A 57,671-nucleotide genomic window follows, 5' to 3' on the forward strand; every position below is an offset into this window, starting at 1 on the left:
ATGTGAAAGGCGTTTATTTAGGCTGCAAGTACATTGTTCCCTATATGATGAAACAACAGAGTGGGTGTATTATTAATATGTCTTCCTGTGTAGCAGAAATGGGCCTCGCGAAACGAGCTTTATATGCAGCGACAAAAGGGGCTGTGTTATCTTTAACGAAGTCGATGCAAGTCGATTATGCTCCTTATAATATTCGGGTCAATGCTTTACTTCCAGGAACCATTTATACGCCATTTGTAGAAAACTATCTGAAAAATTCGTATGATGACCCCGAAGAGGCGATTAATGGGATTAAGAAAAGACAACTTAGTGGGGACTTGGGAAAGCCGGAAGATGTCGCCAATGCTGCCCTGTTTTTAGCTTCGGATGAAGCGAAGTTTATGATGGGCTCTCCATTGTATATTGATGGAGGGGTCGTATTTGGTAAAAATGCATAACAAATAGAAAAGGAGCTATCATTCATGAAACTATTAACATATGAAGTACAAGAGCTACATAAATTAGGCGTTCAAACGGACGAAGGGATTATTGATATTCAAGCGACTGCAGAGAAAACGAGGGTTTCAAACGTAGAAACAGATATCATGGCTGTTATTGCAGGAGAAGAACAGGCAATCAATCAATTATCGAACCTATTGAAACAAGCGGAAAAAGCAAATACGGTGGTATATGTGGATTCTGAGAATCTAGTGTGGGGACCATGTGTCACAAAGCCGCATAAAATTATTTGTGTTGGACTAAATTACCGCAAGCATGCGGATGAAACCAATGCTCCTTATCCAGAGTTTCCTATTCTTTTTAATAAATTTGATAATACTCTAGCAGGCCATAATAGTGAGATCCCTGTACCAAAAGTAACAGAAAAGCTAGATTATGAGGTGGAGCTCGGGATCGTGATTGGCAAGAAAGCAAAATATGTGAGTGAAGAAAAGGCGCTTGATTATGTATTTGGTTATTGTACCGCCAATGACTTATCTGCACGTGATCTACAAATGAGAACACCACAATGGATGCTTGGAAAAATCGGCGATAAGTTCAGTCCGATTGGACCTTATCTTGTTACTGCAGATGAAGTCGGAAACCCCAATGATTTACATTTGAAAACGACAGTTAACGGGGAAGTGAAGCAAGATTCGAATACATCCGATATGATTTTTAATTGTGCGGAAATCGTCAGCTATCTTTCTCAATATTTAACTTTAGAACCTGGAGATGTAATCTTAACTGGCACCCCGGAAGGAGTTGTGCTTGGCTTACCAGAAGATCAGCAAGTGTATATTCAACCTGGCGATGTCATCACATGTGAAATTGAAAAATTAGGGGCGCTTACAAATTATTTTGTTGAGGAAAAGTAAAGGTCGGGTGTACGGTTTATGTTAAAAGGAATACCAGCAATTTTATCACCAGACCTCATGAAAGTTTTAATGGAAATGGGGCATGGTGACGAAATCGTTTTGGCAGACGGGAATTTTCCGGCTGCTAGCCATGCCCAGCATCTGCTTCGTTGTGATGGTCATGGAATACCGGAGTTGTTAGAAGCGATATTAAAATTTTTCCCCCTCGACACCTATGTGGAACATCCTGTTACATTGATGGATGTGGTAGAAGGGGAGCAACTTCAACCAACAATTTGGAAAAAATATGAACGCTTCATTCAAAAAGAAGAGTCTATTCAAATGGAATACTTGGAGCGTTTTTCGTTTTACGAACGCGCAAAAAAAGCCTATGCCATCGTGGCTACTGGAGAAACGGCTCAATACGCCAATATCATTTTAAAAAAAGGTGTGCTTAAATAAAATCTTTATTCGCCTATAAACATCGAGAAATATCTCTATAACAACCGCATCTCTAACCTGTTTAGAGATGCGGTCATTCATTGGACAGCCCGTCAATCGATACATGAGGGATCATATCCGTTTTGTGTATTGAACGTTTAGAAAGAATAGTATCCATACTATTCCGACTGTTACAAGGGGAGGAGATCTCATGAACCGCAATTGGTTTTACCGTATGTTGTTGGCTTATACGCCCGTTTTTTTTATTATTATTCTTATTTTATTTTTTATTTTCTTTCAAGTACTTAATGATCAGAGTAAGCAGGAAGCCTTAAATATAAATGAATCACTGGCTGGGCAAGCTTATCGATATATGGATCGCAGTTTGAAAGAAATCAATCATCGGGTTTTAAGAGAATCCTTGAATAATAAAAGTTTTCAGCAGTTTTTAAATGAACAAGATATAGCAGATGTACCTGTGAATCTTGAGGCCTATAAAGCGATGCGCGAGCTAAAAATTAATTACCCGATCATCGATTCGGCTTATTTAGTTCGTTTTAGCGATGACACTGTTTTAAGTCTTAGTACGATCACGAAAGTAAAGGATTATGGAGATCATCTCTTTATTGAAAATACCCCCACCCAACATACATCCCATTGGACCGATCTACGTTTATTCCGAGAATTTCCAAAACAAAAGGAAAAGGCGGTTGTGTCCATAAAACGACCTGTCCCTTTTTATGGAAAAGCAAAGGGTTTTATCGTTGTAAATGTAAGTGTAAGGGAGCTCAAAAAGGGAATTCACGAAATGTATGATCCCGAAGTGAGTTTTGTTAGGCTCACGGATAAGAGTGGAACAGAGCTATGGAATGAAGACGTTCAAAAGGAAAAAGATCGCGTCCTTACACGCTTTACTTCGGATTATACGGGATGGACGATTGAAAGCGGTCTCTCGAAAAGTAATTTGGCAAGAGTTGTCGATTCTGTTCGGTTATTATGGATCATCATCTCTTTCCTTGTCGTTGTAACAGGGATTATCTGGTTTATTTATATAACGAAAAAAGCCTACAAGCCACTGGAACAACTTGTTGGAAAGATTCATGCAGGCCTTTTACGAGAGCAACTAGTTCCTGCGCAAAAGAATGAATTTACGCTAATTGCGCAAACCTTAGATCAAATGATGGAGCAGTCAAACCGCTATCATCAAGTGGAAGATGAGGTTTTAGTACTGCGCAGGAAATATGGATTCAATAAAATCTTGCACGAAAAAGGCACTTTCCCAGATTGGGAAGAAGAGATGGACAAACTGGGATTGCCGCAAAGATTTCTTCCGTCGATCGTGTTTCTATTGGAGATCGATCAATATGGTGAGTGGACAAAAAAGCTGAATACGGAAAAAAGGCTGCAGTTAAAGGCTGAACTTGAAAAAAGAGCAAGTGAACATGCAAATGATGGTGGGGCTGTTCTATGGTGCGGTTGGGAAAATGAGGATAGATTAGTTGGGATCATGCAAGCCTCTACGGAGGAAATGAACCTTTCTCCAAATTTTGCCCCATTTAAAAATATGATCATGGATTCATTCCCCTTTACGGTCACGATTGGCTTTAGTCGAGTGATCACGATCCCTGAGGATCTGCCTAAAGCTTATGATGAAGCGGAGGAGGCGCTTACCTACAAAGCGGTGCTGGGATTGGATCAATTGATTGGTTATGAAGAGGCAACCTTTACGGAGGCAGATATTTATCAGCAGTTAAAGCTTGCCCATGAGATCGTTATTGCCTATCGGATAAGTGATAATAGTTGGCAAAAACATTATCGCAAGCTATTCGAACAAATGAAACAGGCGAAGCTGCGCAAAGACGAGCTCGTTCACATTATCAACTTCTTTATTTTTTACTTAGAAAGGGAGCGGCATTTGTTCCCAGAGGACATTCAGGAAAAGTGGAACGAACAGGTATTGCCAAGATTGGCTGATCAGCTTGAACATTTTGATACGATGGATGAACTGGAACAAAACATTTTCACCATTTTGGATGAACTGGCAAAAGAAATCATCACACTAAAACAAGCGAAGAGCTATGATAAGGTGTTACTGGAAATTAAAGAATATATTGAAAGTCATTTCGAAAATGTAGATCTTTCCCTTGATCATTTGAGTGAATTATTCGACATAAGGGGGAAATATATTAGTAAGCTTTTTAAAGAGCAGTTTGGTGAGAAATTTGTCGATTTTCTTACGAGAATCCGGATGGAACATGCAGAAGAGCTACTGAAAACGACCAATAAACCAATCGTAGAAATAAGTAAACAGGTTGGCTATATTAGCCCTAATTCATTTACGAGAGTTTTTCGAAAACGACATGGGACTTCTCCAGGAGAATATAGAAAGTTACACAATAAAATGGATGGATCCTAAACCGTTATAAAATGCTAGGTATCTCCCTTCCGAAAAAAATAGGGGACAGATGCCTAGTATTTTTGTCCATTTGGCAGGCGAAAAAAGAATTATGGGGAAAATCGCCATGTTATAGCCCTTTTTCCCAGCAAACAAGTGCAAAGTGAAAAAGGTTAAGCAAGAGAAAATTGCCCGTTGTCTAATTTTAATATTAGTTGTTATGATAATTGCAATCCCTTACATCACTCAAGAAAGGAGAGAATGAAATGTCAACAGGGAAAGCAGTTATCGCGGAAAATCCACATCATCCTCTTACCCAGAAAAAGAGAGCAAGAAATTGGAAACTAGTCAAAAAACATTGGCAACTTTATCTATTAGTGTTAATTCCTTTATCCTTCCTGATTACATTTAAGTATGTTCCTATGTTTGGGAGCGTTATTGCCTTTAAAGATTACAATGTCATCAAAGGAATATGGGGGAGTGATTGGGTTGGTTTTAAGCACTTTTCACAATTTTTCCATCTACCCATCTTTTGGAATATTATTAAAAATACACTTGGGATTAGTCTATATGGACTTGTTGTTGGTTTTCCAGCACCGATTCTATTAGCGCTCGCCTTGAATGAGGTGCGCCAAGGATTATTCAAACGATCCGTACAGATGGTGACATATGCTCCTTACTTTATTTCAACCGTTATTATGGTTTCGATCATTATTGTGGCGTTATCACCGAATACAGGAATCGTCAACAGTATTCTTGGTCTATTTGGAGTTGGACCTAAAAACTTTATGGGGGAACCGGGTCTTTTTAAAACGATCTATGTCCTCTCAGATGTTTGGCAACAAACAGGGTATGGGGCAATTGTTTATCTTGCTGCTTTGGCAGGTGTAAACCCTGAATTATATGAAGCAGCCAAAATAGATGGTGCTTCCAGATGGCAAAAAATACTGAATATTGATATCCCTAGTATTTTACCGGTAACGGTCATCATGCTTATTCTAAATGTCGGTAATATGATGGCGATTGGTTTTGAGAAAATTTACTTAATGCAAAATCCATTAAATGTACCGACATCAGAAGTGATTTCCACTTATGTGTATAAGGTTGGACTCATTGAATCAAACTTCAGTTTCTCTGCAGCAGTGGGGCTATTCAATTCGATCATTAATCTCATTTTACTTGTAATCGTCAATTTTCTGGCAAAAAGAATATCAAACAACAGTCTATGGTAAAAGAGGTGAAAAAATGACTAAGAAAACAAGTAAAGTTCGTGAACCCATTGGAGATCGTTTATTTCTGACAGGGATATATAGCTTTTTAATACTCGTATTACTCATTATTTTACTTCCTTTGCTGAATATTCTCAGCTCGTCTTTTAGTCATCCAAGTGCCGTTGTGGCCGGCAAGGTCTGGCTTTTTCCGGTAGACTTTTCGCTTGCTGGGTATAAGGCGGTCTTTGACAATCCGAATATATTACTCGGTTTTAGAAATTCGATCTTGTATACGATAGCTGGTACGCTGGTAAACGTTGTTTTAACAATTATGATTGCGTATCCATTATCGCGAAAAACATTTTATGGACGAGGCCTTCTTATGGCCATCTTGGTTTTTACCATGTTATTTGATGGTGGACTTATTCCCTATTATTTAGTAGTCAAAGCACTTGGGCTGCTGAATACACCATGGGCAATGATTTTGCCTGGAGCGGTTGCCGTTTTTCAAGTCATCATTGCGAGAACCTTCTTCCAGACAACGATACCAGATGATTTGTATGAAGCAGCAGAAATGGATGGGTGCAGCGACCTGCGCTTTATTACAAGTGTTGTCATTCCTCTATCGAAACCGATTATTGCCGTGATGACCTTAATGTATGCAGTGGGTCATTGGAATACCTATTTTCAAGCATTGATTTTCTTGAGGGATCCCAATTTATTTCCATTACAAATCATTCTTCGGGAAATTCTCGTGTTAAATTCCGTTGATCCATCGATGATGTCCAATGTCGATCAAGTTCTGGCCTTAGCTGGTTTAAAGGAGCAGTTAAAATATGCGTTAATTGTTGTTGCCAGTGTCCCAGTCTTACTCATCTATCCGTTTGTCCAAAAGCATTTTACAAAAGGGGTGATGATTGGCTCATTGAAATCCTAGCATATTGTAGGGGGGATGGAGGCCAAAGGATGTTGGTCAGAACGGCGTTGCGCCAGGACGGGGGCCAACAGGACGTTGGTCAGAACGGCGTTGCGCCAGGACGGCGCGAACTTAGCCGTTCATCCTCGTTCATCCTCGTTCATCCTTTAAGCAGGTGCTTTTTGCTTTTTTATAAAAAAAGGGAGGTTCATGTAGTGAAAAAGAAAAAACTTGTTGCGATTAGTATTGTATTTGCTATGTTGTTTCTTGTTGCTTGTCAGTCAAAGGAATCAGGAAAAAATAAAAATGAAAGGACAGAAAATATTACGATTAATCCAGTTGGAGAATTACCGATTGTAGATGAAACCATGACATTGCAAATGTTTGCTCCACAATATCCAACAATTGAAGATATGAAAACAAATACCTACACAAAATGGTTAGAGGAAAAAACGAATATCCATATCGAGTGGAATCTTGTCCCGGACGACGCATTAAATGACCGCAAACAATTAATGCTTTCAAGTGGGGATTATCCTGAGGTCATTCTTCATGGGAATTTGACACCGGCAGAACAAATGAGATATGGAGAACAAGGGGTATTTTTACCATTGAATGATTTAATTGATCAATATGCTCCGAATGTCAAAAAAGCAATGGAAGATCTCGATTATTTAGAACAATCGATCACAGCACCAGATGGCAATATCTATTCAATTCCACAGGTGAATGAATGTTTCCATTGTTCCTATCCCAATAAATATTGGATCAACAAAAAGTGGCTTGATCAGTTAGGACTTGAGATTCCAAAGACAACAGATGATTTATATACAGTCTTAAAAGCCTTTAAAGAGAAAGACCCTAATGGAAATGGAAAAGCAGATGAAGTTCCATTAACAGCAGCAACCGAAGAAACGATGTGGGGTGGTAATTTTGCCGTTTATCTAATGGATCCCTTTATTTATAATGATGGAGATACCTATCTAGTCGTACGGGATGATAAGGTATCACTCGCTGCGAACACAGATGAGTGGAAAGAAGGCCTTCAATTTATGCATAAATTATATTCTGAAGGACTTATCGATATGGGGGCCTTTACACAAAATAATGATGCGGTGAATCAATTAGCTAATCGTGACGAAAATATAATGGGTTCTGTTACAACAGCCTTGCTTAGTTATGCATTGTCACCGGATGATAAAACACCTCGCCATAAAGAATATGTCACAGTCCCACCATTAAAAGGACCGAAAGGCGTACAGCAGGCAAATATTGAAGCGAGTGTGGCCAATGGGCAATTTGCATTAACAAATAAGGCAACGGAAGAACAACAAATTGCTGCGATCAGACTTGTCGATTTCCTATTTACGGAAGAAGCGATTCTTTTGCAGGAATATGGACCAGAAGGCAAAGGCTGGCGTAAGGCGGAAGAAGGGGAGCTTGACTATGATGGAAAGCAGGCGAAATATACCCAACTTCCAGTTGAAGGCGGTCAAACCCATAATGATGGTTGGGAGCAATTAGGCCCTTCCTTGCGCACATTTGAATATCGGGCATCCTTTACAGCACCTGAAGATCCGCTAGCTGAAGATGGTTACGGAACCCGTCTCCATCAAGAAACGAAAAATAACTATGAGCCATATGCAACAACAGAAAACTATCCAAGTGGTATATTTATTAATTTGGAAGATTCTAGTGAAGCGGCTCAGTTAAAAACAACAATCTCTGATTATATTGAGACAAATTTGGCTCAGTTTGTAACAGGAGATAAGAATTTCGAGAAAGATTGGGATGCATATATTAAGGGTTTTGAAGGTTTGCAGCTAGATCGCTATCTTGAAATCTATCAAGCCGCTTATGATCGATAATCGATTATAATTTGCTTACTGTCCCAATAGGCACCTCCGACCGTAAATATTGATTTGTACAAATTACATGGCGTCGGAGGCGCTGGTACTGGTGAGACAGTAAACGCTTTTATTGTGATTTTACCTGTAACAATTTATACTCTTATTGTAAAAGCTTTTTTAGACCATAATAGAAGTTTTAATGAATGACACCTATTTGTAGAGGAGATGATGATCTTGCAAAGTACTGAATGGCCACTGCCATCAATCCCTCAAGTTTTCTGGCAAAATCTCGATCTAGGCATTTTTTGCCATTTTGGGATGAACACCTTTTGTGATCAGGAATGGGGAGAGGGGAATGATTCTCCTGAATTATTCAATCCAACTGAATTGGATGCAAGGCAGTGGGTAAAGCTAGCAAAAGAGGCTGGATTTAAGTATTTTATTTTAACAGCAAAACACCATGATGGCTTTTGTTTATGGCCAACGAAAACAACGGATTATTCTGTGAAATCTAGTCCTTGGAAAGGTGGAAAAGGGGACGTTGTACGGGAATGCGCGAATGCCTGTAGGGAAGAGGGGATGCATTTCGGAGTTTATCTTTCCCCTTGGGATCGGAATGCAGAGTGTTATGCAGATAAAGAAGCTTATGATGATTTTTATTGTGAGCAATTAACAGAATTAATGACACAATATGGGCCTTTATTGGAAGTATGGTTTGATGGAGCTGGTTCAGAAGGAAGAGTCTATGATTGGGAACGAATCATTGGGATTGTTAAGAAGTATCATCCTGATGCGATGATTTTTAATATGGGGCAGCCAACAATTCGCTGGGTCGGCAATGAGGATGGAGTAGCGCCTTACCCTTGTTGGAATACAGAAAACTCTGCTAAAATCAGTATGTTTTCTAATGATAGGGCCACTTGGCTTCCAGGGACTCCTCATTGGCTGCCGGCTGAGTGTGATGTGCCGATTCGAAAACGTCACTGGTTTTGGCACCCAAATGATGAAGATAGCCTGCTATCATTAGAAGAATTAATGGAAATTTATTATCGATCTGTTGGCCATGGGACAAATCTTTTATTGAATGTGTCACCCGATGCTCGAGGCTTAATTCCAGACGTGGATGCAAACAGATTACGAGAGTTTGCCGCAGAAATAAAAAATAGATTTTCCAACCCATTGGCGACAACTTCCGGAACTGGGGCTGAACTTGAATTAGTGTTAGAAAAAGAAACAGAAGTGGATCATATTATGCTAATGGAGGACATTGCCTTCGGTGAACGGGTCAGAAAATTTGAGGTAGAGGCCTTGGTTGATGGCGAATGGCAGACGATTGTAACAGGAACGGCTATTGGCCATCGTCATATAAGGAAAATTTTACCTATTAAAACGAAACAATTAAGATTGAAGCTAACAGAGTCTGCGGGGACACCCATTATAAAAGAAATGAAATGTTTTAATAACTGAAGATATGATATCGCTATACAAAAAAACATGCAGCTGCTACTTTAAAGATAGAAGCTGCATGTTTTAAAAACTCCATACTATGGACGATCTAAAGTATCATCATGATGACCACAATTACGTAAAATCAACTGATCGGGTTTCCGGAATTCAAAAGTAATACGTAAATCCATGTTGCCACTTGTTTCCCAAATTTTGGGATTATGGTATCCCTTCATTTTTTTTACCCTTAATGACGGATGGTTAAGATCTTCCAGCATTAAAGACATTGCCTTCTGAATTACTATTTTCGACTCCGGATCGAGTTTTGACAATGCTTTGGTGAAGCGAGCAGTAGGAATTAAATTCATCACTCTATGTTTTCATCCAATTCTTTGAAGTATTTTTCTAAATCCGCATTATTGGATATGGGCTTCCCTAGTCGATCAGCTTTAATATCTTCATCTGCTTCACGTTCGCCTTGTTGCCATTCTTCTGTCCAAAACCACTTTTGACTTGCCGGAATTTGAATCATCGGTACAAGGATGATTTCTCCATGCTCATTCATTTCTAAATCTAATGTATCACCTTCTTTTAATTGAAATCTTTCCATAATTGATTTAGGCAAGGTAATTTGTCCTCGTTTACGGATAGTTAAGCGTTCTTTCATGCTATCCCTTCTTTCAGGAGTTTTTAATACCATTATCCATTCCCCCTTATTCGTATTTCTGATTTTCTGATTTTATGTAAATAGTATATCATGAATTTAAATATAAATACAGTTTTCCATCATTTTAAAGAAATCGTAAAACATTCAATAACAAAGTCAATTCCAAATATTTTTCTGTTCTCTTTTAAAGGGATTGCAAAGAGAACAATCTATAGATAAACATATCTTTTTAATTAGCAAACAATTATAATAAAAGTGATTGAAAACATAGATGGGGGATTGATAAAATGCATCTTTTGTCTTACAAAAAACCAGCTGTAGCCTGGACAGAGGCCTTACCGCTTGGGAATGGAAGAATAGGGGCCATGCACTTTGGCGGAATTGAGGTAGACCGTTTTCAACTAAACGAAGATACCCTTTGGTCAGGACCCCCAGAAAGAAAACAATATCATGATCAGGAATCCTTGCAAAAAGTACGAGAGTTTATTGATCAGAGCAATTATGAAGCAGCAACAGATGAAACGAAAAATATGTTTGGCCCCTATACGCAGGCCTATATGCCTCTGGGAGATTTGAATATTCAATATTTTCATGGAGGAATGGCGCATTCGTATCACCGGTCTTTAGACATTCGGAATGCCCTCTCGACCGTAAAGTATTCAACAGGTAACATTCAGTACATAAGAGAAGCTTTTATCTCCTATCCACATCAAATTCTTGCGATTCGCCTAGCATCATCTAAGCAAAATAGTTTAAATGTTCGCGTTCATTTTGATAGTTTACTAAAAACTCGGTTACAAAATGATCAGGATCAAATGGCCTTACAAGGAATATGTCCTGAATATTGTGCCCCGAATTATGTTAACGAAGAGGATGAGCCGATTATATACGGAGAATTCGAAGAATCGAAAGCGGTTCATTTTGAAGGAAGATTAGGCATTATAAGAAAGGATGGTCGCATGGAAAGTGAAAATGGGCAAGTATTGATTCAAAATGCGACAGAGGCGATTCTTTATCTTTCCGTTGCAACGTCGTTTAATGGATTTGATCAGTTACCGGGAAAAGATTTTACGGCATTGACGCGCAAAAATGAAAGCATTCTTTCGAAAGCGATGAACATTCCTTATGAGCGGCTGAAGAGTGATCATATTCAAGATTATCAGCAATTGTATAATCGGATGGAATTGACATTAGGAGATCAGAAATCAGATGAATCGCTGGATACGGATGAAAGAATAGCTAAACATGGACCCAATGACTTGGAAATGGCCACACTGTTATTTCACTACGGCCGTTATTTAATGATTTCTTCTTCCCGTACAGGTACCCAACCAGCCAATTTACAGGGAATATGGAATCATGTAATGCGTGCTCCGTGGTCGTCCAATTATACTCTTAATATTAATACGGAAATGAATTATTGGCCTGCGGAGATCACCCATTTAGCTGAATGTCATCAACCGCTTTTAGAGATGATTAGAGAGTTATCGGTAACAGGAAGTAAAATGGTCCGCGAACGCTATGGATTGGATGGTTGGACAGCTCATCATAATACAGATATATGGCGGCAAGCGGACCCTGTCGGAGGAAAGCGCCATGGGGATCCGATTTGGGCATTTTGGCCAATGTCAGGCCCATGGTTATGCCGCCATCTATGGGAGCATTATCAGTATTCCCAGGATAAAGACTTTCTTGCTGAAGCCCTGCCAATCATGAAAGGATCGGTTCAATTTTGCTTAGATTGGTTGATAGAAGATGAAAACGGATATTTGATTACATCTCCATCTACTTCTCCGGAACATCCATTTTTTACAAAGGATGGGAAAGTCGGAACAGTGACAAAAGGTGCCACAATGGATCTTCAGATTATTTGGGATCTATTTACGAACTATCTTGAAGCGACATCGGTTTTAGGGATGAAAGATTCTTTGGAGTCCCAAGTGCGTCAAGCGAAAGAACGCCTCCATCCGTTACAAATTGGAAAGTATGGACAATTACAGGAATGGTTAATCGATTATGAAGATGTGGAGCTTCAGCATCGCCATGTTTCGCATTTATATGGCGTTTTTCCGGGAGCCCAACTCACAGATGGACCAATGTTGGATGCGGTTCGCCAAACATTGAACAGACGAGGAGATGCTGGAACAGGCTGGAGCCTTGGCTGGAAAATGTGTCTATGGGCACGATTAAAAGATGGAGAAAGGGTTCAAGGACTGTTCGAACAACTCTTTCGGATTGTACCGGAAAATAATCAGGATGTTATTGGTGGTGGTCTATACCCGAATCTATTTGGTGCCCATCCACCATTCCAGATTGATGGGAATTTTAGCTATACAGCCGGAGTAGCAGAAATGCTCATCCAATCACATAGAGGTTATGTCGAATTATTGCCTGCTCTTCCTTCCACATGGATAAAAGGTTCGATCACCGGTCTTCGTATACGTGGTGGCTTTGAAGTTAGCTTAGCATGGGATAAAAGGATAATTCAGCGATTGGACATCAAGTGCCTATTCGATAACTCAATCACATTAAAGACAGACCAATCGATTTCACTTTATGAGAAGGATAATAAAGAAAGAAAAATAGAACCTGCTAAAGATGGATTTATTGAACTTGATATGAAAAAAAATCAGAAGTTCACATGCTTATTCTAGAAAAATAACAATTAGGAGAGATGTCAATATGTCAAAACTAACCTATGATGAAAAGAATTTTTTACTAGATGGAAAAGAAATTAGACTTCTTAGTGGGGCGATGCACTATTTTAGAACAGTTCCCGAGTATTGGGAGGATCGCTTGCTGAAATTAAAAGCTGCGGGCCTCAATACTGTTGAAACGTATGTGGCCTGGAATATCCATGAACCGGAAGAAGGTCAATTTCATTTTGAAGGAATTGCCGATATTGTTCGTTTTGTGAAAACAGCTGAAAAGGTTGGTCTGCATGTGATTGTTAGACCTGGGCCATATATTTGTGCAGAATGGGAATTCGGCGGATTTCCATACTGGTTGATGACCGTTCCAAACATTAAATTACGTTGCTTTAATGAACCCTATCTGGAAAAAGTAGATAAATATTTTGATGTTTTGTTTGAAAAATTGAATCCATTATTGTCTTCGAATGGTGGTCCCATTATTGCGCTGCAGATTGAAAATGAATATGGCAGCTTTGGCAATGATAAAAAATATTTGGAGTATATGCGTGACGGACTGAAAAAACGTGCAGGCGATATATTCTTGTTTACATCCGATGGACCAACCCATAGTATGTTTTGTGGCGGGATGATAGACGATGTTTTCGAAACAGCGAATTTTGGCTCGCGAGGCTATGATGCTTTTAACATTTTAAAAGAATATCAACCCAATGGTCCCAGAATGTGTATGGAATTCTGGCATGGATGGTTTGATCATTGGGGAGAAGAACATCATACTAGACCGGCTGAGAGTGTTGTTGAATCATTGGAAGAAATTCTTGACCAAAATGGCTCCGTCAATTTTTATATGGCGCATGGTGGAACAAACTTTGCCTTTTATAATGGTGCGAATCATAATGAAGAAATTTATCAGCCAACGATTACAAGCTACGATTATGATGCACTTTTGACAGAATCAGGAGAGGTAACAGACAAGCTTTATCAAGTCAGAAAAACATTCGAGAAGTATGTCGACCTGCCTGAGATGGAATTACCGGAACCCTTACCAAAAAAAGAATATGGTGTAGTAGAATTGACGGAAAGTGCGGAACTATTGGCGTCATTAGATCAACTTGCTAAGCCGCAATACAGTGCCGCTCCGTTAACAATGGAAGAATATGGACAAGGCTATGGTTTTATTGTGTATGAGACGACAATCACAGGTGCATACGGGAAACAAACATTAACAGTCCAAGATGTTCATGATCGCGGACAAGTTTATCTGAACGGAGAATTCGTTGGCCTAGTGGATCGGATAAGCGGTAAGTCTTCATTAGACGTGGATCTAGCGGAAAAAGAAAACAAGCTTCAAATCATCGTAGAAAATATGGGAAGAATCAATTACGGTCCATTTCTTGTTGATTTCAAAGGCATTACAGAAGGCGTCCGATTGGGCAATCAATTTTTATTTGATTGGACGGTGTATCCTTTACCACTAACGAACTTAAGCAAGCTTACCTTTTCAAGTCAAGACACAACAGAGGATCACCCGTATTTCCACCGTGGCACCTTATATGTGGAGGAGGTAGCAGATACGTTTATGGACATGTCCGATTGGTCCAAAGGAGTCGTATTTGTCAATGGCCATAACCTAGGTCGTTACTGGGAAATCGGCCCACAGCAAACGCTGTACGTACCTGCTCCATTCCTTCAGGAAGGGGAGAACGAAATCATTATTTTAGAATTACATCATCATCAAAAGGCGGTTACGTTAAAGGATTCACCTGATCTCGGCTAATTTTTTCTAGTGTCTGGCCTCACCTTCCCAATCCACTCTATCGGATTGTTTTTGAGTGAGAGACCGGGCACTTTGTTTTTTTAAAAGGTAAGAAAGAAAAATTGGCTAATGTTTGGATCTAGCTCCAGCGCCCAGCGACTAGCAAACTTTCGGTGCCTGCTTGCGTAAGTCAACATCGATTCACCCTTCGGGTTCATCGTGTTTCCTTTATCTCAGGCCAACAGGATGTTGGTCAGAACAGCGTTGCGCCAGGACGGCGCGCTTTTAGCTGTTCATCTTTCAACTGAATTTTGTACGTCGCTAAACGGGCGCTTGCGCTTTTCTTAATTAGCCGTTGTGGGCATGTAATAAGCCATTGAAAGTGTTTATTAGCCTTTTTCTTGCGTGAGCTTGATTTCTGCTAAAATCCACCATGGGTATATCACTAGTTTTATTCGTTTCTATTTTGGACAATGTTTATTCGAAAATAATGTGAGAATGTTTGGATATCCCTAAAAATATTCTTTTGTTTGCGTTGGAATGTATTTCTTTTTGCGGTAAAATAGGCAGTAAGGGATTTTAAGAAAGGGATGAAAAGATGAAAGTGACTCTTTTTGCCACATGTCTTGTCGATATGTTTAACAGCAATGTTGGGAAGGCAACGGTTGAGCTTCTGGAACGATTAGGTTGTGAGGTGGATTTTCCTGAGTCACAAATTTGCTGTGGGCAACCGGCCTATAATAGTGGCTACGTGAAGGAATCAAAAGAAGCGATGAAAAAGATGATCGATACTTTTTCGGAAGCTGAGTATGTCGTTAGTCCTTCTGGATCATGTGCCCTTATGTTTCATGAATACCCTCAGCTTTTTTCAGACGACCCAAAATGGGGTCCGAAAGCGAGGGAATTGGCAAATAAAACGTATGAATTAACGCAGTTTATTGTCGATGTATTAAAAGTAGAGGATGTAGGAGCTACATTTGATGGAAAGGTAACGCTCCATACCTCTTGCCATATGACTAGATTACTTGGAATAAAGGAAGCCCCTATGAAACTTTTAAAAAATGTCAAAGGCCTCGAGTTCACGGAATTACCAGGGAAGCATAATTGCTGCGGATTTGGAGGAACGTTTTCTGTAAAGATGACAGCGATTTCGGAACAGATGGTGGATGAAAAGGTGCAACATGCCGAAGAAACAGGGGCTGATGTTCTGATCGGCGCCGATTGTGGCTGTTTAATGAATATCGGTGGCAGGATTGATCGAAAAGAGAAACCGATGAAAGTTATGCATATTGCTGAAATATTAAATAGTAGATAAGGAGGGGAAAACCGATGCCGATGAAAATAGGGACAGAAGACTTTGCCCAGCGTGTGGATAAGGGAATTCATGATTCTTTTATGCGGAATGCTGTATCTGATGCACAAGAAAGATTGCGAACAAGACGACTTGATGCAGCAGAGGAATTAGGAAATTGGGAAGACTGGCGGTCACATGGAGAAGAAATACGTCAGCATGTCTTAGAAAATCTTGATTCCTATTTATATCAATTAAGTGAGAATGTTTCCAAGCGGGGAGGGCATGTTTTTTTTGCCCAAACACCTGAAGAAGCGAATCAATATATAAGAGAAGTGGCTGAAAAGAAAAATGCCCGGAAAATTGTCAAGTCAAAATCGATGGTGACCGAAGAGATTAGTATGAATGCTTGCCTTGAGGAAGCAGGTTGTGAGGTGATTGAAACCGACCTCGGTGAGTATATTCTCCAAGTCGATGATCATGATCCACCCTCCCATATTGTTGCGCCAGCCTTGCATAAAAATAAGGAGCAAATTCGAGATGTGTTTACAGAAAAACTTGATTATCAACTTACGGAAAAACCAGAAGAATTGGCCAGGCATGCCCGTGAAATGCTCCGTCATGAATATATGACAGCCGATATCGGGATCACAGGTTGTAATTTTGCTGTTGCAGAAACAGGCTCCATCTGCCTTGTGACGAACGAAGGCAATGCGGATCTCGTCGCAGCGTTGCCGAAAACGCAAATTACGGTCATGGGAATGGAGAGACTTGTTCCTTCCTTTGAGGAATTGGAAGTATTGGTTAGCTTGTTGACACGAAGTGCGGTTGGTCAAAAATTAACAAGCTATATTACGACATTCACAGGACCAAAGGATGAGGGTGATGTCGATGGTCCAGAGGAATTCCATCTTGTTATCGTGGATAATGGCCGTTCCAATATTTTAGGGGGAGAGTTTCAATCGATCCTCCAATGTATACGCTGTGCGGCTTGTGTCAATGTATGCCCGGTCTACCGCCATGTCGGCGGCCATTCCTATGGTTCGATCTATGCTGGTCCAGTGGGAGCCGTTTTATCTCCGCTCCTCGGGGGATATGATGATTATAAAGAGCTTCCGTATGCTTCCACCCTATGTGGTGCTTGCACAGAAGCTTGTCCAGTAAAGATTCCTCTTCATGAATTATTGCATAAACATCGACAGGTGATTGTCGAGAAGGAAGGAAGAGCTCCTGTCTCAGAGAAATTACTGATGAAAGCTTTTGGCCTCGGTGCCGCTTCCCCGACTTTGTATAAAATGGGATCGAAAATGGCCCCGACTGCTCTTAATCCCCTTACAAAAGATGGGAAGATCACAAAAGGGGTTGGTCCATTAAAAGCCTGGACAGAAATACGAGACTTTCCGGCTCCTGGTAAAAATAGATTTAGAGATTGGTTTAAAGAGCGTTAAAAGCGGAAGCGACCGTTCAGCGACGTACAAACTTTTTAGGGTTCTGACGAGATAAAGGAAACACGGTGAGGACGAAGGACGAACCGATGTTGACTTATCGTAGGAAGAAACCGAAAGTTTGCTAGGCGCTGGGCGCTGGAGCTAGACACATAAAAAAGAGAGGGATCCTTCATGAGTGGCACAATCCAAAACAGGGATGATTTTTTGAAGAATATTGCCGAGCGGCTCGGACGGGAGCCGGTTCTTGAAAAGGTTGAAGAGCCGAAATGGAAGTATCAGCCCCAAGCGGCTGTACTACAAGGGAAAACACCCGATGAATTAGTTGAAGTTTTAAAAGATCAATGTCTTCATATTCATACCGATTTTATTAAAACGACAAAATCAAAATTAAAAGAAGTAGTGGAAAAGCTGGTGGAAGAATATGGGGGTGGACCCATCATTACTTGGAAGGACTCGCGTTTCCAAGATTACGGCTTATCCCCATTATTAAAAGAAAAATATGCTCATGAATGGGATTACCGAAAAGGAAGAGCCAATATCGATATAGCGGAATCAGCGAATATTGGGATCACGATTAGTGATATCACCCTTGCTGAATCGGGAACCGCAGTCCTGTTTAGCAACAAAGATAGGGGGCGTTCTGTTAGCTTTTTGCCTTTAAAATTGATCATCCTTATTCCAAAAAGCTCGATTGTTCCGCGGATGACACAGGCTGCCCAGATGATCAGAGCGAAAACGAAAAATGGAGAACATCTCGCTTCTTGCATCAATTTTATTACAGGGCCAAGTAATTCCGCTGATATTGAAATGGATCTCGTTGTTGGGGTACATGGCCCTGTTAAAGCGGCTTATATCGTTGTGGATGATTTATAATCAATTGAAAGACTCCCCTCCTTATTAGAAGAATGGAAGAACGGTAAGGACATGGAACATAGCCTTTCTTCCATGACCAAGGAGGTTGTATTTATTTTGCAGAAAAAAAGAGGGAAAACCATTGAACTACCAAGTTTGTTTATGCTATTCTAGACTTAATAAAGTTGTTGGAGAAAGTAGTTGACAGCGGAGAAAAGAGTGAGGGATGACATTGGTAAGGACGGGAGATGCGCAATTAATTCGGGAATTAAATAAATCAATTATACTCGATATTATACGGAAGCAAGGTCCCATATCCCGTGCTGACATATCTAAAAAAGTGGCAATTAGCCCAACGACTGTTGCCTCTTGTGTCAATGTTTTGATGAAGGATTCGCTTGTTATGGAAAATGGAACAGGTGTTTCTAGTGGTGGTAGAAAGCCCATCCTTGTTCAATTAAATCCAGTTGAACGTTTTATCATTGGGGTGGCTATTAATGCATCAAAGATTACAATAGCAGCATTAAACCTATATGCCACTGTCCAAAGAAAGGAAAGCCACTCATTAACACATAAAACCTACGATGATCTAAGTGACTTTATTATCAAGCTCCTAAGGGATTTTATAGAACCCTATCAACAAAAGGAAAAATGTTTAGGGGTATCCATTACCTTTCAAGGAATCGTGGATGCTGATAAAGGGGTTATTGTCTATAATCCCAAATTAAACATGACAAACGTATCTTTAAAAGAAAAAATTGAACAGGCCCTGCAAATCACTACCTATATTGATAATGATACAAATGGAAGTTTACTAGCAGAAAAAGGCTATGGTCATTACCAGCAGTCTAAAAATTTAGTCTATGTCACGATCGGTGATGGTGTAGGGGCTAGCATTCTTGTGAATGATGCTATTTATCGTGGACATCATGGGGGTGCAGGGGAATTTGGCCATACGACCATCAATTTCAATGGCCCGGTTTGTAAATGCGGAAATATTGGCTGTTTAGAAAATTATGTAAGCTGGCCAGCGATTCAATCCCGAATGGAATCCGACATTATAAAGGGAAAAAAAGTCAATGATATCTAAGTGGTTGAATGTTGGGCATGACCATCTGACGATTGACATATTTAATCAAGCCATTGTACAACAAGATCCATTAGCCGTCTCTGTTTTGGAAGAGGTTGCTTTCTATCTTGGGATGGGAATTGTGTCGATCACGAACTTGTTTAATCCCGAAAAAATTATTGTAGGTGGAGAATTGGCCGATGACAACCCCTATTTTATCCAAAAGGTACATGAGTTTGTTGCAGGCCATTCTTTGGAAACGCATACGGGAGAGCTTGAAGTTTTGCCAAGTTCTTTCGGAAATGACGCTGATGTGATCGGTGCAGCTTCCCTACTACTACATGAGTTATTTCATTTTACACTTAGCGAATAAAAAAAGATCAAGATGATCGAATGGAGAGGTGGTTTTTTGATGAAAATTGCAGTAATCGGTTCAGGTAAGCTCGGTCAAAGACATTTAGACAAATGGCAACAGATTGCTGGTGTAGAGGTTGTTGGAGTCATTGCTAGAAATAGAGAAAGGCTTGAAATGGTAGCAAAGAAATATGATGTAAAGCCATTTACTAGTTTGGAAGAGCTTTTTGCCCAAACAGACGTTGATGCTGTTGATGTGTGTACACCTACTTATACTCATGCCGAATTGGTTAAGCAAGCAGCGCAGGCTAAAAAGCATGTGATTTGTGAGAAACCCTTAGCCTTAACCAGTGTGGAAGCGAATGAAATGATCCAAGTTTGTGAGGAAAACCAAGTTCAATTATTAGTGGGTCATACTCTCAGGTTCTTCCCAGAGTATGCGAATGCAAAAGAACAAGTCGAAGGCGGGAAAATTGGGAAACCAGGAGTTGTTCGCTTAACAAGAGGTGTACCTTTCCCCCAAGGGAGAAGTTGGTACGCAGATGATGAAAAAAGCGGGGGCTTATTTCTAGATCTAGGTTCCCATGAATTTGACTGGCTCCAATGGACATTTGGGGATGTCAAAAGAGTGATGGCCAAAAGTGTAAAACGTGGCCATGAAGAAGCGGAAAAAATGGAATACGGATTTGTTACCTTGAGAATGGAAGATGGAACAATCGCTTATGTAGAACTGTCTTGGGCGGAACCTGAATTCCAGGCTAGCTATGAATTGGCAGGCGATAAGGGTATGATTACGTACGACCATCAAGCCACGGTCACCATTTCCTTACAGCTTCATTCTTCAGCGGATGAGGATAGACAAGTGCCAAAGAGCCTTATGCATAAAGACCCTTACAGGCGCCAATTGGAGCATTTTATCCAATGTATGGAAGGAAAAGCAGAACCGATTGTGACAGCAACGGATGCATTAAAAGCGATTCAAATTGCAGAAGCAGCAGTAAAATCGATTCAAACAGGTCAACCTGTATCACTCTCGGAAGGGGGACGATAATATGAAAATCGGAATTATTAGTTTCGCTCATATGCATGCGGTTAGTTATGCTACTTATATTACCCAACATCCTGATGCCGAATTAACATGCATATGGGATGCCGATGAAGGCCGTGGAAGAGAAATGGCCGAAAAATTCAGCTGTAAATATTTTTCCAGCTTAGATGAATTTTTACATACAGATATTGAAGCCGTTGTCGTTTGCTCTGAAAATGCGAATCATAAAGAACACGTCGTGAAAGCGGCTGAAGCGAAAAAGCATGTACTATGTGAAAAGCCGATTGCGACGGAAGTGGAAGATGCGAAAGCGATGATCCAAGCGTGTGAAGAAGCGGGTGTGTTTTTAGAGATTGCCTATCCAGTTCGCTTTGCACCAGGCTTTCAACAAGCAAAGAAATTAATCGAACAGGGGGCCATTGGAGAAGTCGTTGCCATTACAGGAACGAATCACGGAAAAATGCCTGGTGGCTGGTTTATTGAGAAAGAACTGTCAGGAGGTGGGGCTGCTACTGATCATATCGTTCATATTATGGACATTATCCGTTGGGTAATGAAAGAGGAAGTTCATAGTATCTATGCAGAAATGGACACTCGTTTCTATGATATTGATGTAGAAGACTGTGGATTAGTGACCATTGAATTGGAGTCCGGCATTATCGTATCGATTGACCATAGTTGGTCAAGACCACAAACATTCCCAACATGGGGGGACGCGATTATTAAATTTGTCGGCACAAAAGGAAGCCTAGAAGTCGATGCCTTTAAACAATTTGCGCTTTATTATAATGATGAGGACAAGACAATCTCCCAGCTTTCATTTGCGGAAGATATGGATGATGGATTGGTGAATGATTTCATTGCCTGTGTAAAGGAAGGAATCGCTCCTTCTATTTCTGGAACAGATGGTCTTCGAACATTAGAAGTGGTGAAAGCCGCCTATCAGTCTCATGAAGAAGGAAAGACGGTTTTAGTAAAAAGATAATTTTTCGCAAATGAGAAAGAACAACATACACTAGTCGATCTTATATTGACTGGATCTATAAGAAGAGGTGTTTGAAATGAAAATCGGATTGAGCTCATACAGTTTATCTCAAGCCATGAACACAGGAGAAATGACGATTTTAGATGCAATCCAATGGGTGGCAGACCAAGGTGGAGAACATATTGAAATTGTGCCAATGGGGGAATTAGACCTAATCGAAAAACCAGAACTTATAGAGCAGATCAAGGAGAAAGCGAAAAGTGCCGGAATTGAGATTTCCCATTATCTGATCGGAGCTAATTTTATCACAGAAAGTCGTGAAGCATTTGAAGCGGAGATTGCTAGGGTAAAGCAACATGTGGATATCGCTCATCAGTTAGGTGTAAATCGAATGCGCCATGATGTTGCATGGCGGTCTGGTGCTGATACAACCATTGCCCAATTTGAGAAGGATCTACCGTTATTAGTAGAAGCTTGTCAGCAAATTGCTGATTATGCGCAGCAATATGATATCACTACAAGTATTGAGAATCATGGACTTTATGTCCAAGCGAGTGACCGTGTGCAACGCTTGCTTAACGAAGTAAATCGCGACAACTTTAAAACAACGCTGGATGTTGGAAACTTTATGTGCGTCGACGAAAACTCAGTCGTAGCTGTGAAAAAAAATCTACCATTTGCCTCTTTTGTTCATTTTAAAGACTTTTATTGGCGCCCATCCTATCAAAACCCGGGGGACGGCTGGTTTCAAACAGTCAATGGGAATTTTCTAAGAGGGGCGATTGTCGGACACGGGGATATTGATATGCGGGAAGTTGTGAAAGTCGTGAAAGATTCTGGCTATGATGGTTATATTTCAGTTGAATTTGAAGGTATGGAAGATTGTAAAAAAGGATCAAAGATTGGGATGGAGAATGTCCGTCGGTTCTTTGAAGAAGCGTAGGGGGAGAGCAAAATGACGAAATTAAAAATTGGGGTAATTGGTGCCGGATCCATTTCAGAGGCGCATTTGAATGCTTATGCAAATAACGACAAAGTGGAACTTTATGCGATTTGTGATTTGAATGAAGATAGGGCCAAAGCAAAAGCTGAAAAATACGGCGCTTCTAAAACATATGTAGATTACCATGAACTAATGAAGGATAAAGAAATGGATGCAGTCAGTATTTGTACGTGGAATAATTCCCACGCCGATATTGCGATCGCCGCACTCAATAGCGGGAAAAATGTTTTGGTTGAAAAGCCAATGACCACCAGTGTGGAAAAAGCGTATGAAATGGAAGAAACGGTGAAAAAGACCGGGAAAAAATTGCAAGTTGGCTTTGTAAGGAGATACGCGTCCAATACACAAATTTTGAAAAAGTTTATTGAAGAAGATGATCTTGGTGACATTTACTTCGCAAAAGCAACTTGTATTCGTCGACTTGGAAATCCTGGTGGTTGGTTCTCGGATATTGAAAGATCTGGCGGCGGACCTCTGATAGATATCGGGGTTCATGTGATCGATGTTCTATGGTATCTCATGGGATGTCCAAAAGTAAAATCGATTTCCGGAAATACGTATAATAAACTAGGGAATCGAAAAAATATTAAACATCTATCCTTCTATAAAGCTGCCGACTATGATCCGGACAAAAACACAGTAGAAGATATGGCGAATGCCATGATCCGTTTTGAAAATGGCGCATCCTTGCTAGTGGATGTGAGCTTCACCTTGCATGCAAAAGAGGATGAAATCTCTGTTAAATTATATGGAACAAAGGGTGGCGCAGAAGTAGAGCCAGGGCTTGCGATTGTTTCTGAGAAGCATGACACGATGCTCAATCTCATTCCACAGGTGGATAGCCCGACATTCAATTTTAGTCAAGCCTTCCAAGCGGAGATTGATCATTTCGTAGGCGTTTGTTTAGGGGAAAAAGAAACACTTAGCCCTGTAGCAGATGGCGTAGAAATGACCAAAATTCTTACCGGAATTTACGAGTCTGCCGAAAAAGGGAAAGAAATCTATTTTGATTAATCGTTAGTGAGAAGCGGATATTTATTCTTACCTTTCGAATAAATATCCGCTTTCTTTTTTATTCATAAATATACAGAATATTTTATGTGTATCATGGACATATACTAGAGAAAAGTCATATAATAGAGATAATGAATACATATTTTTTAAAAAAAGAAGATAGGGGGGATTGTTATGTCTGTTATGCGTATTATTACGGGATTGTGGAGAAATAGTACGGAAACAAGCGATCGAGCAAAGGATCCTAAATTAAAAACACGTTATTACAAAATAGGGAAACGCAAATTATCTGAAACGATTACTTCAGTTATAAATAATAAAATGCCTGGTTGGAAAATTACTCATTTTGATTATGATCGCGGTGAAATGCTTATTGAAAAGCGGGGAATGCGTCGGAATCAAATCGTGATCACGATTGTCCAGGTAGAACCATTACGTTGCAGTGTGGATCTCGTTTCAGCCTATGAAGGATTAGGCGATTTAGGAGCTACTTACTTTCTGGTCCAAAAATTCTTTGAAATGTTAAATAAAGAAATTCCACCATTACAAAAAAATCAATAATCACGAGTAGCCAGTTTCCATCCGAAGAGAGGAGCTGGCTTTTTTAGGGAGAGAAATGTGATGATTAAAACCGTTTTATTTGATGTCGATGGCGTTCTATTAAGTGAGGAACGTTATTTTGATGCATCCGCACTCACTGTGTGGGAAATTTTATGTAGTGATAAGTATCTGGGGCTTTGTCCGAACGAATTTAAAACCGATTATACGGATGAAGAAATCGAATCCATTCGGGCTCGAATTTTTGTTCATGATCAAGTACTAAACTTTTTAAAATCATGTGGGTTAAATGCAAATTGGGATATGATTTATTTAACAGCAGCTTATCAGATCATCCATCTACTAGAGCAAATAAAAGAAACGGAGAAAGAGCGAATCACCAAATGGGTTTCCCATGAGATCAATCGTGATATTTTATTAGAGATGCAGGGAGTCCTCGCTGATCAACTACATGCGTTTGATTTTAAAAGTTTTCTGGATGATTTTCAGGATGCGGATGCCTCCAAAGCTGGCTTATTTGCCCATTTGGATCAGATTGCTCAGGAAAAACTAGAAGTAAATCAGACGATTTTTGGAAGGCAAGGTGAACTATGGTCTACGTGCGAACATATCTCCCAAGAATGGTATGTCGGAGATAAGCATGTGTTCCAATCAACAGGACGGCCTTCTATCCAATTGGGCAAGAAAGGTTTTTTAACCGATGAAAGGGTGCTAGCGGAACCAGAAGCGATTGCGGATTTATTCCAATCTCTCAAAGGAGCTGGCATCCAGATCGGAATTGGAACAGGGCGTCCCGAGTTAGAAACATTGGAGCCATTCCAATATTTAGGGTGGTTAGATCATTTGGATCGAAACAATATTGTCACCGCCGATGATGTCCTAGCTGCTGAAAAGGTTTGCCAGGATCATGCAGGCCTATCCAAGCCACATCCCTTTACATACGTGTGGGCGCTGTCAAGTAAACAGAAATCTATCATGGAGTGTGTCGAGACCATTTTACCAATAGAGAATGGAAAAGAAATATTAATTGTCGGGGATTCTTTAGCCGATTTATTAGCGGCAAGAAAAATGGGCTGTACGTTTGCAGCCGTACTAACCGGATTATCAGGGAAGAAAGCGAGAAAAGAATTTGAAGAATACGAAGCCGATTATATTTTGGATAATGTGTTGGAAGTGAAAGAACTCGTGTGATATTAGGAAAAAGTAAGAAGTAATCCCTTTTCCAAGTTTTCAAAAGGGGAAGTTTCAGTGGATATGGCGGGAAAGACAATTCTGTACATATAGCATATGAATAGTCGTGTTTTCCGCCGATCCAACCATTCTTTTGATCCCGAAAAACAATTGGCGGATCCAGCCCAATGCGAAAAACGTGTACAGCGATTCTATTATAGGCTGCCGGCTCGCAGCACTGGACGGTCCTTATTAGATAAATAAAATGGTAGATCATCGAGTGAAGATCAAAAATATGTAAGTGTTATAATTTTTTTCATTCCTTTATTAATATTTTACCAATATTTGAATTTTTTTGATTGGCATTTTTGTCATATTTTTGATATTATTGTAAATAAGTAGAAATATTTTGTAACAAGAGGAGATGTAATCTCGAAGTAAATGATTTTTATAGATTAATAACTGAGTTTTTTTGTAAGCGCTATGATGTACAGGTCATTCTTTTATTGTCCATGTTTTAGTTGGCCTTATTAGCAACCTGTTGTGCAGGGGACAGGTTCTAAATAAACTTTATTAGAAAATGGGATAAGTTCAATGAGAAAAAAGGTTATTTCAATGAGTTTGATCATGGCAGCTATCTTGTTTATCATGTCACCATCAGCTTTTGCGGCTAAAAAGAATTTTTCATTTAATGTCAATCCGTCCGCTAACAATGGGGTCGCATATACTGCCCCAAATCCAAAAGATGACAATGAACAGAAAACGTATATTTATACGCAAAAACACAACATAATTAGTAGTGATAGATTTTACTACAATGTAAGGAAAAGTGCAAGCACGAGTTCAACTTCATATACTGGGTACATTAGAGTTACCCCGAGCAACGCTTCAAGGATAGTTAAAAGTTACTCACCAAATGCTGGAGGAAAAGGAACTAATTTGGTACTCCAAGCTGACACAGACGAATATAATGTAACCGCTGAAGGATATTGGTATTCCTGATATTCTTTCTTTTGATCAATAGACCGACCCCCTGCATCGGTTTTTTATACGAGGAGGTTTAGATGAAAAAGATATGGATAATCTTGTTTGGTTTTTCTGTGTTTATCCTTAGTGCGTGCTTTCCAACGGGGGCACCCAATAATGCTTCTGATTCAGCACACTTAAAGGCATCAAAGGATTCGGCAGCTACTGAAACCACACCTAGCTTTATTGATACAAAATTAGAAGAAAATCTAATCGTCAAAGCGGATGTAACGAGGGCGGATTCGGGAAAATTAAAAAGTAGTTCCGTCACTTTACAGGCTTTTGATGAGGATTCAATAATTAAGGAATTTCTAGAAAACAAACCAATTAAGGACACATATGAAAATAACAATGAGCTCTTTCCAGAATATAAAGAAAAATACTTTGAAGTTTCGGATGGATCGTATTTATCCTTGGACTTAGGTGCGATAAGGTATGTAGATGTATATTATGATGAACGTGAATATGATACGGTCATCAGTGGCACGAGCTTTTTTATTCGTTCAGATATAAAAAACGTCTTTCAACAGACAAGCCTAAACAATCTCTCTAAAGATAAGGCGATCGATACAGTTAGAACTGTAGCAAGTAAAGCAGGCATCTCTCCGTTAGGCGAGCCCGAAGTGTTTGCACTTGATTTCAAAACGTTGGAAAATGAATGGGAGGATTATGAGGGGAAGCATGGTGCTCATCCTAAAAAGTGGGAACAGACGGATGAGGCTTATCTTGTTATTTTTCCGGTTGTTTATGACAATATTGCTGTGACCAATAAAGGCTATTTAAGTGCTAATAATCAGATCCCTGCAATTGGCAGTCGAATTATGGGAGTGGTCCATCAGGATGACCTGATCTACTTCACATGTAGGGGAATTTATGAAATGGAAGAAACAATCAAAGAGAACATTACACCGATTTCTGTGGACATGGCACTTGAAAAAGTGAAAAACAAGTATAAGGATACGCTGCTAACCGACCCTATTCATATTTCTCATATTGCTTTGGAATATGTGCCAACTGTTTCCAGTAGTGAAGGAATTGGCTACGAACTTATTCCGGCTTGGGTTTTCACAGCTCAACAAGAGACGACTTACACGGACCAAAAAGGAACATCGACAATCTCCGCCGATTTTACAATTATCATCAACGCAGAAACGGGGGAAGAAATTCGGATTGGTGGTGAACAGTAGAGATGAAAAGAAGAGCCTTTACAATGTCGGCGATGCAAGTATCCTCCTCACCAGCTTTCTATCTCTCGATTATTGGCGTCACCGTATTATGCTTTATAAGCGTGTGGGATGAGCTGGATGCAATGGGACCAGCTTATGGAGTCTATTATTATTTTGATATCTTTATTGGACTAACGATGTTTAAAAAATTAGTTGTTTTATTTGCTGCCCTGCCCTATGTAGCCAGTTTTTGTAGTGATTGGAAATATCAATACTTAAAACCGGTAGTGATTCGCACGGGGGCAAAAAGATATGTCTGGTCCAAGGTCATTACTTGTTTTCTCAGTGGCTTTTTAACTGTTTTTATCGGGGTACTTTTATTTTGTCTCTTATTACTGCTGAAAATGCCACTTTTTCCAAGTGAGGATTTAGAAAATATCATTTCTCCGCTTTTTTCACCACTAGCAGAGGGAGCTTTCCCGTTGCTTGTTGTATTAGCTGAAAGCTTTATTTTCAGTTTGGCTGCGGCGTTATGGACAGTGGTCGGGTTAGCGGTCTCCGCTTTTATTCCGAGTCATTTTGTCGCAGTCACGACACCAGTAATTGCGAGTTACATTTTAGAAGAAGTAACAAAACTTTTTCCTAGTTGGCTTAATCTTTACCTGTTAACAAGGAGCGCTGACGTACTTCAACAAGGGCCACTGATCAGTTTTGTTTATTTCTGTTTTGTTTTTCTGTTATTTGCCGCTTTAGTTGGCTGTCTATTTGATTACCAGGTAAGGAGGCGAATTCGGAATGAAGTTGTTTAATCAAGCGCGTTGTGTTTGCTTTCAAAACTTCCGGAAATGGGGGGCGAATTATCGGGTATGGATGATTGCCATTATCTTGATCCTTTTAACTCATTATTTCACAAAGGAAATTATTGACTTTAGTAGAGAAATTGATATGAAAGTATCGCCCTGGATCTTTCCCTTTCTATTTTCGCAAAAATATACAAAGCTCTTATTCTTGTTTCCTTTACTCTTACTTTTCTGTGATGCTCCCTTTATTGATGAAAATCAACCCTATGTCATTGCCCGTAGTGGCCGGGTTCCATGGAGCATTGGACAAATTAGCTATATTGTGATTAGTTCAGCTTTTTATTTTGTCTTTTTATTTATCCTCACCATTGGGATCAACTTATTTCATATGCACTTTACATTAGAATGGGGAAAGGTGCTTGGGACATTAGCGAATACGAATGCTGCACAGGTGGTGGGATTAAAGATGTTTATTAGTGGGAGCATTACCCATTATTTTTCTCCCTTGCAAGCCATTTGGTTTTCCTTTCTTCTTTCCTGGTTGGCCGGTGTTTTTTTGGGATTATTAATTTATGTAGTCAATTCGTTATCGAACACAAGAATTTTAGGTGTATTAGCCGCATCATTCTTTCTTGTTTTAGATGCAACCATTATTGGAAGGGATTATCTATACCGCTTCTCTCCCGTTTCGTGGAGCAGTATTGAAAGGATTGATATTGAAGGAACGACACAAATGCCGTCAATCACCTATGTTTATATTGGCTTCGCTGTCCTGATTATTGGGATGATTATATCGGCAATAATTGTTAATCGAAAACAAACAATCAACGTGTTGCCGCCTATTTAGATGGAGAGGAGTGGGGAAGATGCAACCAGCGATCAAAGTTGAAAATGTAACGAAGAAATTTGGCGAGACTACTGTTTTGAATGGTATCTCCCTTTCATTTGAAAAGCAGAAGATTCACGGGTTGATCGGAAGAAATGGATCAGGCAAAACGATGTTACTTAAGTGTATTTGCGGCTTTGTCATTCCGACAACGGGCACCATTCACGTAAATGGCAAGCAAATCGGCAAGGAGATTGATGTGCCTGAAAGTGTTGGGATCATCATTGAAGCACCAGGATTTTTACCAAATTATGATGGCTATACCAATTTGAAATTTTTGGCCGCGATCCAACATACGATTTCTAAGGAACAAATTTTAGCAGTGATTGAGAAGGTGGGCTTAGATGCAAAGAGTAAGCGGCATGTTGGCAAATATTCATTAGGAATGCGCCAGCGCCTTGGACTAGCGCAGGCTTTAATGGAAGATCCAGATATCCTCATTCTTGATGAACCAATGAATGGCTTGGATAATCAAGGGGTAGCCGATATGCGCAAGTTACTCCTAGAGCTCAAAGATAAAGGAAAAACGATTATATTAGCCAGTCATGGCAAAGAAGACATTGAAATTCTCTGTGATACTGTACATGAATTAGACCATGGAAAGATTATCCGCTCCATAGAAAAGTCTCAAGTCGAAAAGGAAAACGTGGAAGGGGCCGTTCAAAGATGAACGGCCTCAGCTTTTATTTCTCAATATTTACTAGTTCCAAGTACTGAGCATCTTTCAGCCCTTTTAAAGCTTTCAGGCCAACAAGGACTTCTCCTTCCGCCTTTTTATCAAGTGTGAGGACCATGATCGCTTCTCCGCCAACATCTGTACGTCCAACCTGCATCGTGCCGATATTAATATCATAATCCCCAAGTGTTGAGCCGACACGGCCAATCATTCCCGGAATATCATGATGCTTGATATACAAAAGATTGCTTTCGGGACGAACATCGACGCGATAATCGTTCATTTTAACAATTCGAGAACCATAGCCATTTAAAATCGTCGCCCCAATATTGGCTTTGTTTTCTCCTCGATGAAGGGTAACCTCGACATAAGAAGCAAATCCTTTGCTCTTCGGATTTTTAGAAACATTCGAGGCGACACCTTGATCTTTTAACAGATGATGAGCATTAATCAAATTCACTGTATCGCCAAGATGGTGGGTTAAAACGCCCTTTAAGATATTTCGTGTTAATAGATCTGTACTTTCCTTTGCTAGCTCCCCAGCATAGGCGATTTCCACATGATCAGGGGCTTCTTGTAATAATTGAATCGCAAGTGTACCCATTTGTTCGGCTAATGTAAGGTATGGTTGCAATTTCTTCTGGGTTTCACCGGAAATTTGTGGCATGTTCACAGCATGACGAATCGATTGAGTTTCAAAAATATCAATGATTTCTTCACTTACTTCATGGGCCACTTTTTCTTGGGCTTCAACCGTCGATGCACCCAAATGCGGTGTGACAATCACATTTGGAGACCTGAGCAATTCCGTATTGGATACGGGTTCTGTTTCAAATACATCAAGAGCAGCTCCAGCTACCTGACCAGAATGTAACGCACGGACAAGCGCCTCTTCTTCAATAATTCCGCCGCGCGCACAGTTAATGATGCGAACGCCTGGCTTTGTTTTCGCTAAGTATTCATCATTGATTAATCCTTTTGTTTCTTTAATCAGAGGCGTATGAACCGTAATAAAATCCGCTTCCGCAGCAATCTCATCTAATGAAGCTTTTGTGATTCCCATTTGATGAGCGCGGTCTTCTGTTAAATAAGGATCATAGCCAAGAATATTCATCCCGAAGCTCATCGCCCGATTCGCAACCTCTGTTCCAATTTTTCCCATACCAATAATACCAAGCGTTTTTTGGTACATTTCAACGCCTTTAAATGTATTTCTTTCCCATTTTCCTGCTGTCGTAGAGGCATGGGCGGCTGGAATATTTCGGGCAAGGGATAACATCATCGCCATTGTCAACTCTGCTGCTGAGATCGTATTCGCTCCTGGTGCGTTAATGACAATGATTCCTTTTTTCGTGGCGGCGTTAATATCAATATTATCCACCCCGACACCAGCACGGGCAATGACTTGTAATTTTTGCGCATTTTCGAGAATTTCCTCTGTGACTTGCGTTTGGCTCCGAACAATAAGGGCATCATACTCAGCGATCATTATCTTTAATTCCTCTGGAGAGAGTCCTGGTTTTTTATCGACGGAAAAATTAGAATGTTCATAGAGAGCCGTTAAACCTGTATCACTAATTGCATCTGAAACTAATACTTTATACATATTGATTCAATCCTCCTAGTTTTGTGAATTTTCTTTTTGTGTTAAAAAGCAGTTGCATTGTAAAAATGAAAACGTCCCCATAACAGACGCATGCGCCTAGTTATGAGGGACGTGAGATCGTGGTGCCACCCTCGTTTACTGTATGAAAAACTCCTAGGTCTAGCTCCAGCGCCCAGCGACTAGCAAATTTACGGTTTCTTCCTACGATAAGTCAACATCGGTTCGTCCTTCGTCCTCACCGTGTTTCCTTTATCTCAGGCCAACAGGATGTTGGTCAGAACAGCGTTTCGCCAGGACGGCGCGAATTTAGCTGTTCATCCATATATTTAAATTTGTACGTCGCTAAACGGGCGCTTGCGCTTTTCTATACAGCCTCGAGTAAGTTAACGGTTAGATCCGGGCATTGGCCAGTTCAGAAGTGCTAGGCTATTCTAAGTAAAAAACACCGGTTTTCACCAACCACCGATTCTCTAAAGGATTTTACTCAAGCCGTCTTCGTCGTTACTGATTGTTTATTTGAAAAATATTCCGTATAAATATACAGTGTATTTTACCACAGAATCATAATGTTGCAAGAGGATTTTTGTAATTCATATTTTTTTCGGTATATTTTGTCATGAACGATGCAAGAATTGGTAAAATGCAATATAGTATAGATAGATATAATTGGGAAGGGAGCATCATTATGATACGATTTGGTGTTATTGGAACGAATTGGATTACAGATTCATTGATTGAAGCGGCATTACATGTAAAAGAATTTCAATTAACAGCTGTCTATTCCCGCACTGAGGAGCAGGCAAAGAAATTTGCCGGTAAATATGGCGTTGATACAATTTTCACAGATATGGAAGAGATGGCTGCTAGTCATCAGATTGATGCTGTCTATATAGCCAGCCCGAATTCTTTTCATGCCAAACAATCATTGGTATTTTTGAATCAGGGAAAACATGTCTTATGTGAAAAGCCGATTGCCTCCAATCCTGCGGAACTAGAAAAGATGATTCAAGCAGCAAAAGAAAATAAAGTGGTATTAATGGAAGCTTTAAAAACAACCTTATTACCGAACTTTAAAGCCATTCAAGAGCATATACATAAAATTGGGCCGATTCGAAGATATGATGCAAGTTACTGTAAATATTCTTCACGATATGACAGTTACCGAAATGGGACCATTTTAAATGCCTTTAATCCTCAGTTTTCGAATGGCTCGTTAATGGATCTAGGGATATATTGTTTATATCCAATGGTCGTGTTGTTTGGGGAACCGAAGGCCATAAAGGCAAATGCTGTTATGTTAGAATCTGGTGTGGATGGTAGTGGAAGTTTGCTTGTACAATATGATCATTTTGAAGCAGTGGTGACCCATTCCAAGATTATGAATGCTTATCGTCCATCCGAAATTCAAGGAGAGGAAGGGACGATCATTATCGACGAAATCTCCACACCTGAGCACATCACGATTCGATATCGACATGGTTACGAGGAAACGATCAGTCAAGCGTATGACTATCCTTCTATGTATTATGAGGTGGAAGAATTTATTCGCGTCATTCAAAAAGGGGATTTGGAATCAACCGTGAATTCCCATCAAAATTCGATGCTGACGGCGCGTATCATGGAGGAAGCAAGGAAACAAATTGGTTTAATCTATCCTGCGGATAAGATTTAGACTTTATAGACTTTATCTGAAGAAAGCTGGTGAGGGAATGAATAGGGAAAAGCTTTTCGTTCAAAAAAGCTTTTTTGAGACGTTTCTGCAAGACAAGGAAAAGGATTCACCTGTTTCTGTTTTAGGAAAACTATTTTTTCAGGAACAAAAGAAAACACAGGCCGATTTGACAGAGATTCGTTTTGCTCAAGGAGAGGTTTATTTCCATGCTCAGGATTATGAAACAGCTATTTTTAAATGGGAAAATATTCATAATGAATGGGAACCATGGGCACGGAAAAATATGGCTGATGCCTATTTTGAATTAGATTTACATGAAACAGCAGAAGAAATCTATCAATCGATTACAACCGATTCACTTTTACTCAATACGGAAATTGCGCTTCAGTTATTTGGTTTATATATTTTGCAGAAGAATGATGTGGAAGCGAAGCAAATGATTGCAAATGCTGTTTTAATTCATCCGGATTACCCGAATGTAACGAAATTGGCGCGCGCTTTTTTTGAAGAGCAAGAAGATTGGGAAAGTGCAGTAGAATTGGCCGTAAATGAATCCATTCGCACGAAGAATAGAGAATGGTTTCAGATTCTTCAATCCTATATCGAAAAAGGACATCTATGTTTTGATCCTTCCTATTTCATACCTGTATTAGAAGTCATTTTCCCAATAGATAGGGAAAAATTTGATCAATTGACTCATTCCTTATGGCTAAGCTTTGAGGATCAAGGACAGTTATTACAGTGGTTAAAAGAAATAAGCGCTTTGCTTCTGGCTTTAAAAATACCCGAAAAGCAGAGCTGGAGATACTTGCCAAATCTTTTTGAGGAAACGTATCGTAAATTGATGAGCAGTCATTTTCCTTTTCAGGATGTAGAAAAAATCATGCCGAGTTATTTAGAAGCCTGGTTAAAAACAGTGCAAATTCAAGGAGATTCTATTGCAATGGCTGCTGTTTTGACATGGAATGACTATTTCCCTGGAAATATCAATCAAAGCATTGTTGAATGTGCAAAAACTTCTATTAGAAAAAACGAAATTGACTTTGATTTGCGTAACGCTGTTCAAACGCTTATTCATGATATGGAAAATTGGGCCATCACAAATGGAATAGAGTTAGAAGACACTTCCCAAATGAGGAAGCAAAATGAACCAGAGGGAAAAGAGGATCTATCGAAATTATTAATTTTTTGTAAGAGATTGATCCATTATTACATGCAACAACAAGAAACATTAAAAAAGGAAATAACGGATTCAATTGATAAAGAAGAAGAAATCTCCGCAAAATTGCAAGGATCGATCAATCAACTGAAGGATATGGAGGAAGAAAGAACAAAAGACCTTCGCGAGGCTTTTTTAGCAATCGGAAAAGAGATCAGAGCAACCTTGAACAAATCAGTTCCTGAGATAATAAAAAAGTCGGCAGATCTGATCAAAGAAGACTCAGAATTTCGTACGATTCATCTTGAATTAAATATGGACATGAACAATCGAATTCATGATTATATTCAGGAAACGGTCATGCCTTTTTATACGGCCTCACTTGAAAACTGGATTGATAATTCAAAAGGAAATCTTGAAGAGAGTCAAGCACAATTAAAAGAATGGGAAAATGGCTTCAATGAGTACTTGGAAGAAAAGCCTATTACACTTGATTGTGACTTTCAAATATTGGCTGATTGGCAGAGAGACGCAGAGCGGATGACGATTCCCATTCAAATCGATAAAGAAAATATTATGTTGCGGAGTACCCCGTCACAAATGTTATTAAAGGGAGCCGGAAAATTGTTGGGCAGTTTTTCTAAAAATAATGCTGTATTAGCAAGATCCTATCGTCATCTTATTCAAAATGAAAATTATGAAGAAATCTGCGAATCGATTGCAACGAGAATTTTGTATCAGTTTCAGTTGTTTGAAAAAGGAATTGATCGGGACGTCCATCTTTTCTTTCGGGATCCTTTAGAAAACTTGCAAGCAGCGGTAGAGGAAATTCAAGCGGAAATTCAAGAAAATCAGTCTCGGCTGGAAAGGCTAGAACAGGATCCCGACTTATTATTGGGTCCCTTAAAGCTATTCCAATTGCAGTCACAACAATATGATTGGTTAAACGATGTAAAAATGGATCAAATAAGCACAGAATAACTTCAACGAAATTGGAACATAAAATGCGTGTTCAAAAAGGAGGATAAAAAGGACCAAGAAGTTCGAGGCGGTGTAGCTTTGAGCAGCGGACTTGTACAGGATGTACTGACTTCTGCGTTGCCCACAGGACGTGGGCGGTTTTAGCAGAAGATCCTTATCCTTATACATGAGCAGCGGAAAAGCAAGCCAACGAAGAAATTCGCTTATGTCATTTTACTGGACTTTTTGAACATCCTCATAAAGGAGAAGTAGGAGACAAAATGAAAATTGCCTTAATTGCTCATGATAAAAAGAAGGACGATATGATACAGTTTACGACAGCTTATAAGCTGATTCTAGAAAACCATGAATTATTTGCAACAGGCACAACAGGGTTGAAAATTATAGAGGCGACCGGGCTATCAATCAACAGATTCCAATCAGGTCCACTTGGCGGTGATCAACAAATTGGTGCCTGCATTGCGGAAAATAAAATGGATATGATTATTTTTTTGCGAGATCCGCTAACAGCCCAGCCACATGAACCAGATGTTTCTGCCTTAATGCGTCTCTGTGATGTATATGGTGTACCCCTTGCAACCAATATGGGCACAGCAGAAATTCTCATTCGCGGATTGGATCAAGGCTTCCTTGATTGGCGGCCAGAATGACGGTCAAGCAAGTGAGGGAGGGCATTCCAATATAGGGGAGGTCCTAGTCCTCTTTTTTCCTATCTACATTTTGATAAACTGTCAATAGTAGCCAATGACGCTTCCCTCTTAAAATGATATACTAGGACTAGAATTTAGGCCTGCAAGACACAGGTCACAAAGGCGTGGTGAAGGATGTCGCCAATTTAGCCTTTGATCCTTTAACAATGAAGGAGATGGAAGATTGAAATCAGATTTCAAAATCACAACGAAGGTCGCTCCTCTAGTCATTGGTTTGATTTTGATTGTAAGTCTAACGATTTGGGCTGTCGTATCCATTCATAAGGGCACTGTGATTCCATTTTCCTCCATAGAAAAAGTAATTCAAGCACAGAATGGAGAAATGGTTGATCTTAAAGAATTGGCAGATGGTACCATTTATATAAACACTCCTGAAGGGAAATATGTTTCTCATTTTCGTCCTAACAGTCCAAAAGTGGAAGAATTAGTAGAGAAATATAATGTTCAATATAAATATTCTGATGGATCTCAAGCAGGGAATTGGATTTTTGGTGGGTTGCTCGTAATTGTATTGGCTGCCGCCTTGTTTATTCAGAAAAAGGGTGGAATCGCGGGGGCGAAATTGAAACATAACACAGCAAAACCAATGCCTCTTCCTTCGATTACAATGGAGGATATTGGTGGTTTACCTGAAGAAATGAAGGAAGAAATCTATCAGACTCTTGAAATTGTCAAAGACCCTGAGCGTTCAAAAAAAATAGGAATTACAGCACCGAAGGGTATTTTATTATACGGACCTCCAGGAACGGGGAAAACATTACTTGCCCAAGCGATGGCTCATGAGTTGGGAGCCAGTTTCTTTACGGCAAGTGGATCAGCCTTTACAGAATTATTTGTTGGGGTCGGTGCTTCTCGAATCAGGGGATTATTTGAAAATGCACGCAAATCTACACCTGCTGTGATTTTTATTGATGAGGTCGATGCACTTGCGGGAAAAAGGAAGCAGCATGGCGGGGAAGAGGCGGAAAAAACTTTAACAGAACTGCTTGTTCAACTAGATGGAGGACATAAGAATGAGGGGATTCTATTTATTGCTGCCACCAACCGTAAAGATATGCTAGATGATGCCTTTTTACGTCCAGGCAGGATCGATTTTAGCTTCCATGTTCCATTGCCAGATATGAAAGGCCGGAAGGAAATCATTGATATTCATAGTAAGGACAAGCAACTCTCTGAAGAAGTTGTTGCTTCATTAGATACTCTTGCGGAGAGTACATCAGGCTTTTCCGGGGCTGAAATTAGTTCTTTGTTTGAATCGGCAAGTCGAAAGGCTGTTCGAGAAGGGCGAGATTTAGTTGGGATGGAAGATCTTGATTATGCGATTGATCGAACGATTCTTGGGTCCACATCTCGTGCCTTAAATGATCCCGAAACGAAGCGAAGAGTGGCGATTCATGAAGCTGGACATGCACTTGTACAAGCTTTAACAAAACCAAATTCAGTCCGAAAAGCGACAATTATTCCGCGTGGTCAAGCATTGGGATATGTGGCTCCAATCCAGAAAGAAATGCATTTATCAACAACAAGTGAGTTATTGGATCAGGTCAGTATGATTTTGGCAGGTGGAGTAGCAGAACGTCTTTATTTAGGAGAACATAGTATAGGCGTTAGTGGGGATGTCCAACAAGCAAAAAAAGTGTTAGAGGATATGGTTGACACAGGGATGCTTGAAGATGGATTCACCTTAACCTTTGATCAACAAGATAAAGACATGAAAATGCAAGATCTATATAGGAAAGCTCTGGAAAAAACGGAACAGATCATAAAAGCCCATCAAGCTAAATATGAACATTTAGTAGAAGTACTACTAAAGAAAGAAACTTTAGACGGTGATGAAGTTCAAGCGATTGTCAATAGAGGGAGTTTAGCAACGATGGAAGAAGCGTCGTCATATGTATAAAAATAAAGTCCAGTCTTCGTGGTCAAGAGGATCACAGGGACTGGGTTTTTTAATCGATTGATCATATGCAACAGCAATCTTTTATTCTAAACCTTCTATGAAACATACATAACAACAAAAAAGGTTGAAATTTTTTTGATATAATTGTAACTTTTATGTAACGCATTATATTAAAATTGTAGTAGAATTTTGTCGAAAGGGTTGCTAAATAGAAAAATCGCCCCAAAAAATAGTGACCGAGAAACAAAAATTTAGGAAGGTTTGTACATAGAATGAAAGAACATAAGGATACGCAAAAGAGAAAATTTTCAATGATTATTCTTTCAACCTTACTCATAGTCTGTCTTTTTCTTGCTGGTATGGTGTTAAAGGGTAAAGCGGTAGAGGGGCATGACGGCAACCCTACCTTTGAGGTCGCTCAAACGATTGATCAAACACCTGATGAGAAGGCGGGTTTCACCGCTTCCAAGCTTAATGAGTCGATCCGAATCAAAAAAGAAACAGAGTTAGAGAAGAAGCGACAAGAGCAGGCTTTGGAGCAATTGCATAAAGACAATGAAAATAGAGTCGTTTATTTGACTTTTGATGATGGACCCTCACCAGAAGCAGATCAACTACTGGATATTTTAAATCAATATCATGCGAAGGCGACCTTCTTTATGCTTGGACCGAAAATCAAGCAATATCCGGCTGTTGTTCAAAGAATGGTGGATGAGGGATTTGCTATAGGAATGCACGGAATTACCCATGATGCCCAGCAAATCTACAGCTCAGCGAAAGCACCACTAAAGGAAATGATGGAAGGTCAAAAAATGCTTCAAGACATCACAGGGGTTCGTTCGGATATTATCCGTTTACCTTATGGAAGTATTCCTTACTTAACGGAAGACATGCGCTATCATCTGGATCAACAAGGATTTAAAATTTGGGATTGGAATATTGACAGTGAGGATTGGAAATTGGGAGACAAGCGCTTTGTTTCAAAGGTGATCAGGGATATAGAGAATCTTAGAAAAGCAGGGGAATCCCCTATTATTTTACTGCATGATAAACCAAAAACGATTCAATACCTTCCACAATTGTTAAAGTACTTGCAAAAAAATAAATATCAAACAAAGGTGCTGACCAATGAGCAAGCTCCTTATACTTTTCAGTGTAATGAGCGTTGTTATTCAATTAACCAGTAATTTTGATCGCAATAGAGGAGAAGAGAAATGAAGTTATTTCAAAAGTTGCTTGCACTAGGATTATTGATCGTTTCCATTATCTTTATATGTACGTTCTATATTCATCACCAAGATCAAAAGCGGATAGAGAATATTACCCGCCTTTTGGAAAAGTCCGCACAAATAGAGAAAACATTTGCTAGCAATCAACAAGGATTAAGTGCTGCGAGCCAAGAGGAAAAAAAGTTATACGATAAAATTATTTCTTACCAAGTAGACAATAATCAAGAAATAAGGGAAAGTGTTCAAGCCGTTCTCAATTCTATCGAAAAACAGCAACAATACTTAGAAGAAAGCAAACAAAATTTTAGTGAAGCCTATCATACATTGTCAACTATCCAACCATTCATTCAAAAAGTGAGAGATCCAAAGCAAGTAAAAGCAACATCTTCCATGGTTCAATTAAACGAACAGCGTTATCAGCTTTATTTGGATTATGCAAAGGATTATGCTGCCGCCATTGCTTTAAACAAAGAGCTTTATCAACAGATAGGGAAAGAGCAATTCAATGAACAAGAATTGGACCAGCAAGTCGAAAAGATTAATCGACTGTATCAAAAGTTGCATAAGAAGAAAGATCAATTTAATCGTTATACTAGCCAATTTAATCAAAAAAAGGAGCAGTATTATCGGCTAGCTAAACTTATTTAAATAAAAAGAAGCCTTGGATGAGAAAACCTAAGGCTTCTTTTTATTTAGATTGTAGAGGAAACGACCGGATGTACTTGTACACCTTCCGATGTCATTGTTAAACATTCGACTGTGTAATCCGGAAATTTATTTTTTAAAAGAGAGGAGACTGTTTCTCCTTTCCCTGTGTCAACCAAAGAAATTGTTGTCGGACCTGCTCCACTAATCACAGTGGCATAGGCACCCGCTGATTTTGCTTCGAGCCGAATTTGTTTGTAATAAGGGATCAGTTCTGCCCGGTAAGGCTCATGAAATAAATCTTGTTCCATCATTTTTCCGGCAAGCTGATAATTTCCAGACACAAGCGCGGCAAATACAATATTTGCAATCGAACTAGCCGCCGCCGCCTGATTACGTGTCCATTGATTTGGCAAGACAAGCCTTGCTTCATCGGTTTTTAATTCAAATTCAGGAATGGATACGACAAACTCTAATTGCTTATCGATTTTTTGAAACCATTCAATCGATCCATTCGGAAGCTGTGAAGCAATAACCAATCCCCCAAACATGGAAGCAGCGACATTATCAGGGTGTCCTTCTAATTTTGTTGCAATGACTAGCTTTTCCTGATCTGATAAGGATAAATCGCAGAGTTGGTTAGCAAGTTCAATTCCCGCCACAATCGCAGACGCACTACTACCAAGACCACGGGCCAAAGGAATATCACTTTCTACTATCACTTTACTAGCGGGTAAAGTCGTGTGATAGGTATCAGCCGTCTCGAGAGCAGACTGATAGATTAAATGGTCATGAGGATCTAAGATAGGTGGCAGATAAGTCGATTGATGCTCAAACAACCATTCATTTGATTTCTCCACAGTCAGTGTTAAATACTTATTCAAGGCAATCCCAACCGAATCAAATCCCGGGCCAACATTCGCACTGCTGGCCGGAACGGTGATCATAAACTTATTATTCATTTGAGAGGAATCCTTTAATATATTCCAATACCTTCTCTTCATCATTCGGAAGAGTTGTTGTTTTCATATTGATTTCAGATATCGCCGTTTGTGGATCCTTTAGGCCATTTCCAGTCAAGACAGCGACAACTCTAGAACCTTGAGGAATATTCCCTTTGCTATGTTGCTGCAGTACTCCGGCTATCGAAGCACATGAAGCAGGTTCTGCAAAGACCCCTTCCGTTTTGGCGAGTAATTTGAACGCTTCTAGAATTTCTGGATCTGATACAGATTGGATCATGCCTTTTGATTCATCTCGAGCCGCCTCTGCAAGCTGCCAACTAGCAGGGTTTCCAATGCGAATAGCTGTGGCGACTGTTTCCGGTTGTGCAATCGGCTTGCCTTGAACAATAGCAGCAGCACCTTCTGCTTCAAATCCATACATCTTCGGCAGGCCGCTTTGTTTGATTTCATGATATTCTTTGAACCCTTTCCAATAGGCACTAATATTCCCAGCGTTGCCAACAGGGATCGAAAGTATGTCTGGAGCCTGGCCTAATTGATCACACACTTCAAATGCGGCTGTTTTTTGTCCTTCTAAACGATAAGGATTGACAGAGTTTACTAGAGTAACAGAGGAGGTTTCACTAATCGTTCTTACCATTTTTAAGGCTTCATCAAAATTCCCGTCAATTTCAACGATTTCTGCTCCATACATCATTGCTTGCGCTAATTTTCCAAGCGCGACTTTTCCTTTTGGGATGACAATAATGGCTTTTATTCCCGCTTTTGCAGCATAGGCAGCAGCCGCTGCTGAAGTATTTCCAGTTGAAGCACAAATAATCGACCGGCTACCTGATTCAACTGCTTTGGCTACGGCCATCACCATGCCCCGATCTTTAAAAGAGCCAGTAGGATTTGCGCCCTCAATCTTAGCATATAACTCAATCCCAAGTTCTTTAGATAAATGAGAGAGATGAACAAGTGGTGTATTTCCCTCTTTTAGTGTAAGCGCCGGCGTTTGATCTGTTACCGGTAAGTATTCTTTATATGTTGCGATTAATCCCGGCCAATTCATTACTTTCCATCTCCTTCAACACGATAAAAACTAATTACGTCATGTACAACAGGTAAATCCCTTAATTGCATTAAGGCTGTTTGGAAGTTCTCTAAAGAAACAGTATGTGTCACAATAATGATTTCCGCAAGTTCATCCTTGCTTAGTGGAGTTTGTAAGATTTGTTCAAAGCTAATCCCAAGGTCATTGAATAAAGAAGTGATTTTGGAAAAGGCACCCACTTCATCTTTCAAATGCAAGCGAAAATAATATTGACTAAAACGCTGATCAGCACTTTTCAGGACACCATCAAATCTTGGTCCGACAAAATGATGACCATTTACACCAAGTCTCATATTTTTTATAATGGCGACTACATCTGACATCACTGCCGTTGCGGTGGGTAAACTTCCGGCTCCTGGACCATAAAACATCGTTTCTCCAACTGCTTCTCCATTTACATAAATAGCATTATATTCATTTTTCACAGCGGCTAATGGATGGCTATTTGCTAGGAAGGTAGGTTGGACACTCACTTCTAATTGCTGATTTTCGAAATGAGCAAAGCCAATTAGTTTCATCGTTAAACCTAATTTTTTACCATAATTAAGATCCTCAAGTGCAATATGGCTAATTCCCTCGACTTCAACATCCTCTAACTCCACATTCGTGAAAAAGGCCAGTCTTGTTAAGATCGCCATTTTTCTAGCTGCATCTAAGCCTTCCACATCTGCTGTTGGATCAGCTTCAGCAAAACCAAGCTCTTGTGCTTCCTTTAAAGCTTTCTCATAGGAAAATCCTTCTTCATCCATTTTCGTTAGAATATAATTGGTCGTACCATTGACGATCCCCATCAATTTCTGGATTCTATCGGAAACGAGTCCATCTGACAGTCCCCTTAAAATCGGTACACCGCCCGCAACACTTGCTTCGTAAAATAGATCACAATTATTTTCTAAGGCTATTTGTTGAAGCTCTGGACCATATAGAGCAATCAAGTCTTTATTGGCTGTAGCAACATGTTTCTTGGCTTTTAGTGCTTTCGTAATATGTTCACGGGCCTCTTCCACACCGCCCATCACTTCAATAATAATATCAATTTCTGGATCTTGCAAAATTTTATTTGCATCTGTTGTTAATTCTGTATTACCCATTTGAATATGACGGTCTTTTTCTAAATCACGGACTAAGACAGTTTTCACTTTCACTCTGCAGCCTACTTGATGAACAAGTTCATCATGATGATCATGAATTAATTGAATGACCCCAGATCCAACTGTGCCTAAACCAAATAGACCAATAGAAACATCACTTTTCAATTTCGCCCACTCCTTAGCTGTCCTTTGTATAGAAACAATTGTCTTTATATGGTAGACATTCACAGCGGAATTGTCAAGGACTTTTTCGCCCTTTCTTAAATTAATGATTCTAAAGGTATCTGTATATTTTGGTGTATTGATCATCTTTTCATTAGACGATTTATCTTCATCAATTTTTGTCGAAAAAGTGAGTGGTGTGAAAAATCTTCACACCAAATTCACAGGAAATAAAGTAGCATTTATTTAAAAGAAAGCAAGATATATATTCTATTGTCTAGGAGGGAACCTATATGGCAGGAATTTTATTGAATAATGTGTCAAAGCAGTATGGGAAATTCAAAGAATTTGCCGTAAAAGACTTCAATTTAGATATTGAAGATCAGGAATTTTTAGTTTTTCTAGGACCTTCAGGGTGTGGAAAATCAACCACCTTGCGGATGGTTGCGGGATTGGAGGATATTACAGGAGGAGAGATTTTTATCGGCGACACGCTTGTGAACGATATACCCCCAAAAGATCGCGATATCTCCATGGTTTTTCAAAATTATGCTCTATACCCAAATCTAAGCGTTTACGAAAATATCGCATTCGGACTTCGGATTAGAAAAGTACCTAAGTTTGAAATTGAAGATGCGGTCAAACGAGCGGCTCGAGTATTGGAGATTGGTAGCTTTTTAGATCGTAAACCAAGGGAATTAAGTGGTGGTCAAAGGCAGCGTGTTGCTTTAGGAAGAGCCATTGTTAGGCAGCCTCAGGCTTTTTTGATGGATGAACCCTTATCCAATTTGGATGCGAAATTGCGGGTGCAAATGAGGGCGGAAATCATTCGCTTGCATAAAGCAATCGGCGTTACAACGATTTATGTTACCCATGATCAGATTGAGGCGATGACAATGGGGGATCGAATTGTCGTAATGAATAGAGGGATTATCCAGCAAGTAGATACGCCTGAAGTGATTTATAATCGACCACAAAATATGTTTGTAGCCAAATTCATTGGAAATCAGCCAATGAACTTTTTCAATGGAACGATCCGGGAAATTGATGGTCATATTCGGTTCTTTACGAAAGCGTTTAATTTACGTTTAACGGATGAGCAAGCCGCCATGATGAGGAATAAAAGAATGCATGATTATGAGGTTGTGATGGGAATAAGACCAGAACATATCGGAGTTGAGCGGGAATTACTAGATTACTACCCACATGCTACAATTAAAGGATTTTTGCAATTTAATGAGTTTATTGGTTCTGACCATTATTACCATGTAGACGCCTATGGAAAAGAATCCTTCACAGTAAGAGCCCATCCAAGATATCGATATGATGAAGGGGATGAAGTAACTGTAGCGGTTGATATGGGAAAGGCATTATTCTTTGATAAGAATAGTCAAGAATTAATGACAGATTAAGGGAGGAAAAAATGAAATCGTTTAAAATATTTTCAACCAGACAATCGTTCTATTTTTTCGTGATAGCCGTCTTTATTTTAAGCCTATTCCAACCTTTCACAGATCCCAAAATCGCAGCGGCAGAAGAAGATAAAGCCGAAGTAAAATCAGATTTATCGCAATTTATTGAACCCTTTTATTACGATATTTTGCATAATTGGCAAGAGGAAGGGATTAAATCTGGGAAAGACCATATAAAAGTGGAAGGGAAAAACGTAGCGAAACTGTCTGATGATGCTGCATTCACTGTTGATTCCTATAAAGGACGAGATCAAGTGGGAATATTTGCGGATTCAGTTGGTTGGGTAGAATATGAAGTGGATGTGAAGAATGCAGGACTATATGAAATCGGGATGGACTATATTCCTCTATCTCAAGGGGAAGGTGGAAGCCGTCAATCTGTTATTTTAAGTGTAGAGATAAACGGATCGATTCCATATCGGGAGGCACGTTCCATCGAATTAAGAAGACAGTATATAGATCAAGATCCACAATTTGATGACGAAGGAAATCAAATTAGATCATTAGTAGAGGACATTTCCGACTGGACGACAGCTCCGTTTCGCGATCCCGGGGTAAGTGTGGAACCGCTTCAATTTTATTTGGAGAAAGGAAAAAACACCATTCGCATCCAGCCGCAAAGAGAAGCAGTGGCGATTGAATCCTTTACGATTCAACCACCCTCTAGTTATCCGACTTATAAAGATGTAAAAGCGGAATATCCAAAAAGCGACACAGGTTCCGATCATACAATTAAACTGGAAGCGGAAGATTTTCTCTCGAAAAACTCAACATCAATCCAAGTACAATATAACCGGGATCCTTTAACTACACCTGAATCATTGAATAAAGTGAAGTTCAATACGTTAGGAGGAACTAGTTGGCAAGATGGCGGGAAAGCCGTCACATGGGAATTCGAAGTTCCTGAAACGGGAAAATATAAAATTGGCTTTCGTGGTTTACAGAACTACCGAAAAAGTTTGGCCACTTTTAGAAGTATTTACATTGATGGTGAAATTCCATTTGCAGAAATGAAGAACTTCAAAATTCCTTATGCAGCAAAATGGCAGGAAGTGATTGTTCAAGATGAAAAGGAACAGCCCTACCAATTCTACTTGGAAAAAGGGAAACATACTCTTACTTTTGAGGCTACCTATGAACCATTTATGCCGATCATTACTCAAATAGAAGAAGTATCGGAGCAAATTAAGTCTGTATCACAGGAACTGCGCCTTGCTTCTGGGGGGAGAATTGAAAAAGGGAAGGCCGTTGTTGATGAATTCAGGGTTTGGAATGTAAAGAAAGAGTTGCCCGGATTGATCGAACAGCTTGAAGCCATGCATGATCAACTTGCTAAAATGGCAAAGCAAACAATTGAAATTAATGGAGAAAGAAATAATGTTTCACAAGCTTTTGAATCAGCTGTCCAGGACTTAGCTAAATTATTAGAAAAACCAAATGAGATTCCCAATAAGCAAGTGGTTATTGGAACAATGCAAGAGAAAGTGGATCAACAAAGACAAGAACTAATGGACGGTCCATTAGAGATCGACAAACTTTATTTGGTATCAGAAAAAGAAGATTTCCCAAGAATGACAGCCAATCCATTTGAAAAAGTAAAGGGAACCTTTCATTCTTTACTCTATTCTTTCCAAGATCGGAATCAATTGCGAGAGCAAAAAGAGGAAGATTTAAATGTTTGGATGATGTGGGGCCGTGATTATGCGGAAGAATTACAACAATTGGCTGACCAATATTTCACTCCTAAATATGGCATAAGGGTAAAAGTCAATCTCATCCAAGATCAAAATCTATTAATTTTGGCAAAAGCTGCCGGCATAATGCCTGATGTTGCGCTTGGGGTACCGAGTGGTATGCCTTTTGAGATGGCTCTCCGCGGAGCAGCGAAAGATATTTCGGAGTTGCCTGGTGCAGATGAAGTACTGAATCAATACGCACCTGGATCATTGCTTCCTTATTATTATGATGGACATTATTACGGGATTCCAGAAACGATTAATTTTAAAGTAATGTTTTATCGAAAGGATATTTTACAACAATTAGGCCTTGATATTCCTGAAACATGGGAAGATGTCTATGATATGATTCCGACCTTATTGCAGAATCAATATAATTTTTATGCGGATCCGAAAGATTTTTCCTATATGCTGTATCAAAACAATTCAGAGCTTTATACGGATAATGGATTGGCAACAGCTTTAGACCAACCGGACGCTTTTAAGGGATTTAAAGAATGGACGAATTTATTTAACCTGCATGGACTTGATAATCAGGTGCAGAGTTTTTATCAACAGTTCCGGAAAGGGACCATGCCGATCGGTATTTCTGATTTTAATCAGTATATGCAGTTATTAGTAGCAGCCCCAGAAATTTTGGATACATGGGGAATCGCGCCCATTCCTGGTCATATAAACAGTGAAGGGGAGCTTGTTCGCTGGGCTGGAGGAACGGGTATGGATACAACGAGTATGATGCTATTTAATGATACACCAGAAGAGAAACAAGAGTTGGCATGGGAATTTGTTAAATGGTATACCTCACCCGAGATCCAAACAGAATATGGGTTAAATCTGGAACAATTCAGAGGCGAAACTTTTCGCTGGAATTCGGCCAATATTAAGGCATTTCGTAAGATGCCTTGGAGAAAAGCGGATTTAGAGGCAATATTGGAACAATGGAGATGGGTAAAGGATGTGCCCAATGTACCTGGGGGTTATATGACAACAAGGCAATTGGATTTCGCTTGGAACCAAACTGTTTTGGAAAGCGAAAATCCTCGAGTGGAATTAGAAAAGGCGGTAAAAGAGATCAATCGTGAGTTAAAAAGAAAGCAAATTGAATTTGACATCCTGGACGAAAACGGCAATGTTTTACATCCATTAAAGTTACTTGATGTATCGAAGCCATGGGAAGGAGTGAACCAAAATGAATAGTCATACGCAAGTGGAGAATACAAAGGCAGGTTCAGTTGAGCGCGTCCCAAGTCCCTTTAAACTAAAAATGAAGAATAAGACAAAACAATTATTGGCTGATATTTGGAAATTTCGCTTATCCTATTTGTTTATTGCTCCCTTTATGATTATGTTTATTATCTTTATTGTTGTTCCTGTTATCGCAGCGATGGGGTTAAGTTTCACGTATTTTAATTCGATTCAATTTCCAGAATGGTCAGGCTGGTTAAACTATCAAACCTTGTTCTCACAAGATATCGTGTTCCTACAGAATGTTTTACCGAATACCTTTAAGTTTGCTCTTTTTGTAGGACCTGTCGGGTTTATTCTTGGATTTCTGTTGGCTTGGTTTATTTCCCAATTGCCCAACACGGTACGAATGATATTTGCACTGGCGATGTATGCACCATCGCTAGCAGCAGGGGTTGCGATGGCTGTCGTTTGGCAAGTTATGTTTTCAGGGGATCGAACAGGTTATATTAACAGCTTTCTCCTTAAATTTAACTTTATTACAGAACCAGTAATTTTTTTGCAAGATCAGAATTGGCTCTTGAATATTATGATCGTCATCTCGATCTGGTCAAGTATGGGGATTGGTTTTCTAGCGTTATTAGCAGGATTGTTAAATATCGATCAGGAGCTATATGATGCAGGAAGAATTGACGGTGTTTCAAGCAGATTACAGGAAATTTGGTATATTACTTTGCCGTCCTTAAAGCCGCAATTATTATTTGCCGGGATCATGTCGATCGTTCATACGTTACAATCCGGAGAATTAGGTGTCCAGCTGTCTGGTACAAATCCAACCCCAAACTATGCTGGGCAAGTAATGATCAGTCATATTGAGGATTATGGATTTATCCGTTTTGAGCTCGGGTATGCGAGTGCGGTCTCTGTTATTCTTTTGTTGCTTATGTTTTTGCTAAGTCGAGTCTTCACCTATCTCTTTGGTGAAAAGGAGGACGCTTAGGATGAAAATCGTCGATAAATTAAAAAATGCGGGCGATGACATCGTCTTTAAAATCAAGAACTTTGGTAGGGATATTAGAAGATTAGATGCCACCCAGTGGGTAATTTTGTTCTTTCTTACATTATTAGCGATTTTTATGCTATTGCCGATTGTCTATATTTTTAATCATGCGTTTAAGCCTTTACATGAGTTGTTTTTGTTTCCACCAACTTTTATTGTGCAAGATCCGACTTTTCAAAACTTTGTTGAATTGATGTCAATGACACAAGACACGTTTATTCCGGTTTCACGTTATATTTTTAATAGTGTGATTGTGACGATCTCTGCCACTGCTGCAATGGTGATTACAAGTTCATTATGTGCTTATGCCTTGTCAAAGCACAAATTTCCGGGTAACAAGTTAGTATTCGGGATTATTATGCTCTCGCTCTTGTTTGTTCCAACTGTTTTACAAATTCCAAGGTATGTGGTTGTCCAAAACTTAGGAATTATGAACACATACTGGGGTCATGTATTGCCAATGGTGGCGATGCCGGTAGGGGTATTCTTGATGAAGCAATTTATGGATCAAGTACCTAACGAGATAATGGAAGCGGCAAAGATTGATGGCGCCTCAGAGTTTGGCATGTTTATGCGGATTGTAATGCCGATTGTGACACCTGCGGTTGCGACGATTGCGATTATATCCTTTCAAGGTGCCTGGGGAAATGTGGAAACCTCGCAATTATTTATGCAAGATGAATCGATGAAAACCTTGCCCTATTATATGCAATCACTGACAGCCAATTTGGCTAATACAGTGGCAAGACAGGGAGCCGCTGCTGCCGGGGCCTTGATTATGTTTTTACCGCAATTGATCATATTTTTGTTTTTCCAAAGAAAGGTTATTGCGACAATGGCTCATTCTGGAATTAAATAAGGCAGGGAAAAAGGAGGTACTGTAATGAACATAATACGTAGAATTTGGCACTTCTTATTCGCCTCTATCAGCCTTATAATCTTGTTTTTGTCTTCCTCTTTGATGGTGAAGGCAGACGCACCCTATGAAACTTTCAGTGTGAATGGTTTTGGTAGAACAATATTTACACAGCCTGCATATGAACCGACCGGGGTATTGGCACAAGATATATATGTGACTGATGAAAATGGCGAAAGCGTTTATTCTCCATTAAAGCAACCACAAGATTTATTTATTGATGAAAATGATCATATTTATATTGCGGATACTGGAAATAACCGCATTGTCCATTTGGATAAAGACGGGCAGCTGATTCGAGTGATTTCGGTTCCAGAAAGTCCATTGAATCAGCCGTCAGGGGTTTTCGTTGATAAAAATGGAGATATTTTTGTAGCGGACACTGGAAACAAAAGGGTCCTCCGATTAGATAAGGATGGAAAGCTCATCAAAGAATTTGGACGTCCTGAATCAAAGTATGTGGATGACAAGTTTGTCTATGAACCGATTAATATGATTGTGGACCGCCGTGGCTTTATATTTGTTGTCTCCCGCGGAACCTATCAAGGGATTGTTCAGTTGGATCCAGAAGGAGAGTTTTACGGATTCTACGGGACAAATGTAACGGAAGTTTCGTTAATGGACCGGATTCGGAATATCTTTTATACGGAGGAACAATTGAAGCGGCAGGTTCGACTGCTCCCGAACCCGATTCGTAATATTGATATTGATCAAAATGGGTTTATTTATACCGTTTCCCGGGATAAAACGGAACAAATTAAAAAGATTAATGTCCGCGGTGAAAACCAGTGGAAGGGTTTCTCCTTTAGTGACAATATTAATTTGGATTTTTTGCGAAGAAGAATGATGACACCAACGGATGATGAGGAAGGGCCTCCAGCTACGGAAATTACCGATGTCACGGTTGATCAGAATGGCATTGTGACAGTGATTGATAAAGCAAATGCGATTATCGCCCAATTTAACCAAACAGGTGAACTGCTCTTTTTCTGGGGAGCGCCAGTGACCTCCGGTTCTCCGCAGGTCGGCGTTACAAAGAGTCCGGTTGCCCTTGATACAAATAGTGAAAATAAGATTTTTATTTTGGATGACTCCCTTAACTTAGTTCAAGCGCTTCAACCAACGGACTTTGGTCAAGATATTCAATCAGCTTATATTCTTACTCAAGAGGGGAGATATGAAGAAAGCGAAGAGTATTGGGATAAAATTGTGAAGCAAAATGCCTTATTTTCGCCCGCTTATGAAGGACTTGCACGTGCTGCTTTTTCCCGGGAGAATTACGAGGAAGCAAGAGAATTGTATAAACTATCAGGGGATGAAACAGGCTATTCCGATTCCTTTTGGCAAATCAGACTGCAATGGTTTCAAAAGAACTTTGCCTATTTTGCTAATGCGTTTCTTGTGATTGGAGTAGGGACCATTGTCGGCTCTCAATATCAAAGAAGGAGCAAACGGAAAATTAAAAGAGTCAAAAAGAACAGGGCAAGGAAAAAAGAACTTACGTTAATCGAGCATTTAAAGCATGCTTTCTATATCCTTATCCATCCTTTAGATGGGTTTGCCGATATCAGATATAGCAATAAAGGCGGTTATTTAAGTGCTTTCGTTATTCTCGCCTTAGTAATCGTTGTCGCTTTAACGAGAATTTATTATACGAGTTTTACCTTCCAGCCTATTCCAGTGGAAAACTTGAATGCCGGATCGATTTTATTAGGCGCAACAGTTGTCTGGGTATCTTGGGTCATTTGTCATTATCTCATCGGGGCGATTCGTTACGGGCAAGCTCGTTTTAAAGATGTGTTCATCGGCAGTGCCTATTCCTTATTACCGGTATTTTTATTAGGCCTTCCAATTGCTTTATTGTCTAATATTATGACGTTAAGTGAAGGCTCCATTTATGGATTTTTCACTTCAATGATGATTATCTGGTGTGCGGCCCTATTCTTTTGGATGGTGCAAGCTTTACAAAATTATTCCGTCGGTGAAACGATCGTCAATATTTTGTTAACCCTATTTTCGATGATCATGTTATGGGTGCTGATCTTTATTATCGTTGGCTTATCTTCCGAGACAATTGACTTTGTCTATACACTTTATCAGGAGGTGACAATGTAATGTTTAAGAAGAAAGCGATGCTGCTCATCCTTTTAGCTTTACTGCTCGTCTTCAACTCAGGAACCGTTATGGCCCAAACAGATTCATCTGAAGAGGAGCAAACAGATGAAAATGCAGCAGATGAGGCAGCAAGTGAGGAGACAGAGGTACCGAAGGGAACAGATAAAGTGGTAGGTTCCCTTCCAGATGAAAGTAAATTTGAAGCTGTGGCTGAAAATGACAACTTCATTTTACAAGCGGACCCGAAAAGTGGACATTTTACTGTGACGAACAAAAAATCTGGAAAGGTCTTAAGATCATTTCCTAATCCAGAAGGCTGGGGAGAAGGGCAGACCTCTGAGGTTTGGCAAGTCCATTTGCAATCTCCTTTCATGTTCACGTATGTAGAATTTAATGTTCGTAAAGATGTCGTGAAAGAATCAAACTTTAATAGTCAAGGAGGAGAAGTCGATTATAAAAAAATTGAAAATGGCTTCCAAATTACCTATGACTTACCCAAAGTGGGCTTCGTGATTCCTGTAGAGGTAAAACTTGGTGATGACTACGTTGAAACGCGGATTTTAGCGGATGACATTGTCGATGGAAAAGAAGTTCCTAAGGATAAAGAGGAGGCGAAAAAAGATCCGAAAAGCAGGCTCGTTTCCTTACGCTTATTTCCTTTTCTAGGAGCAGACACTTCAGAAAAAGAAAATGGCTATGTATTTCTTCCTGATGGTCCGGGTGCCTTAATTGAGTTTCAAAAAGACCGGGCAAGCACAAATAACTTGTATACGGAGAGGGTGTACGGAGATGACTTGGCTTTTTCCTCCAAATCCAATCTTTCTAATCGACAACCTGTTCGAATGCCTACTTTTGGGATAAAATCGGGAAACGACGCCTTCTTAGGGATTATTGAGGACGGGGATGTGTATGCCAATATCGTTTCTGCGCCGTCTCAATCCTTAAGTCAGTACAATTGGGTAACAGCAGAACATTTATTTCGCTTTAAATTTTTCCAGCCGACAAATCGGAAGACATTCGCAGGATTTCATACCTATTCCGATGAGATGCAAAGAGGGGATCGTTCCATTCGCTATTATATGCTGGAAGGAAACGACCCAGGCTATGTCGATATGGCAACAAAATACCGTGACTATTTAATGAAAGACCAAGGTTTAAACCGACAAGAGGCAGCGGAGAATATTCGCTTACAATTAGATCTGCTCGGCGGTGGAACGAAAAGTGGCTTTATAAGAGATTCTTTTCTTTCCCTAACAACGACTGAACAAGCAACTCAAATGGTGAAAGAACTGAATAGTTTAGGTGTAGAGGATATGGCGATTCATTATTATGGCTGGCAAAGAAAGGGATATGAAATGTATGGCGGACATTTCCCTGTAGCGAAAAAGCTGGGTGGAAATGAAGAAATGAAGAAATTTGTCGATTTCGCCCATAATAAAGGTTTTTCCGTTTATTTAGATGCAAGTTCCTATACGTATAATAATACGAATAAAGATGGTTTTCGACCTAACCGCGATGGCCTCCGCGATTTAAGCTCGACTATCATTAAATACTATAGGTTTGGCGAGGAAAGTGTATTGGTTAGTCCGAAATTTATGGAAAAAACAATTATGAAAGATTTCAAAAAGGCAAAGGAATTGCAAATAGATGGTTATTTATACGGTGAGGGTATAGGTGCCATGTTATCAACAGATTATAATGATCAGCACTTTGCAGACCGGAAAGAGGCAAAGGCGATTCAAGAAAATATTATGGCTAAGACAGCGGAGGAGCTTGGCGAAGTCCGGGTCGCGCATGGGAATTTCTATAGCTTGAAGAACATTAATCATCTTAAGCAGATGGAGAATGATTATTCCTATGATTTATTTGTTGATCGAAAAATCCCATTTGCCCAAATTGCGCTCCATGGGTTAATCAGTTATTCCTTTGATTATGGAAACATGGGTGGCGATACGCAAGAACACTTTTTACAAGGGATTGAGTATGGGGCACTTCCATCCTTTATCTTAACCTATGAAAAAACACAAAAATTAATGGATTCCAATTCCTTACGCAGGTTCTATAGCACCTATTACAAGGAGTGGGAACAAGAAATTGCCGCTCAATATCAAAGTTTTAATGAAGTGCTGGCAGATGTGCAAGACCAGTTTATTGTTGATCATCAAATGATGGATAAGGGTGTATATAAAACAACCTATGAAAATGGAAAAAGCGTTGTCGTCAATTACAATAAAAAGCCCTATCATCATGGAGATGTAACAGTAGAGGCAGAGGATTATACAATCCTAGAAGGAGGAAAGTAATATGAAGAAAAGGAGGATGAGTGCAAGGGTTGCCCGTAATTTAGAAGGGAGCTTGTTTATCGCCCCTTGGTTGCTGGGATTTCTAATCTTTCTAGCTTTCCCGTTAGGATTTTCATTGTATATGAGTTTTCATAAAGTGAAAATCCTTCCTAGAGGGATGCAATATGACTTTAATGGTGTAGGGTACTATCGAGAAATACTGTTTAACAGTTCAGAGTTCTATGATTTACTCATTCCCTATTTTCAAGAAATTGTTTTAATGATACCGATCATTCTGATTTTCTCTCTTATGATTGCGATTCTTTTGAATCAAAAGCTACATGGACGCTTTCTTTTTCGGGCGATCTTTTTCCTCCCCGTAATTTTTACAACTGGGTATCTATTAACAGAATTTGTCAACCAAGGAGAAGGAAGCTTAGGCTTTTTAGAGAGATTTCAGCTTGGAGGATATCTGGATACGTTTTTAGGAGATAGCTCTTGGGCAAAACCAGTGAAAACCTTATTAAATCGTTTTGTGTTGGTATTATGGTATTCCGGTGTGCAAATTTTAATTTTCTTGGCAGGACGGCAAACGATTCCTAATTCTGCCTATGAATCAGCACGGATTGATGGGGCAAATCCGTGGGAGGTTTTCTGGAAAATCACCTTACCTGCTATGGCCCCATTTATTTTCTTGAATTTGATTTATACGGTTGTCGATATGTTCACCTTTCCATTTAATCCAGTTATCGATTTAATTGGAACAGGAAATTATGGATATAGTAGTGCGCTTGCATGGATATACTTTACGATTATTGTCATTTTCTTATTAATTGTGATGTTTATTTACGTAAGGATTAATAAGCGACAAAGTCTAGCCAGACGTTAAAGGAGGGCTGTGAATGAGTACAAATATTGAAACAGTTAAAAAATATAATCGACTGAAAAACAAGCGTTATTACTACCACAAGTTAAATACGGTTAAGTATGTGATTTTGGGAAAAGAGGTTAATGAAGGGCTGCTTTTTAAAGCATTTCTTTACACGATTTTTATTGCGACTTCCTATATTTATTTAAATCCGATTCTAAAGATGATTGTCAATATGGTGATGAGTGAGAAGGATTTGATTGATCCAACCATTACTTGGATTCCAAATGATTTATATTTCGGGCATCTCGTGCGTGCTTGGGAAAGCTTGCATTACGGTCAAGCGTTTTCGATTAGCCTTTTAGTGGCCGTGAGTTCCGCTGTATTTCATTGTATAACATGCGGGCTGGCGGGATACGCTCTTGCCCGGCTGCAATTTCCATTTAAGAAATTAGTATTTGGCCTGTTGATTACGGCGTTTATTATCCCGCCGCAGGTCATCGTCTTACCGACGATTATTGGCTATCAGAAATTGGGGTTGGATAATAATTTTGTGACCTTGATTGTGCCATCGCTTTTAGGATTTGGGGTAAAAGGATCTCTGTTTGTTATTATTTTCCGCCAGTTCTTTATGACCCAGCCAAAAGAATTGGAGGAGGCTGCTAAAATTGATGGGGCCAGCGCAATTAAATTTTATTTAAGGGTCATGCTTCCGCTCGCCAAGCCAGCCATTTTAGTTGTGTTTTTATTTTCATTCGTTTGGACTTGGAATGACACCTATTTACCAAAAATGTTTTTGACAGATTCACAATATTTACCGCTTGCCAGTGAAATGCTGTCATTAGATCGAGTCATTACAAGTTTTGTGGAACAACAGCAAATGTCATCATACGAAGCTGGCGCAGTAAAAATGGCAGCAAGCTTTTTATCACTGCTTCCACCATTACTCGTCTTTGTCATTTTCCAACGCCACTTTGTCGAAGGAGTAGAAAGAACAGGACTTGTGGAGTAATTAGAAAAGCGGAAGCGCCCGTTTAGCGACGTACAAACTTTAATAATTAGGATGAAAAGGTTCAAAGGCTAAATACGCGCCGTCCTGGCGCAACGCCTTTGTGACCAACATCCTGTTGGCCTGAGATAAAGGAAACACAGTGAGCCTGATAAGGCGAACTGATGTTGACTTATCGTAGGAAGGCACCGGAAGTTTGCTAGTCGCTGGGCGCTGTAGCTAGACAAAGAAAAGCGGAAGCGCCCGTTTAGCTAGACACAGAAGAGAGGAAAACTCGCCTTTGTTTTTAGAAGGCGAGTTTTCCTATGTAACGCGAGATCATAGGTTTTTGATCGACAATATCCATATGCTTTAGAGGCTTTTGAAATGAAATTGACATAATCGTATACAGATGGTAATTTTATAATACATACCTTTCCTTTTTTACCCATTCATCACTTCGATTATTGTTACAAACCGACAATCTACCGGCAGCTTTGTGGCTTTTTTTCATTTCAATAGAAAAGGATGGATGAAAATGAATATTTTAGTTGTAGAGGATGAGGAATCAATCCGCAATGTTTTAAAGTCGTATTTTTTAAAAGAAGGCTGGCAAGTCTATATTTCTAGCGACGGGGTGGAAGCGCTTCAAGTGGTAAGGAAATTTAAAGTAGATGTGGTTCTATTAGATTTAATGATTCCTAAGTTATCTGGAGAAGCGGTTTGTCAAGAAATTAGACAAACCTCCAATGTGCCGATTATGATTATCTCCTCTAAGGCAAGAGAAGAAGATATGATTAATGGCCTAAATATTGGTGCAGACGATTATATCGTCAAGCCATTTCGAATTAAGGAGGTTCTGGCCCGGATTCACGCTTTAATGAGAAGAATGGAAATGTTTACAAAAGAAAAAGAGCCAATTCTTCGTTTTAATCAAAGCAGCTTGATCGTTAATTTTGAAACCCAAGAAGTGCTAGTCGACAACAAGGCCGTGAAATTAACCTCCACAGAATTCAAAATATTAGATGCATTAATAAAAAAGCCAGGGAAATTTTTTAGCCGTCAAGATTTATCATATATTGTTCAAGGCTATCGCTATATTGGCGACGGAAGAACGGTGGATACTCATATTAAAAACTTGCGAAAAAAAATCGAAAAAGATCCAAAAGAGCCTAAATACATTGTGACCAAGATTGGCGCCGGCTATAGATTTAATTGTGTATTGGATCAGGTGAAATGAAAGCGATGCTTCATTTTTTTAAAAGAGCCCAAGTGTCGATGTTTATGATCATTTTCTCTGTCGTGTTTTTCACCATACTTGGTATCTATTTGGCTCTTTATTTTAGTACAAAGTTGGCTTTAACAGAATATAAACAGCAGTATTTTACAGAAAAAGCGTATCAAATCAGTTATGTTTTCCGAACAGGTTTGAGCCATGAGGAGTATACATTCGAAAATGAAGCACTTTTTCATAAAATGGCTAAGGAATTTGGAACTCCGGTGGAGTTTGTTAGTGAGGATTTAGATAAGGTTATTTATAAAAAAGAATTACCTCATCTTGAACTTATTAATCCATATTCTGTGGAATTACCTGTTGTGAAAGACGGTCAGACACTGGGCTATTTACGAGTTTATTTTGACATGGATCAGGATTTAAATTCACCGGAGATCTTTACGCTTGAAAAGAAATTAAAAGACCAACAGCACTATATTTTCTTAGGCATATGGCCCCTCGTTCTTCTCATTAGTTTTATGATTGCTAAATATTATGCCGAACCATTGAAAGGCTCTGCCAAGTATGCGGCGAAGATATTAAAGGG

48 protein-coding genes (2 of these 48 cut by a window edge) are annotated in these 57,671 nt (G+C 39.6%); 42 read left to right on the forward strand and 6 right to left on the reverse strand.

Features of this window, described 5'->3' with window-relative positions; translation table 11 throughout:
- From MUB24_RS07495 to MUB24_RS07530, 8 genes are all read left to right on the forward strand, one after another.
- Positions 1-437, forward strand: the 3' portion of a protein-coding gene (locus MUB24_RS07495; RefSeq protein ID WP_244702778.1) for an SDR family NAD(P)-dependent oxidoreductase. It extends 337 nt beyond the left edge of the window; the window shows 437 of its 774 coding nt (coding positions 338-774); its start codon lies off the left edge, out of view; the stop codon is at positions 435-437.
- Between the two features lie 24 nt (positions 438-461).
- Positions 462-1,355, forward strand: coding sequence for a fumarylacetoacetate hydrolase family protein (locus MUB24_RS07500; RefSeq protein WP_244702780.1), 894 nt, complete (start codon positions 462-464; stop codon positions 1,353-1,355).
- 18 nt (positions 1,356-1,373) lie between these two features.
- Complete coding sequence (fucU, locus tag MUB24_RS07505) at positions 1,374-1,796, forward strand: L-fucose mutarotase (protein ID WP_244702782.1); 423 nt, start codon at positions 1,374-1,376, stop codon at positions 1,794-1,796.
- A 190-nt stretch (positions 1,797-1,986) separates the two neighbouring features.
- Positions 1,987-4,191 carry a helix-turn-helix domain-containing protein gene (locus tag MUB24_RS07510; protein WP_244702784.1) on the forward strand — a complete coding sequence of 735 codons (2,205 nt, stop codon included), beginning with the start codon at positions 1,987-1,989 and terminating at the stop codon, positions 4,189-4,191.
- Between the two features lie 245 nt (positions 4,192-4,436).
- The gene (locus MUB24_RS07515) at positions 4,437-5,402 is read left to right on the forward strand and encodes an ABC transporter permease (protein WP_244702785.1); all 966 of its coding nucleotides are present in this window, start codon (positions 4,437-4,439) and stop codon (positions 5,400-5,402) included.
- A 13-nt stretch (positions 5,403-5,415) separates the two neighbouring features.
- Positions 5,416-6,318: a carbohydrate ABC transporter permease gene (locus MUB24_RS07520; protein WP_244702786.1), complete on the forward strand. Its 903-nt coding sequence runs from the start codon at positions 5,416-5,418 to the stop codon at positions 6,316-6,318.
- A 194-nt stretch (positions 6,319-6,512) separates the two neighbouring features.
- On the forward strand, positions 6,513-8,165 hold the full coding sequence (locus MUB24_RS07525; protein ID WP_244702787.1) for an ABC transporter substrate-binding protein: 1,653 nt from the start codon (positions 6,513-6,515) through the stop codon (positions 8,163-8,165).
- A 210-nt stretch (positions 8,166-8,375) separates the two neighbouring features.
- Positions 8,376-9,614, forward strand: a complete 1,239-nt coding sequence (locus tag MUB24_RS07530) for an alpha-L-fucosidase (RefSeq protein ID WP_396426708.1) — start codon at positions 8,376-8,378, stop codon at positions 9,612-9,614.
- Positions 9,615-9,691: 77 nt separating this feature from the next.
- On the opposite strand, the gene MUB24_RS07535 is transcribed toward MUB24_RS07530, so the two are convergent.
- Entirely contained in the window at positions 9,692-9,961 is a 270-nt protein-coding gene (locus MUB24_RS07535) for a cytotoxin (protein ID WP_244702978.1), read from the reverse strand.
- Positions 9,961-10,293 carry an AbrB/MazE/SpoVT family DNA-binding domain-containing protein gene (locus tag MUB24_RS07540; RefSeq protein WP_244702789.1) on the reverse strand — a complete coding sequence of 111 codons (333 nt, stop codon included), beginning with the start codon at positions 10,291-10,293 and terminating at the stop codon, positions 9,961-9,963. The genes MUB24_RS07535 and MUB24_RS07540 overlap by 1 nt, the downstream gene beginning before the upstream one ends.
- Positions 10,294-10,547: 254 nt before the next feature.
- Here MUB24_RS07540 and MUB24_RS07545 point away from each other — a divergent pair, with 254 nt between their 5' ends.
- From MUB24_RS07545 to MUB24_RS07625, 18 genes are all read left to right on the forward strand, one after another.
- A complete protein-coding gene (locus MUB24_RS07545) occupies positions 10,548-12,914 on the forward strand; it encodes a glycoside hydrolase family 95 protein (protein ID WP_244702790.1) in 2,367 nt (788 codons plus the stop codon).
- Between the two features lie 28 nt (positions 12,915-12,942).
- Positions 12,943-14,688: a glycoside hydrolase family 35 protein gene (locus MUB24_RS07550; protein WP_244702791.1), complete on the forward strand. Its 1,746-nt coding sequence runs from the start codon at positions 12,943-12,945 to the stop codon at positions 14,686-14,688.
- Positions 14,689-15,265: 577 nt separating this feature from the next.
- Positions 15,266-15,982, forward strand: coding sequence for a (Fe-S)-binding protein (locus tag MUB24_RS07555; RefSeq protein ID WP_244702792.1), 717 nt, complete (start codon positions 15,266-15,268; stop codon positions 15,980-15,982).
- A gap of 14 nt (positions 15,983-15,996) precedes the next feature.
- A complete protein-coding gene (locus MUB24_RS07560; RefSeq protein WP_244702793.1) occupies positions 15,997-17,406 on the forward strand; it encodes a LutB/LldF family L-lactate oxidation iron-sulfur protein in 1,410 nt (469 codons plus the stop codon).
- A gap of 171 nt (positions 17,407-17,577) precedes the next feature.
- Positions 17,578-18,279, forward strand: a complete 702-nt coding sequence (locus tag MUB24_RS07565) for a LutC/YkgG family protein (RefSeq protein WP_244702794.1) — start codon at positions 17,578-17,580, stop codon at positions 18,277-18,279.
- Between the two features lie 205 nt (positions 18,280-18,484).
- Positions 18,485-19,348, forward strand: a complete 864-nt coding sequence (locus MUB24_RS07570) for an ROK family transcriptional regulator (RefSeq protein ID WP_280516912.1) — start codon at positions 18,485-18,487, stop codon at positions 19,346-19,348.
- Positions 19,338-19,700, forward strand: a complete 363-nt coding sequence (locus tag MUB24_RS23220; protein ID WP_280516913.1) for an ROK family protein — start codon at positions 19,338-19,340, stop codon at positions 19,698-19,700. Before MUB24_RS07570 ends, MUB24_RS23220 begins: the two co-directional genes overlap by 11 nt.
- Positions 19,701-19,739: 39 nt before the next feature.
- A complete protein-coding gene (locus MUB24_RS07575) occupies positions 19,740-20,732 on the forward strand; it encodes a Gfo/Idh/MocA family protein (RefSeq protein WP_244702795.1) in 993 nt (330 codons plus the stop codon).
- A 1-nt stretch (position 20,733) separates the two neighbouring features.
- A complete protein-coding gene (locus tag MUB24_RS07580; protein WP_244702796.1) occupies positions 20,734-21,714 on the forward strand; it encodes a Gfo/Idh/MocA family protein in 981 nt (326 codons plus the stop codon).
- A gap of 76 nt (positions 21,715-21,790) precedes the next feature.
- Positions 21,791-22,657 carry a sugar phosphate isomerase/epimerase family protein gene (locus tag MUB24_RS07585; protein WP_244702797.1) on the forward strand — a complete coding sequence of 289 codons (867 nt, stop codon included), beginning with the start codon at positions 21,791-21,793 and terminating at the stop codon, positions 22,655-22,657.
- A 12-nt stretch (positions 22,658-22,669) separates the two neighbouring features.
- Positions 22,670-23,731 carry a Gfo/Idh/MocA family protein gene (locus tag MUB24_RS07590; RefSeq protein ID WP_244702798.1) on the forward strand — a complete coding sequence of 354 codons (1,062 nt, stop codon included), beginning with the start codon at positions 22,670-22,672 and terminating at the stop codon, positions 23,729-23,731.
- 174 nt (positions 23,732-23,905) lie between these two features.
- Positions 23,906-24,292, forward strand: coding sequence for a hypothetical protein (locus MUB24_RS07595; RefSeq protein WP_244702799.1), 387 nt, complete (start codon positions 23,906-23,908; stop codon positions 24,290-24,292).
- Between the two features lie 60 nt (positions 24,293-24,352).
- Positions 24,353-25,480: an HAD family hydrolase gene (locus MUB24_RS07600; protein ID WP_244702800.1), complete on the forward strand. Its 1,128-nt coding sequence runs from the start codon at positions 24,353-24,355 to the stop codon at positions 25,478-25,480.
- A 573-nt stretch (positions 25,481-26,053) separates the two neighbouring features.
- On the forward strand, positions 26,054-26,461 hold the full coding sequence (locus MUB24_RS07605) for a hypothetical protein (protein WP_244702801.1): 408 nt from the start codon (positions 26,054-26,056) through the stop codon (positions 26,459-26,461).
- Positions 26,462-26,523: 62 nt separating this feature from the next.
- Complete coding sequence (locus MUB24_RS07610; protein WP_244702802.1) at positions 26,524-27,672, forward strand: hypothetical protein; 1,149 nt, start codon at positions 26,524-26,526, stop codon at positions 27,670-27,672.
- Between the two features lie 2 nt (positions 27,673-27,674).
- Positions 27,675-28,460, forward strand: a complete 786-nt coding sequence (locus MUB24_RS07615) for a hypothetical protein (RefSeq protein ID WP_244702803.1) — start codon at positions 27,675-27,677, stop codon at positions 28,458-28,460.
- On the forward strand, positions 28,447-29,298 hold the full coding sequence (locus tag MUB24_RS07620; RefSeq protein ID WP_244702804.1) for a hypothetical protein: 852 nt from the start codon (positions 28,447-28,449) through the stop codon (positions 29,296-29,298). The genes MUB24_RS07615 and MUB24_RS07620 overlap by 14 nt, the downstream gene beginning before the upstream one ends.
- A 19-nt stretch (positions 29,299-29,317) precedes the next feature.
- On the forward strand, positions 29,318-30,007 hold the full coding sequence (locus tag MUB24_RS07625) for an ABC transporter ATP-binding protein (protein ID WP_244702805.1): 690 nt from the start codon (positions 29,318-29,320) through the stop codon (positions 30,005-30,007).
- A 13-nt stretch (positions 30,008-30,020) separates the two neighbouring features.
- Here the strand turns inward: MUB24_RS07625 and serA are convergent, their stop codons facing one another.
- The gene (gene serA, locus MUB24_RS07630) at positions 30,021-31,619 is read right to left on the reverse strand and encodes a phosphoglycerate dehydrogenase (RefSeq protein ID WP_244702806.1); all 1,599 of its coding nucleotides are present in this window, start codon (positions 31,617-31,619) and stop codon (positions 30,021-30,023) included.
- A gap of 685 nt (positions 31,620-32,304) precedes the next feature.
- Here serA and MUB24_RS07635 point away from each other — a divergent pair.
- From MUB24_RS07635 to MUB24_RS07660, 6 genes are all read left to right on the forward strand, one after another.
- Entirely contained in the window at positions 32,305-33,291 is a 987-nt protein-coding gene (locus tag MUB24_RS07635) for a Gfo/Idh/MocA family protein (RefSeq protein ID WP_244702807.1), read from the forward strand.
- Positions 33,292-33,328: 37 nt separating this feature from the next.
- Positions 33,329-35,431 carry a tetratricopeptide repeat protein gene (locus MUB24_RS07640; protein ID WP_244702808.1) on the forward strand — a complete coding sequence of 701 codons (2,103 nt, stop codon included), beginning with the start codon at positions 33,329-33,331 and terminating at the stop codon, positions 35,429-35,431.
- 260 nt (positions 35,432-35,691) lie between these two features.
- Positions 35,692-36,081, forward strand: coding sequence for a methylglyoxal synthase (gene mgsA / locus MUB24_RS07645; RefSeq protein WP_244702809.1), 390 nt, complete (start codon positions 35,692-35,694; stop codon positions 36,079-36,081).
- Positions 36,082-36,304: 223 nt separating this feature from the next.
- Complete coding sequence (locus MUB24_RS07650) at positions 36,305-38,041, forward strand: AAA family ATPase (RefSeq protein ID WP_244702810.1); 1,737 nt, start codon at positions 36,305-36,307, stop codon at positions 38,039-38,041.
- 272 nt (positions 38,042-38,313) lie between these two features.
- Entirely contained in the window at positions 38,314-39,228 is a 915-nt protein-coding gene (locus MUB24_RS07655; RefSeq protein WP_244702811.1) for a polysaccharide deacetylase family protein, read from the forward strand.
- Between the two features lie 27 nt (positions 39,229-39,255).
- Positions 39,256-39,918 carry a YkyA family protein gene (locus MUB24_RS07660; RefSeq protein ID WP_244702812.1) on the forward strand — a complete coding sequence of 221 codons (663 nt, stop codon included), beginning with the start codon at positions 39,256-39,258 and terminating at the stop codon, positions 39,916-39,918.
- A 44-nt stretch (positions 39,919-39,962) separates the two neighbouring features.
- Here MUB24_RS07660 and thrB read toward each other — a convergent pair whose 3' ends face one another.
- The 3 genes from thrB to MUB24_RS07675 are packed head-to-tail and all read right to left on the reverse strand — an operon-like array spanning position 39,963 to position 43,232.
- Positions 39,963-40,877, reverse strand: a complete 915-nt coding sequence (thrB, locus tag MUB24_RS07665) for a homoserine kinase (RefSeq protein ID WP_244702813.1) — start codon at positions 40,875-40,877, stop codon at positions 39,963-39,965.
- The gene (gene thrC / locus MUB24_RS07670; protein ID WP_244702814.1) at positions 40,870-41,934 is read right to left on the reverse strand and encodes a threonine synthase; all 1,065 of its coding nucleotides are present in this window, start codon (positions 41,932-41,934) and stop codon (positions 40,870-40,872) included. The genes thrB and thrC overlap by 8 nt, the downstream gene beginning before the upstream one ends.
- Positions 41,934-43,232 carry a homoserine dehydrogenase gene (locus MUB24_RS07675; protein WP_244702815.1) on the reverse strand — a complete coding sequence of 433 codons (1,299 nt, stop codon included), beginning with the start codon at positions 43,230-43,232 and terminating at the stop codon, positions 41,934-41,936. The genes thrC and MUB24_RS07675 overlap by 1 nt, the downstream gene beginning before the upstream one ends.
- 290 nt (positions 43,233-43,522) lie before the next feature.
- Between MUB24_RS07675 and MUB24_RS07680 the strand changes: the two genes are divergently transcribed.
- From MUB24_RS07680 to MUB24_RS07725, 10 genes are all read left to right on the forward strand, one after another.
- A complete protein-coding gene (locus tag MUB24_RS07680) occupies positions 43,523-44,641 on the forward strand; it encodes an ABC transporter ATP-binding protein (protein WP_244702816.1) in 1,119 nt (372 codons plus the stop codon).
- 11 nt (positions 44,642-44,652) lie between these two features.
- On the forward strand, positions 44,653-47,634 hold the full coding sequence (locus MUB24_RS07685; RefSeq protein ID WP_244702817.1) for an extracellular solute-binding protein: 2,982 nt from the start codon (positions 44,653-44,655) through the stop codon (positions 47,632-47,634).
- Positions 47,635-47,701: 67 nt separating this feature from the next.
- On the forward strand, positions 47,702-48,622 hold the full coding sequence (locus MUB24_RS07690) for a carbohydrate ABC transporter permease (RefSeq protein ID WP_244702980.1): 921 nt from the start codon (positions 47,702-47,704) through the stop codon (positions 48,620-48,622).
- A gap of 1 nt (position 48,623) precedes the next feature.
- A complete protein-coding gene (locus tag MUB24_RS07695; protein ID WP_244702819.1) occupies positions 48,624-49,541 on the forward strand; it encodes a carbohydrate ABC transporter permease in 918 nt (305 codons plus the stop codon).
- A gap of 24 nt (positions 49,542-49,565) precedes the next feature.
- Positions 49,566-51,713, forward strand: a complete 2,148-nt coding sequence (locus MUB24_RS07700) for a YIP1 family protein (RefSeq protein WP_244702821.1) — start codon at positions 49,566-49,568, stop codon at positions 51,711-51,713.
- Entirely contained in the window at positions 51,713-54,016 is a 2,304-nt protein-coding gene (locus tag MUB24_RS07705; protein WP_244702823.1) for a DUF5696 domain-containing protein, read from the forward strand. The genes MUB24_RS07700 and MUB24_RS07705 overlap by 1 nt, the downstream gene beginning before the upstream one ends.
- A 1-nt stretch (position 54,017) precedes the next feature.
- Complete coding sequence (locus tag MUB24_RS07710) at positions 54,018-54,884, forward strand: carbohydrate ABC transporter permease (RefSeq protein ID WP_244702825.1); 867 nt, start codon at positions 54,018-54,020, stop codon at positions 54,882-54,884.
- A gap of 13 nt (positions 54,885-54,897) precedes the next feature.
- On the forward strand, positions 54,898-55,875 hold the full coding sequence (locus tag MUB24_RS07715) for a carbohydrate ABC transporter permease (protein WP_244702827.1): 978 nt from the start codon (positions 54,898-54,900) through the stop codon (positions 55,873-55,875).
- A gap of 514 nt (positions 55,876-56,389) precedes the next feature.
- A complete protein-coding gene (locus MUB24_RS07720) occupies positions 56,390-57,091 on the forward strand; it encodes a response regulator transcription factor (protein ID WP_244702829.1) in 702 nt (233 codons plus the stop codon).
- Between the two features lie 5 nt (positions 57,092-57,096).
- Positions 57,097-57,671, forward strand: partial view of a sensor histidine kinase gene (locus tag MUB24_RS07725; protein ID WP_244702831.1) — the start only. Its footprint extends 829 nt past the window's final position; only the first 575 of its 1,404 coding nucleotides appear in the window; it begins with the start codon at positions 57,097-57,099; the stop codon falls past the right edge of the window.

The organism is Lederbergia sp. NSJ-179, assembly GCF_022867885.1.
Lineage (GTDB): Bacteria > Bacillota > Bacilli > Bacillales > Bacillaceae_C > Lederbergia.

Excerpts from the sequence above, each read along its gene's own strand:
- MUB24_RS07500 (WP_244702780.1), top strand. The coding sequence starts at position 462 with ATGAAACTATTAACATATGAAGTACAAGAGCTACATAAATTAGGCGTT.
- fucU (WP_244702782.1), top strand. The coding sequence starts at position 1,374 with ATGTTAAAAGGAATACCAGCAATTTTATCACCAGACCTCATGAAAGTT.
- MUB24_RS07510 (WP_244702784.1), top strand. The coding sequence starts at position 1,987 with ATGAACCGCAATTGGTTTTACCGTATGTTGTTGGCTTATACGCCCGTT.
- MUB24_RS07515 (WP_244702785.1), top strand. The coding sequence starts at position 4,437 with ATGTCAACAGGGAAAGCAGTTATCGCGGAAAATCCACATCATCCTCTT.
- MUB24_RS07520 (WP_244702786.1), top strand. The coding sequence starts at position 5,416 with ATGACTAAGAAAACAAGTAAAGTTCGTGAACCCATTGGAGATCGTTTA.
- MUB24_RS07530 (WP_396426708.1), top strand. The coding sequence starts at position 8,376 with ATGATCTTGCAAAGTACTGAATGGCCACTGCCATCAATCCCTCAAGTT.
- MUB24_RS07535 (WP_244702978.1), bottom strand. The coding sequence starts at position 9,961 with ATGAATTTAATTCCTACTGCTCGCTTCACCAAAGCATTGTCAAAACTC.
- MUB24_RS07540 (WP_244702789.1), bottom strand. The coding sequence starts at position 10,293 with ATGGTATTAAAAACTCCTGAAAGAAGGGATAGCATGAAAGAACGCTTA.
- MUB24_RS07545 (WP_244702790.1), top strand. The coding sequence starts at position 10,548 with ATGCATCTTTTGTCTTACAAAAAACCAGCTGTAGCCTGGACAGAGGCC.
- MUB24_RS07550 (WP_244702791.1), top strand. The coding sequence starts at position 12,943 with ATGTCAAAACTAACCTATGATGAAAAGAATTTTTTACTAGATGGAAAA.
- MUB24_RS07555 (WP_244702792.1), top strand. The coding sequence starts at position 15,266 with ATGAAAGTGACTCTTTTTGCCACATGTCTTGTCGATATGTTTAACAGC.
- MUB24_RS07560 (WP_244702793.1), top strand. The coding sequence starts at position 15,997 with ATGCCGATGAAAATAGGGACAGAAGACTTTGCCCAGCGTGTGGATAAG.
- MUB24_RS07565 (WP_244702794.1), top strand. The coding sequence starts at position 17,578 with ATGAGTGGCACAATCCAAAACAGGGATGATTTTTTGAAGAATATTGCC.
- MUB24_RS07570 (WP_280516912.1), top strand. The coding sequence starts at position 18,485 with ATGACATTGGTAAGGACGGGAGATGCGCAATTAATTCGGGAATTAAAT.
- MUB24_RS23220 (WP_280516913.1), top strand. The coding sequence starts at position 19,338 with ATGATATCTAAGTGGTTGAATGTTGGGCATGACCATCTGACGATTGAC.
- MUB24_RS07575 (WP_244702795.1), top strand. The coding sequence starts at position 19,740 with ATGAAAATTGCAGTAATCGGTTCAGGTAAGCTCGGTCAAAGACATTTA.
- MUB24_RS07580 (WP_244702796.1), top strand. The coding sequence starts at position 20,734 with ATGAAAATCGGAATTATTAGTTTCGCTCATATGCATGCGGTTAGTTAT.
- MUB24_RS07585 (WP_244702797.1), top strand. The coding sequence starts at position 21,791 with ATGAAAATCGGATTGAGCTCATACAGTTTATCTCAAGCCATGAACACA.
- MUB24_RS07590 (WP_244702798.1), top strand. The coding sequence starts at position 22,670 with ATGACGAAATTAAAAATTGGGGTAATTGGTGCCGGATCCATTTCAGAG.
- MUB24_RS07595 (WP_244702799.1), top strand. The coding sequence starts at position 23,906 with ATGTCTGTTATGCGTATTATTACGGGATTGTGGAGAAATAGTACGGAA.
- MUB24_RS07600 (WP_244702800.1), top strand. The coding sequence starts at position 24,353 with ATGATTAAAACCGTTTTATTTGATGTCGATGGCGTTCTATTAAGTGAG.
- MUB24_RS07605 (WP_244702801.1), top strand. The coding sequence starts at position 26,054 with ATGAGAAAAAAGGTTATTTCAATGAGTTTGATCATGGCAGCTATCTTG.
- MUB24_RS07610 (WP_244702802.1), top strand. The coding sequence starts at position 26,524 with ATGAAAAAGATATGGATAATCTTGTTTGGTTTTTCTGTGTTTATCCTT.
- MUB24_RS07615 (WP_244702803.1), top strand. The coding sequence starts at position 27,675 with ATGAAAAGAAGAGCCTTTACAATGTCGGCGATGCAAGTATCCTCCTCA.
- MUB24_RS07620 (WP_244702804.1), top strand. The coding sequence starts at position 28,447 with ATGAAGTTGTTTAATCAAGCGCGTTGTGTTTGCTTTCAAAACTTCCGG.
- MUB24_RS07625 (WP_244702805.1), top strand. The coding sequence starts at position 29,318 with ATGCAACCAGCGATCAAAGTTGAAAATGTAACGAAGAAATTTGGCGAG.
- serA (WP_244702806.1), bottom strand. The coding sequence starts at position 31,619 with ATGTATAAAGTATTAGTTTCAGATGCAATTAGTGATACAGGTTTAACG.
- MUB24_RS07635 (WP_244702807.1), top strand. The coding sequence starts at position 32,305 with ATGATACGATTTGGTGTTATTGGAACGAATTGGATTACAGATTCATTG.
- MUB24_RS07640 (WP_244702808.1), top strand. The coding sequence starts at position 33,329 with ATGAATAGGGAAAAGCTTTTCGTTCAAAAAAGCTTTTTTGAGACGTTT.
- mgsA (WP_244702809.1), top strand. The coding sequence starts at position 35,692 with ATGAAAATTGCCTTAATTGCTCATGATAAAAAGAAGGACGATATGATA.
- MUB24_RS07655 (WP_244702811.1), top strand. The coding sequence starts at position 38,314 with ATGAAAGAACATAAGGATACGCAAAAGAGAAAATTTTCAATGATTATT.
- MUB24_RS07660 (WP_244702812.1), top strand. The coding sequence starts at position 39,256 with ATGAAGTTATTTCAAAAGTTGCTTGCACTAGGATTATTGATCGTTTCC.
- thrB (WP_244702813.1), bottom strand. The coding sequence starts at position 40,877 with ATGAATAATAAGTTTATGATCACCGTTCCGGCCAGCAGTGCGAATGTT.
- thrC (WP_244702814.1), bottom strand. The coding sequence starts at position 41,934 with ATGAATTGGCCGGGATTAATCGCAACATATAAAGAATACTTACCGGTA.
- MUB24_RS07680 (WP_244702816.1), top strand. The coding sequence starts at position 43,523 with ATGGCAGGAATTTTATTGAATAATGTGTCAAAGCAGTATGGGAAATTC.
- MUB24_RS07685 (WP_244702817.1), top strand. The coding sequence starts at position 44,653 with ATGAAATCGTTTAAAATATTTTCAACCAGACAATCGTTCTATTTTTTC.
- MUB24_RS07690 (WP_244702980.1), top strand. The coding sequence starts at position 47,702 with ATGAAGAATAAGACAAAACAATTATTGGCTGATATTTGGAAATTTCGC.
- MUB24_RS07695 (WP_244702819.1), top strand. The coding sequence starts at position 48,624 with ATGAAAATCGTCGATAAATTAAAAAATGCGGGCGATGACATCGTCTTT.
- MUB24_RS07700 (WP_244702821.1), top strand. The coding sequence starts at position 49,566 with ATGAACATAATACGTAGAATTTGGCACTTCTTATTCGCCTCTATCAGC.
- MUB24_RS07705 (WP_244702823.1), top strand. The coding sequence starts at position 51,713 with ATGTTTAAGAAGAAAGCGATGCTGCTCATCCTTTTAGCTTTACTGCTC.
- MUB24_RS07710 (WP_244702825.1), top strand. The coding sequence starts at position 54,018 with ATGAAGAAAAGGAGGATGAGTGCAAGGGTTGCCCGTAATTTAGAAGGG.
- MUB24_RS07715 (WP_244702827.1), top strand. The coding sequence starts at position 54,898 with ATGAGTACAAATATTGAAACAGTTAAAAAATATAATCGACTGAAAAAC.
- MUB24_RS07720 (WP_244702829.1), top strand. The coding sequence starts at position 56,390 with ATGAATATTTTAGTTGTAGAGGATGAGGAATCAATCCGCAATGTTTTA.